Source organism: Pseudomonas sp. SDO524_S393 (assembly GCF_054071875.1).
The window spans coordinates 1-43,503 of the sequence record NZ_JBSVVZ010000060.1 but is presented as its reverse complement, the minus strand read 5'-3'; the positions used below and the strand labels follow the sequence as shown (position 1 = coordinate 43,503).

At 61.3% G+C, this 43,503-nt stretch carries 37 protein-coding genes; 17 read left to right on the top strand and 20 right to left on the bottom strand.

From position 1 onward, the window contains the following. Positions 1-85: 85 nt before the first annotated feature. The 5 genes from ACW9IB_RS22810 to gap all read right to left on the bottom strand — a co-directional run bounded on the left by ACW9IB_RS22810 (position 86) and on the right by gap (position 6,271). Entirely contained in the window at positions 86-694 is a 609-nt protein-coding gene (locus tag ACW9IB_RS22810; RefSeq protein ID WP_457415619.1) for a biliverdin-producing heme oxygenase, read from the bottom strand. A gap of 136 nt (positions 695-830) precedes the next feature. Then, positions 831-3,395: a TonB-dependent receptor gene (locus ACW9IB_RS22805; RefSeq protein ID WP_457415618.1), complete on the bottom strand. Its 2,565-nt coding sequence runs from the start codon at positions 3,393-3,395 to the stop codon at positions 831-833. A gap of 116 nt (positions 3,396-3,511) precedes the next feature. Beyond that, on the bottom strand, positions 3,512-4,480 hold the full coding sequence (locus ACW9IB_RS22800) for a FecR family protein (RefSeq protein WP_457366182.1): 969 nt from the start codon (positions 4,478-4,480) through the stop codon (positions 3,512-3,514). 73 nt (positions 4,481-4,553) lie between these two features. Next, positions 4,554-5,072 carry an RNA polymerase sigma factor gene (locus tag ACW9IB_RS22795; protein ID WP_457366183.1) on the bottom strand — a complete coding sequence of 173 codons (519 nt, stop codon included), beginning with the start codon at positions 5,070-5,072 and terminating at the stop codon, positions 4,554-4,556. 197 nt (positions 5,073-5,269) lie between these two features. Continuing rightward, on the bottom strand, positions 5,270-6,271 hold the full coding sequence (gap, locus tag ACW9IB_RS22790; protein WP_457366184.1) for a type I glyceraldehyde-3-phosphate dehydrogenase: 1,002 nt from the start codon (positions 6,269-6,271) through the stop codon (positions 5,270-5,272). A gap of 221 nt (positions 6,272-6,492) precedes the next feature. Between gap and edd the strand changes: the two genes are divergently transcribed. From edd to ACW9IB_RS22770, 4 genes are all read left to right on the top strand, one after another. Beyond that, entirely contained in the window at positions 6,493-8,319 is a 1,827-nt protein-coding gene (edd, locus tag ACW9IB_RS22785) for a phosphogluconate dehydratase (RefSeq protein ID WP_457366185.1), read from the top strand. Beyond that, on the top strand, positions 8,316-9,272 hold the full coding sequence (locus ACW9IB_RS22780; RefSeq protein WP_457366186.1) for a glucokinase: 957 nt from the start codon (positions 8,316-8,318) through the stop codon (positions 9,270-9,272). Before edd ends, ACW9IB_RS22780 begins: the two co-directional genes overlap by 4 nt. A gap of 152 nt (positions 9,273-9,424) precedes the next feature. Next, on the top strand, positions 9,425-10,159 hold the full coding sequence (locus tag ACW9IB_RS22775) for a response regulator (RefSeq protein WP_457415617.1): 735 nt from the start codon (positions 9,425-9,427) through the stop codon (positions 10,157-10,159). Positions 10,160-10,190: 31 nt separating this feature from the next. Beyond that, positions 10,191-11,618 (top strand): ATP-binding protein, encoded by a 1,428-nt coding sequence (locus ACW9IB_RS22770; protein ID WP_457415621.1) that lies wholly within the window; start codon positions 10,191-10,193, stop codon positions 11,616-11,618. A 134-nt stretch (positions 11,619-11,752) separates the two neighbouring features. Here the strand turns inward: ACW9IB_RS22770 and ACW9IB_RS22765 are convergent, their stop codons facing one another. Further along, complete coding sequence (locus tag ACW9IB_RS22765; protein ID WP_457366188.1) at positions 11,753-12,682, bottom strand: AraC family transcriptional regulator; 930 nt, start codon at positions 12,680-12,682, stop codon at positions 11,753-11,755. 327 nt (positions 12,683-13,009) lie between these two features. On the opposite strand from ACW9IB_RS22765, the gene ACW9IB_RS22760 reads away from it, so the two are divergent. Together ACW9IB_RS22760 and ACW9IB_RS22755 are read left to right on the top strand one after the other, a co-directional pair. Continuing rightward, positions 13,010-13,351: an antibiotic biosynthesis monooxygenase family protein gene (locus ACW9IB_RS22760; RefSeq protein ID WP_457366189.1), complete on the top strand. Its 342-nt coding sequence runs from the start codon at positions 13,010-13,012 to the stop codon at positions 13,349-13,351. Between the two features lie 41 nt (positions 13,352-13,392). Next, the gene (locus ACW9IB_RS22755) at positions 13,393-13,638 is read left to right on the top strand and encodes a hypothetical protein (protein ID WP_457415616.1); all 246 of its coding nucleotides are present in this window, start codon (positions 13,393-13,395) and stop codon (positions 13,636-13,638) included. Positions 13,639-13,797: 159 nt separating this feature from the next. On the opposite strand, the gene ACW9IB_RS22750 is transcribed toward ACW9IB_RS22755, so the two are convergent. From ACW9IB_RS22750 to ACW9IB_RS22730, 5 genes are all read right to left on the bottom strand, one after another. Further along, positions 13,798-14,418 (bottom strand): flavin reductase family protein, encoded by a 621-nt coding sequence (locus tag ACW9IB_RS22750; protein WP_457366191.1) that lies wholly within the window; start codon positions 14,416-14,418, stop codon positions 13,798-13,800. Between the two features lie 176 nt (positions 14,419-14,594). Then, on the bottom strand, positions 14,595-15,914 hold the full coding sequence (locus ACW9IB_RS22745; protein ID WP_457415615.1) for an MFS transporter: 1,320 nt from the start codon (positions 15,912-15,914) through the stop codon (positions 14,595-14,597). A gap of 297 nt (positions 15,915-16,211) precedes the next feature. After that, entirely contained in the window at positions 16,212-17,537 is a 1,326-nt protein-coding gene (locus tag ACW9IB_RS22740; RefSeq protein WP_457366193.1) for a sigma-54-dependent transcriptional regulator, read from the bottom strand. Beyond that, positions 17,531-19,297, bottom strand: a complete 1,767-nt coding sequence (locus ACW9IB_RS22735; RefSeq protein WP_457415614.1) for a sensor histidine kinase — start codon at positions 19,295-19,297, stop codon at positions 17,531-17,533. The genes ACW9IB_RS22740 and ACW9IB_RS22735 overlap by 7 nt, the downstream gene beginning before the upstream one ends. A gap of 171 nt (positions 19,298-19,468) precedes the next feature. Continuing rightward, the gene (locus ACW9IB_RS22730; protein ID WP_457366195.1) at positions 19,469-20,992 is read right to left on the bottom strand and encodes a fumarate hydratase; all 1,524 of its coding nucleotides are present in this window, start codon (positions 20,990-20,992) and stop codon (positions 19,469-19,471) included. A gap of 218 nt (positions 20,993-21,210) precedes the next feature. Here ACW9IB_RS22730 and ACW9IB_RS22725 point away from each other — a divergent pair, with 218 nt between their 5' ends. Further along, positions 21,211-22,143: an iron-sulfur-binding ferredoxin reductase gene (locus tag ACW9IB_RS22725; RefSeq protein WP_457415613.1), complete on the top strand. Its 933-nt coding sequence runs from the start codon at positions 21,211-21,213 to the stop codon at positions 22,141-22,143. 30 nt (positions 22,144-22,173) lie between these two features. Beyond that, a complete protein-coding gene (locus ACW9IB_RS22720; protein WP_457366197.1) occupies positions 22,174-22,923 on the top strand; it encodes an enoyl-CoA hydratase in 750 nt (249 codons plus the stop codon). 150 nt (positions 22,924-23,073) lie between these two features. Here the strand turns inward: ACW9IB_RS22720 and pyk are convergent, their stop codons facing one another. After that, positions 23,074-24,525: a pyruvate kinase gene (gene pyk / locus ACW9IB_RS22715; protein WP_457366198.1), complete on the bottom strand. Its 1,452-nt coding sequence runs from the start codon at positions 24,523-24,525 to the stop codon at positions 23,074-23,076. A 175-nt stretch (positions 24,526-24,700) separates the two neighbouring features. On the opposite strand from pyk, the gene ACW9IB_RS22710 reads away from it, so the two are divergent. Together ACW9IB_RS22710 and ACW9IB_RS22705 are read left to right on the top strand one after the other, a co-directional pair. Beyond that, on the top strand, positions 24,701-25,075 hold the full coding sequence (locus ACW9IB_RS22710; protein WP_426216239.1) for a tetratricopeptide repeat protein: 375 nt from the start codon (positions 24,701-24,703) through the stop codon (positions 25,073-25,075). Between the two features lie 224 nt (positions 25,076-25,299). Beyond that, complete coding sequence (locus tag ACW9IB_RS22705) at positions 25,300-25,659, top strand: PilZ domain-containing protein (protein ID WP_457415612.1); 360 nt, start codon at positions 25,300-25,302, stop codon at positions 25,657-25,659. 15 nt (positions 25,660-25,674) lie between these two features. On the opposite strand, the gene ACW9IB_RS22700 is transcribed toward ACW9IB_RS22705, so the two are convergent. From ACW9IB_RS22700 to ACW9IB_RS22675, 6 genes are read right to left on the bottom strand one after another with little or no spacing between them, the layout of a single operon-like run. After that, positions 25,675-27,006: a DUF58 domain-containing protein gene (locus ACW9IB_RS22700; protein WP_457415611.1), complete on the bottom strand. Its 1,332-nt coding sequence runs from the start codon at positions 27,004-27,006 to the stop codon at positions 25,675-25,677. A gap of 7 nt (positions 27,007-27,013) precedes the next feature. Then, positions 27,014-28,009, bottom strand: coding sequence for an AAA family ATPase (locus ACW9IB_RS22695; protein WP_457366201.1), 996 nt, complete (start codon positions 28,007-28,009; stop codon positions 27,014-27,016). Continuing rightward, positions 28,006-29,163: a DUF4350 domain-containing protein gene (locus ACW9IB_RS22690; protein WP_457415610.1), complete on the bottom strand. Its 1,158-nt coding sequence runs from the start codon at positions 29,161-29,163 to the stop codon at positions 28,006-28,008. The genes ACW9IB_RS22695 and ACW9IB_RS22690 overlap by 4 nt, the downstream gene beginning before the upstream one ends. Next, on the bottom strand, positions 29,160-30,689 hold the full coding sequence (locus ACW9IB_RS22685; protein WP_457415609.1) for a DUF4129 domain-containing protein: 1,530 nt from the start codon (positions 30,687-30,689) through the stop codon (positions 29,160-29,162). The genes ACW9IB_RS22690 and ACW9IB_RS22685 overlap by 4 nt, the downstream gene beginning before the upstream one ends. Then, the gene (locus ACW9IB_RS22680; protein ID WP_457415608.1) at positions 30,676-31,656 is read right to left on the bottom strand and encodes a stage II sporulation protein M; all 981 of its coding nucleotides are present in this window, start codon (positions 31,654-31,656) and stop codon (positions 30,676-30,678) included. Before ACW9IB_RS22680 ends, ACW9IB_RS22685 begins: the two co-directional genes overlap by 14 nt. Beyond that, positions 31,653-32,345 (bottom strand): RDD family protein, encoded by a 693-nt coding sequence (locus ACW9IB_RS22675; RefSeq protein ID WP_457366205.1) that lies wholly within the window; start codon positions 32,343-32,345, stop codon positions 31,653-31,655. The genes ACW9IB_RS22680 and ACW9IB_RS22675 overlap by 4 nt, the downstream gene beginning before the upstream one ends. Positions 32,346-32,512: 167 nt before the next feature. On the opposite strand from ACW9IB_RS22675, the gene sbcB reads away from it, so the two are divergent. Further along, positions 32,513-33,940 (top strand): exodeoxyribonuclease I, encoded by a 1,428-nt coding sequence (gene sbcB, locus ACW9IB_RS22670; protein WP_457415607.1) that lies wholly within the window; start codon positions 32,513-32,515, stop codon positions 33,938-33,940. 90 nt (positions 33,941-34,030) lie between these two features. On the opposite strand, the gene mvaT is transcribed toward sbcB, so the two are convergent. Next, positions 34,031-34,405, bottom strand: a complete 375-nt coding sequence (mvaT, locus tag ACW9IB_RS22665) for a histone-like nucleoid-structuring protein MvaT (RefSeq protein ID WP_016970296.1) — start codon at positions 34,403-34,405, stop codon at positions 34,031-34,033. A gap of 348 nt (positions 34,406-34,753) precedes the next feature. Here mvaT and purU point away from each other — a divergent pair, with 348 nt between their 5' ends. From purU to ACW9IB_RS22650, 3 genes are all read left to right on the top strand, one after another. Next, positions 34,754-35,602 carry a formyltetrahydrofolate deformylase gene (gene purU, locus ACW9IB_RS22660; RefSeq protein WP_457366207.1) on the top strand — a complete coding sequence of 283 codons (849 nt, stop codon included), beginning with the start codon at positions 34,754-34,756 and terminating at the stop codon, positions 35,600-35,602. A gap of 82 nt (positions 35,603-35,684) precedes the next feature. After that, complete coding sequence (locus ACW9IB_RS22655; RefSeq protein ID WP_457415606.1) at positions 35,685-35,855, top strand: hypothetical protein; 171 nt, start codon at positions 35,685-35,687, stop codon at positions 35,853-35,855. A gap of 276 nt (positions 35,856-36,131) precedes the next feature. Further along, positions 36,132-37,610, top strand: a complete 1,479-nt coding sequence (locus ACW9IB_RS22650) for a helicase HerA-like domain-containing protein (protein WP_457415620.1) — start codon at positions 36,132-36,134, stop codon at positions 37,608-37,610. Between the two features lie 3 nt (positions 37,611-37,613). Here the strand turns inward: ACW9IB_RS22650 and ACW9IB_RS22645 are convergent, their stop codons facing one another. After that, a complete protein-coding gene (locus ACW9IB_RS22645; RefSeq protein WP_457415605.1) occupies positions 37,614-38,069 on the bottom strand; it encodes a DUF721 domain-containing protein in 456 nt (151 codons plus the stop codon). Positions 38,070-38,376: 307 nt separating this feature from the next. Here ACW9IB_RS22645 and secA point away from each other — a divergent pair, with 307 nt between their 5' ends. The 3 genes from secA to ACW9IB_RS22630 all read left to right on the top strand — a co-directional run bounded on the left by secA (position 38,377) and on the right by ACW9IB_RS22630 (position 43,417). Continuing rightward, positions 38,377-41,112, top strand: a complete 2,736-nt coding sequence (secA, locus tag ACW9IB_RS22640) for a preprotein translocase subunit SecA (RefSeq protein ID WP_457366210.1) — start codon at positions 38,377-38,379, stop codon at positions 41,110-41,112. 123 nt (positions 41,113-41,235) lie between these two features. Further along, positions 41,236-42,453, top strand: coding sequence for a bifunctional glutamate N-acetyltransferase/amino-acid acetyltransferase ArgJ (argJ, locus tag ACW9IB_RS22635; protein ID WP_457366211.1), 1,218 nt, complete (start codon positions 41,236-41,238; stop codon positions 42,451-42,453). 19 nt (positions 42,454-42,472) lie between these two features. Then, complete coding sequence (locus ACW9IB_RS22630; RefSeq protein WP_457415604.1) at positions 42,473-43,417, top strand: Nudix family hydrolase; 945 nt, start codon at positions 42,473-42,475, stop codon at positions 43,415-43,417. The last annotated feature ends 86 nt before the right edge of the window (positions 43,418-43,503 follow it).

Here is a 43,503-nt window from a genome sequence, read left to right as displayed (position 1 = left end):
ACGGTGTGTCAGCCAATGCATTACTGCCTTATCCACCGCATTCGCGAGCAAGCCCGCTCCCACAGGGTCGCATTTCAACCAAAGGTCAGGCGAGTTCAGGAGCGCCAGCGTACGCCTGTTCCAGCAACACCGTGAAGCGTACGAATGCGTCAATCGCGCCTTTTTCCGCCGCCGCCTCTTCTTCGGCGCTGAACGTCAGGCCGTCGAGGGTGCGGGTGAAGGTTTTCCAGCCTTCGGCGCGACCACCAGCCGGCTCGCCCAGGTGACGGGCACCGAAGGTTTCGCTCAGGCCCAGGCCCACGGCGCGCTTGATCAGGAACGCGGCACCGAGCTTGGAGCCCTCTGACACGAACAGCCAGCCGAGGGCTTCGGCTTTGCTCGGGTTTTTCACCGCGCCGGCGACCGGTGCCGGCACTTCGGTCTCCAGGTCGCCCAGGTCCAGCTTGGCGGCTTCGGCACGGCAGCGCTCGGCCAGGTCAGGGACGATCTTGATCAGCTCGGGGTCGTTGTACAGGGCTACCAGTTCCGACTGGAACAGATATTGCGCCACCACGAAGCGGGCGAAGTTGGCCTGGGTTTCAAACGGGGCATGGGCCTTGACCAGTGCGTCGAGCTTGGTATGTGGCTCGTGGGTGATCTGGTTCAGGCGCTGGGAGCGCAGGCTTGGGCGTTCTGCGGTAGGAGAAGCGGTCATCGGAAAAAGTCCTTGAGAAGGGATGCGCCGTGTGGCTCTAAAGAGAGCGGTTATCAACTAGACGAACAGGAAGACGCGGCACAGTAAAAAATCCTCACCTGGCCGGTGAGAAAAACCGGCCAGGTGAGTGCAGAGGTCAGATGTCCCAGACCACGTTGATTGCAAAGTGGCGGCCGGGCTGGGTCAGGCGGTCCAGGTTGGCGGGGGAGGTCACGCCGGCTTCGCCGACGCCGTCGTAACTGCGCACGTCATCCCAGTTCCAGTATTTTTTGTCGGCCAGGTTGTACAGGCCGCCATTGACGGTGACGTCCTGGGTGACCTTGTAGAAACCCGTCAGGTCGAGCACGCCGAAACCCGGGGTTTTGAAGGGGCCTGTGGTGCTGCCGTCAGGCGCATGGAAGGTGGTGCTGTCGACGCGGTTCTGTTTTTTGACCAGGGTCCAGCTCAGCAGGCCGCCGTAGTTGTCCTGGTCGTACCCTAGGCCGAATACGCCCTTGAGCGGGTTGACGCTGTTGAGCGCTTCGCCGTTGTCGTCGTTGCGGCCATAGGTGTAGCCCACCGAGCCCTGGGTGTACAGGCCGTGCGGTGCGCCGAACGCGTCGAGGTTCAGGCGTCCTTTGGCTTCGATCCCCTTGATGGTGGCGTGCTTGATGTTATTGGCTTCGAACTGCTGCGCGGTGCCGCCGGCGATGGATGCGTCCTCGTCGATGAAGTTGCGGTATTTGTTGTAGAACACGGCGATATCGAAGGACCCCGCATCGAAGTTGCCGCGAATCCCGGTTTCCACACCTTTGCTGCTTTCCGGCTTGAGATCCGGGTTGGGCTCGACGGTATAGCCCTGTTGCAGGTTTTCAAAGCGCCCGTACAAGGCTTTGGCGGACGGAGTCCGGAAGCCTTCGGCGTACTGGCCAAACCAGGTGTACTGGTCGGTCAGCGCATAGGTCAGGCCGAATTTGGGCGTGACACGGTGCCAGGTTTTTTCCTTGTCACTGTGGGCGTAGATCCGCGTCGGGTCGACAGTGTTGAGGAACTCTTCCGTCAGCTTGGGCTTGAGTTGGGTGTAGTCGTAGCGCAGGGCGGGCAGGAAGGTCCATTTGTTCCAGGCGATCTGGTCCTGCACGAACAGCGAGTAGGTGTTGATGGTCGGGTCCGGGAAATCGCTGGCCTTCTTCACGCTGTCGCTGGCGGTCGGGCTGGGCGCACCGATGGCTGTGCAACCACCGCCGACGGCCAGGCAGGTGGCTGCGCCTTCGCGCGAGCCGGTGACTTTCTGCTGCTTGAGGGTGGTGCCGTATGTGACCTGGTGATCGGTGTCGCCGAGGCTGAAGGCCTTGTCCAGCTGGGCATCGAAAACCCACTGCTTTTCTTCGTACAGGGTGTCGCGGGTGCGCAGGACACGGCGGGATGGCTGGTAGATTTCGGCGGTGGACTGGTCGGTCTTGGCGATCTGGTAGTTGAGGCTGGTCTTGATCTGATCGGCAATCGGCGAGTCGAGGGCGAAGCGGTTTTCGATGCCAAAACGTTCGCGGGTGATGGTGTCGTTACCGGAACGCGCCCGATAGAAGTTGAAACCGCGACCGCCGGTGAACGGACCGCCCACGGCGCTCTTGAGGTTGACGTCGCGATCGTCCTTGTACTTCTCGTAGGTCAGGCCCAGGCGATTGTCATCGCCATAGTTCCAGCCCAGTTTGGCCAGCACGTTGGTCGTGCGCGCGTCTTCGGGGTTGGCGCCGGTGCGGGCCAGGCCGGTGGCATTGTTGCCGTCGTAGGACTCCATTTCATGGCCATTGCGTTGGCTCAGGTGCAGCAGGCCGTCGAAGTCCTGCACGCGACCGGCCACGGTGCCGGAGGTCAACCAGCTCTCATCGTCGGAGCTGTAGCCGGTTTTCAGGCGGGCGCCGAAATCCTGGCCGGGCTTGATGATGTCATCGGGGTCGAGGGTGAAGTAGCTCACGGCGCCGCCAATCGCGCTGCTGCCGTACAGGGCCGACGCCGGGCCGCGAAGGATTTCCACGCGCTTGACGATTTCCGGGTCGACGTAGTTGCGGCGGGTCTTGGCGTAGGGGCCGTTGAAGAAATTGTCCGGGACTTCCACGCCGTCCACCTGGGTGAGGATGCGGTCGCCGTCGATGCCGCGAATGTTGTAGCCCGAATTGCTCGAACGACCACCGGCCCCGCCGACGGAAACGTTGGGTTCGTAACGCACCAGTTCGCGGATGGTGTTGACGTTCTGGCGGTCCAGGTCCTCGCGTTCCTGAACGGTTACGGTGCTCGGTACGCTGCTGATGTCCTGCGCGTTACGCGTGGCGCTGATGGTCACCTGTTGCAGGTTGAGGGTGCCGCCGGACGTGCGTTTTTCCAGGACGATGTTGTTGTTGCCCAGTTTGCGGTAGCTCAGGTTGGTCCCCACCAACAGCCGGTCCAGGGCTTTTTCCGGCGATAACGCACCCTGCACGCCAGGGGACGACACACCCTGGCCGAGCTCGGCGGGCAGGCCGACTTGCCAGCCGGTCACGGCGGTGAAGGCGTTCAGTGCCGAGACCAGCGGTTGCTGTTCGATGCTGAAGCTGTAGTTGCCGTGGCTGCGTGGGGTGGGTTCGACGGCGGATGCCGCCATGGCCGGTGCACCGGCCAGCAGAATGGCGGCGGTCAGCAGGGACAGGACGGGCGAAGAGGACCGGCGGTTGAAACGAGAGGACATCGAGAGCGCTCCGGGGGTACGAATCTTATAGTTGCGAACCGAGACAAATAGGAATCAGTTGCATTGGCTATGACGAGACGTACCACCGTCAGCTATCGAGTAAAAATAATTCTCATCTAGTTCAGGATGACCAGCGCCGGGTATTCCGACAGCTTGGCCGAGGTGATGTGGGCCAGGGAACGCACCACGTCCAGCGGTTGGTCGAGGCGATAGTTGCCGGTGACGGCGGTGCTGGCGAGCTTGTCGTTGGTGTTGACGATCCAGCCCGGGTAATAGCGGCGCAGCTCGGCGAGCACTTCACTCATCGGGCAGTTTTCGAAAATCAGCCGGCCCTGAACCCAGGCCAGGTCCTTGTTCACATCGAGCTTGCCGGGGGCGCCGAAGCCCTTGGGCCCGATGCGGATGCTTTCACCGGCGCTCAGGCGTACGCGGGCATCGTCGAAGGTGTTGCTCAGGTCGACATCGCCGCGCTGCACTTGTACCTGGGCTTCGCCGTTCAGGTAGCGCACGGCAAATGCGGTATCTCGTACGCGGGCGCGCACGGGGCCGGCATCGATCTCCAGCGGCAGGCCACGGCTGGGCATTACTTCGAAAAACGCTTCGCCCTGGTAGAGGCGGGCGATGCGCTGATGGTCCTTGATGCTGCTGGAGAACGCCGAATTGGTGTTCAGCAGCACTTTCGAGCCGTCGTCCAATTGCACGCGCTGGCGCTCGCCGACCACCGTGAGGTGATCGGCCTGCAGGCGCACGGGCAGATTGCTGAAGCTGAACAGGCCCAACAGCAACACGGCGGCGGTGGCCAAGGGTTTCCAGTGGGGTTTGATGCGGCGCCAGGCGCTGGGTTTGCGCGGCGCGGCCAGGGCCACGGCGGCGCTGTGCACCGGCGCGCCGCCCCAGGCGGCCTGGGCCTTGCCAAAGGCGTGGACATGGGCCGGGTCACGGGCCAGCCAGGCTTCGAACTCGGCCTGCTGCCCGGGCTGTGGGCACTGCAATGCGATCAGCCAGTCGAGGGCCTGGTCCATAGCCGTGTCTTGCAACACCTCATGAGCCAGCTCATGGGGTCGCAGTTTATTCGGGTCCGTCACGGTGTGCCTCGGGTCTTCGCCACGTTTTATTCATTTTCCTACAGCCTGGATCGACCGTTCTGTCGGGTGAAGCTTAAGGCTGATCCATGCGTTCGGCCACACCTACACAGATGGCCATGATCAATTTCAGTTCCTTTTGCACCGTGCTCAAGGACACTTCCAGTTGATCGGCAATTTCCTGGTAACTGCAACCGTGGAGGCGGCTGAGGATGAAGATCCGTTGCTGGCGGGCGCTCAACTGACCCAGGCTGACGCTCAGGTGCTCGAGCAATTGCTCGGCCTGCATGGCGTCTTCGGGCGTGCTGATGGGGGCTGCGACACTTTGCAGGACATCCATCGGGACATCTTCCTGCAGCGTGCGGGCCTGGATCCTGCGCGAACGCAGGTGATCGAGCGCCAGGTTGCGTGCGGTCTGGTACACGAAGGGTTCGAGATGATCGATGGGTCGCTCACTCAGGGCCCGGGTGACGCGCAGGTAGGTTTCCTGCAACAGGTCCTCGGCGGTGCTGTGGTTATTCACCATTCGCTGCAAGGTACGAAGCAGGATCACCCGTTGGGTGAGGAAGACGTGATTGAAGCGAGATAGGCTCACAGCGACACCAGACCGATTTGCAGTTAATGATAATGCTTATCATCAACTGAAATGGCAAGTAGCACTTCGAGCGGATTTGCGCAGGCCGCATGTGGGAGCGGGCTTGCCCGCGAATGCGATACATCAGTCACACCTGTATTAACTGATACACCGTATTCGCGAGCCAGCCCGCTCCCACAAAAGCCCGCCCTGCCGGGTTATTCGGCGTTGCACAGCGCCAGGCAGTTATCCAGCATGCGGTTGGAGAAACCCCACTCGTTGTCATACCAGGCGAGAACTTTGAGCAACTTGCCGCTGACCTTGGTGTGATTGGCATCGAAAATCGACGACAGCGGGTTGTGGTTGAAGTCGCTCGAAACCAGCGGCAGGGTGTTGTAACCCAGGATTTTCGAGTGCTGGCTGGCTTCTTTCAGCAGCGCGTTGACTTCCTCGGCGGTGGCGTCTTTTTTCAGGGTGACGGTGAGGTCCACCAGCGACACGTTGATCACCGGTACCCGCACGGCCATGCCGGTGAGCTTGCCGGCCAGTTCCGGCAATACCAGGCCGACTGCTTCGGCGGCGCCGGTCTTGCTCGGGATCATGTTCTGCGTGGCCGAACGCGCGCGGTATGGGTCGGTGTGGTAAACATCGGTCAGGTTCTGGTCGTTGGTGTAGGCATGAATGGTGGTCATCAGGCCGCTTTCGATGCCCAGTTCGCGATGCAGCACCTGAGCGACCGGCGCCAGGCAATTGGTGGTGCACGACGCGTTGGAGATGATCTGGTGGGATTGGCGCAGAATGTCGTGGTTCACGCCGTAGACCACAGTGGCGTCCGCGCCTTTGGCCGGTGCCGAAATGATCACCTTGCGCGCGCCGGCGCTGATATGGGCAGCCGCCTTGGCACGGTCGGTGAACAGGCCGGTGCATTCGAAGACCACATCGATCTTCAGCGCGGCCCAGGGCAGTTCGGCCGGATTGCGAATGGCACTGACGGCAATCCGGTCACCATTGACGGTCAGGCTTTCCTGATCGTGGGCGACCTCTGCGTCGAAAGTGCCATGCACGGTATCGAATTTGAGCAGGTGGGCATTGATCGAGCTGTCGCCCAGATCGTTGATGGCGACGATCTGCAAATCCTGGCGGTAGCCTTGGGTATACAGTGCGCGCAGGACATTACGGCCGATACGGCCAAAACCATTGATTGCGATACGAAGAGTCATTGGAAGGTGCCTGTCGTCGATTTGTTGTAAGAATTACAAGATTATTCGCATAAAAATAGAAAACAAGCCTTTTTAGTGGCAATATTTTGTTCAATCTACAACGAGTGACCTGAATCAACTGGTCCGATTGGTCAAGTAACACCCTGCCAACCTCTTCACGGCGGGCGTTTGACCAGCATAGGAACGAGGGTCACCACATCCGTTAGCCTGGAGTTCTATACATGCATCCCCGCGTTCTTGAGGTCACCGAACGGCTTATCGCCCGCAGCCGCGCCACCCGCGAGGCCTACCTTGCGCTCATTCGCGGCGCGGCCAGCGACGGTCCGATGCGCGGCAAGCTGCAATGCGCCAACTTTGCCCACGGCGTAGCCGGCTGCGGTACTGAAGATAAAAATAGTCTGCGCATGATGAATGCCGCCAACGTGGCAATTGTTTCGTCATATAACGACATGCTGTCGGCGCATCAGCCGTACGAACATTTCCCCGAGCAGATCAAGAAAGCCCTGCGCGAGGTCGGCTCGGTCGGCCAGTTCGCCGGCGGCACCCCCGCCATGTGCGACGGCGTGACCCAGGGCGAGCCGGGCATGGAACTGAGCCTGCTCAGCCGTGAAGTCATCGCCATGTCCACGGCGGTAGCGCTGTCCCACAACATGTTCGATGCCGCGTTGATGCTGGGCATCTGCGACAAGATCGTCCCCGGCCTGATGATGGGTGCGCTGCGTTACGGCCATTTGCCGATGATCTTCGTCCCGGGCGGCCCGATGCCGTCGGGTATCTCCAACAAACAGAAGGCCGACGTGCGCCAGCGCTACGCCGAAGGCAAGGCCACCCGCGAAGAGCTGCTGGAATCGGAGATGAAGTCCTACCACAGCCCCGGCACCTGCACCTTCTACGGCACCGCCAACACCAACCAGTTGCTGATGGAGGTCATGGGCCTGCACCTGCCGGGCGCCTCGTTCGTCAACCCGTACACGCCGCTGCGTGACGCGCTGACCCGCGAAGCCGCGCACCAGGTCACGCGCCTGACCAAGGCCAACGGCAGCTTCACGCCGATCGGCGAGATCGTCGACGAGAAATCCATCGTCAACTCCATCGTCGCCCTCAACGCCACCGGCGGTTCCACCAACCACACCCTGCACATGCCGGCCATCGCCATGTCGGCGGGCATCATCCTCACCTGGCAGGACATGGCCGACCTCTCCGAGGTGGTGCCGACCCTGTCCCACGTGTATCCGAACGGCAAGGCCGACATCAACCACTTCCAGGCGGCGGGCGGCATGTCGTTCCTGATCCGTGAACTGCTCGAAGCCGGCCTGCTCCATGAAGACGTCAACACTGTGGCCGGCAAGGGCCTGAGCCGTTATACCCAGGAGCCGTTCCTGGTGGACGGCGAACTCATCTGGCGCGATGGTCCCATCGAAAGCCTCGACGAAAGCATCCTGCGCCCCGTGGCCCGGGCGTTTTCGCCGGAAGGTGGCCTGCGTGTGATGGAAGGCAACCTGGGACGTGGCGTGATGAAAGTCTCGGCCGTCGCCCTCGAACATCAGATCGTCGAAGCGCCAGCGGTGGTATTCCAGGACCAGCAGGACCTGGCCGATGCGTTCAAGGCCGGCCAGCTGGAAAAAGACTTCGTCGCCGTGATGCGTTTCCAGGGCCCGCGCTCCAACGGCATGCCCGAATTGCACAAGATGACCCCGTTCCTCGGCGTATTGCAGGACCGTGGCTTCAAAGTGGCCCTCGTAACAGACGGGCGTATGTCCGGCGCGTCGGGTAAGATTCCCGCCGCGATCCACGTCAACCCCGAAGCCCAGAGCGGCGGGCCACTGGCGCGGGTGCGCGATGGCGATATCATTCGCGTCGATGGCGTCACCGGCACCCTGGAGCTTAAGGTGGACGCTGAAGAATTTGCAGCGCGTACGCCTGCCACGGGCCTGTTGGGCAACAATGTGGGGGCCGGTCGCGAGCTGTTTGCATTCATGCGCTTGGCCGCAAGCTCCGCAGAGCAAGGCGCCAGCGCCTTTACCGCTGCCTTGGAGACGCTTAAGTGAAGCTTGCGCTGGTCGGTGACATCGGGGGTACCAACGCCCGTTTTGCGTTGTGGCGGGATCAGGAACTGCATTCGATCCGTGTGCATGCCACCGCGGATTACCCGAGCCCTGAGGACGCCATCAAGGTGTACCTCAAGGAGGAAGGCCTGGAAATCGGCGACATTGGCGCGGTGTGCCTGTCGGTAGCGGGCCCGGTGAGCGGGGATGAATTTAAATTCACCAACAATCACTGGCGGCTGAGCAAGACTGCGTTCTGCAAAACCTTGCAGGTGGACGAACTGCTGCTGGTCAATGATTTCTCGGCCATGGCCCTGGGCATGACGCGCCTCAAGCCCGACGAATTCCGCGTGGTCTGCGAAGGCACGCCGGAGCCTTTGCGCCCGGCGGTGGTGATCGGCCCGGGCACCGGCCTTGGCGTCGGCACTCTGCTGGATCTCGGCGCTGGCCGTTTTGCGGCGTTGCCGGGGGAGGGCGGCCACGTCGACCTGCCGCTGAGCAGCCCGCGTGAAACCCAGTTGTGGCAGCACATCTACACTGAGATCGGCCATGTCAGTGCCGAAACTGCCTTGAGTGGAGGCGGTTTACCGCGTGTGTACCGCGCGATCTGCGCGGTCGATGGCCACGAGCCGGTGCTGGACACGCCCGAAGCCATTACGGCAGCGGGCCTGGCGGGCGACCCGGTGGCGATGGAAGTATTGAACCAGTTCAGCATCTGGCTGGGCCGGGTAGCCGGTAACAACGTACTGACCACCGGTGGACGTGGTGGCGTGTATATCGTGGGCGGGGTGATTCCGAGGTTTGCCGACTTCTTTATCAACAGCGGCTTTGCCAAGAGCTTCGGTGACAAGGGCTGCATGAGTGACTACTTCAAAGGTATTCCGGTGTGGTTGGTGACCGCGCCTTACTCCGGGTTGACCGGGGCAGGAGTGGCACTTGAGCAGGCATTTGCGTAGGGGCTGACGGCCTCATCGCAGGCAAGCCGGCGCCCACGGTTGATCGAGTTCCAAACTTGGAATGCAGTCAAGTGTGGGCGCTGGCTTGCCTGCGATAGGGCCTTAAGAGCAACAAATGACTTAAGCTTGGCCATAACAACAAGGAGGACCCCGTGAGCGTAATCAGTAAATCGATTCTCCTCGTCGACGACGACGAAGAAATCCGCGAGTTGCTGCAAACCTACCTCAGCCGCGCCGGTTTCCAGGTGCGTGGGGTGCCGAATGGCGCGGGGTTTCGCCAGGCGATGAACGACGCGCCCTGCGACCTGGTCATCCTTGATGTGATGTTGCCGGATGAAGACGGTTTCAGCCTCTGCCGCTGGATTCGCCAGCACCCGCGCCAGGCGCAGGTGCCGATCATCATGCTCACCGCCAGTTCCGACGAAGCCGACCGCGTGATCGGCCTGGAGCTGGGTGCCGATGACTACATTGGCAAACCGTTCAGCCCACGCGAGCTGCAGGCGCGGATCAAGGCGTTGTTGCGCCGCTGCCAGTTCGGCCAGGAGCGCAGTGCCAGCAGCGATGTGCTGGTGTTCGATGAATGGCGTCTGGACATGATCAGCCATCGCCTGTTCCATGTGGATGGCGAGGAAGTGATCCTCTCCGGTGCCGACTTTGCCTTGCTCAAATTGTTTCTCGACCATCCCCAACAGATTCTCGACCGCGACACCATCGGCAACGCCACCCGTGGCCGCGATCTGATGCCGCTGGACCGTATCGTCGACATGGCCGTCAGCCGCCTGCGCCAGCGCCTGCGCGACACCGAAAAGCCACCCAGGCTGATTCGCACCGTGCGCGGCAGCGGTTACCAACTGGCAGCCAGCGTGGTTGCCGGCAATGCCCACTGAACACCTGACCGAGCGCCACCGGCGCTTTCCGGTGCCGCGCTCGCTGTTGGGGCGCATGCTGCTGCTGACCCTGCTGGCGGTGCTGTTCGCCCAGGCGCTGTCCAGCGTGATCTGGGTTTCACAGTTGCGCGCCACCCAGCTCGAAGGACTGGTCACCAGCGCCCGCAGCCTGGCGCATTCGATGACGGCCAGCGTGAGTTACTTCCGCTCATTGCCGGTGGCCTATCGTCCCCTGGTCCTTGACCAATTGCGCAGCATGGGCGGCACCCGTTTTGTGGTGACGCTCAACGACCGCCCCCTGGACATGGCCGTTCTACCCCAGACCCCCCGCAAGCAGGCGGTGTTGGTGGCGGTGGATGACGTGCTGCGCCAGACCCTGGGTGCCGATGTGCATATCTCGGTGGAGTTTGTCAGTGCCGAGGACCTGCGCATTTTCAATGCCGGCCTGAAACTCGATGAATTGCCGCGCTCCTGGGCGCATTACGCCTTGACCCTGGAACCGGTGAACCCGCCCGTGCTGGTGACCCAGATCCAGCTGGCCGCCGGCGAATGGCTGTACATCGCCTCACTGCTGCCCGAGCCTTACACCAGCCTTGAAGAACAAGGCCTGCCGTCGCAGCAAGTGTGGTTCATCGTGCTGACCAGCGGCTTCCTGTTGTTGTTCATCGGGCTGCTGGTGCACTGGCAGAGCCGACCCCTCAAGCGTCTGGCGCGGGCCGCGCGGGACATGTCGCTGGGCGCCGACGTGGAGCCGGTGGCCGAAGGCGGCGGCAGTGAGGTGGTGGAAGTGGGGCGCGCCTTCAACGCCATGCGTGAGCGTATCAGCCGTTACCTTACTGAGCGCAGCCAATTGTTCAGCGCGATTTCCCATGATTTGCGCACACCCATCACGCGCCTGCGCCTGCGTGTGGAGTTGCTGGAAGACGAAAACCTGCAAACCAAGTTTGGCCGTGACCTGGATGAACTGGAGTTGCTGGTGAAGGGCGCGCTGCAATGCGTGAAAGACACCGACATCCATGAAAACATCGAGGCTGTCGACCTCAACCATGTGCTCGACTGCCTGGTGGAGCCGTACCTGGCGCCCAATGGCAATGGTCGGGTCACCCAGCACGGTCGCGCTCTTGCCACCTACCCGGGCAAACCTCTGGCACTCAAGCGGTGTATCGGCAACCTGATCGACAACGCCCTCAAGTACGGACAGAACGCCCATCTGCATATCGAGGACGATGGCACCGAGTTCATCCTGCACGTGGACGACGAAGGCCCGGGTGTGCCGGAACAGCGTCTGGAGCAAGTCTTCGAGCCGCACTTTCGGTTGGCCGGGCAACAGCAGGGCTATGGCCTGGGGTTGGGGATTGCGCGCAACATCGCCCACAGCCATGGTGGCGAAGTGAGTTTGCAGAATCTGCGCGAGGGCGGGTTGCGGGTGACCTTGCAACTACCGCGCGGTCTGGACTGAGTACACACCAAACCCTGTGGGAGCCGGCTTGCCTGCGATGGAATCATTGCGGTGTAACTGACATACCGGGGTGTCTGCATCGCGGGCAAGCCCGGCTCCCACACAAGCCAGCTTACCCACTGATCTGCGTTGAGTCAGAGGCTCTGGCGTAGCCGGGCCAGATCCCTCAGGGGCGGCGCGCCAAACAACCGGCTGTATTCCCGACTGAACTGCGACGGGCTTTCATACCCTACGCGATAGCCGGCTGCCGAGGCTTCCAGTCCCTCGGCAATCATCAGTCGCCGAGCCTCCTGCAAGCGCAATTGTTTCTGATACTGCAACGGGCTCATGGCGGTGATCGCCTTGAAGCGGTGGTGCAGGGTCGACACGCTCAGGTTCACTTCCTTGGCCAGGTCATCGATACGCAGCGGTTGTTCATAGTTGCCGTTCAACCAGGTGATCGCCTGGCTGACCCGATGGCTCTGGCTGTTGGCCACGGCGATTTCATACAAGCGATATCCCTGTGGCCCACGCAACAGACGGTAGAGAATTTCCCGATTGATCAGCGGCGCCAGCATCGCGATGTCTTTGGGCGTATCCAGCAGGCGGACCAGGCGCAGCACGGCGTCGAGCAACTGGCCGTCGATACGGTCCACATACATGCCGCGGGAGGTCGGACGCGACGGCACACCCATCGGGCCGGCTTCGGCAATCAACGCGGTGAGCTGGTTGGGGTCGATGTTGATCCGTATCGACAGGTTCGGGTCTTCCGGCGTGGCTACGATGATCCGGCCTGCCACCGGCATCGCCACCGAGAACACCAGGTAGTTGAGCGGGTCGTAGGCAAAGATCTCGTCGGCCAGGCGCACTTCCTTGCTGCCGCTGGCCAAAATGCACAGGGCAGGTTCCGCCAGTACCGGCATGAAATCCCGGGGCGCGTTGTGGCGGTTGAGAAACAGTGTCGTCACCGCCGTACCGTAGGAGCCATCTTCCCAGGTATGACGGCGCACGATGCTGGCCAGTTCGGCGCGCTGCTTTTCCATCTCGGCATCGAGGGGAAGGGGTTTGTGTTCCGACGACGACATGGGATGCCCTCTGTGGCTTCTACGATGGATAAAGCTTATAGGCGGCTTTTCAAAGCGTGCTACGTCGATTCTGCACAATCCTTGCCTGATCCTGCGACAGAACGTGAATCGGGCAAGCCCGGGGCCTGTCATCTGCCTGAAACATGGGGGATGGGCAGGGCATGAACCCTGGTGGATAAACAGCCTGTCTACGCTTCTCGCAGGATTGTGCAATAAGCCGGCAGGAATTGACTAACCGCGTCCACCCTCGCGCCGTTATCTTTGATCCTGTGGCAACACGCCCTCACCGTGTTTGCCGAGCATCACTTCTCAACGGGAGAGTCGAATATGTCCACCCCCATTCCCGCAAGCCATATGGCCTTTATCCGCGCACGCAGCGGGTGCAGCACCGAACTCGGTGCACGCTTGAGCAGTTTGATCGAACCGGGCCGCCAGGCTCAGGGTTGCCTGCAATTTTCGTTGCAGCATTCCCAGACCGACCCCGATGTGTGGCTGATCTCGGGTTTCTGGAGCAGCGAGCAGGCCATGAGCGCCTACTTCAACTCTCCAGCCTTGATGATCTTTACCGAGCTGTTGAACGACATGGTGGTCCGCAGCATGGACTTCCAGACCTTCACCGATGCATCCGCTGCACACGCCTACGGCGAGTACCTGCAACTCGCCGGCTGAGGGTTACAATGGCCGACTTTTCATTGGCCAGGACCTGCAACATGGCACGTAAACAATTTGCCCATCACGAAGCCGTTTCCGCCGTAGTACCGGGTGAAGGTGGCTATAGCGCCGCCGTCGCCGTCAAGGCACTGGATGGCATGGGCGCCCCGAAGTTTCACAAGATCCTTGATGGGCAGACGTTCAAGACCGCGTCCGATGCCGATGATGCTGCGACGGTGCAGCTTGAGCGGCTGGTTGATGTGGATGAAGACGGTCAACTGAGCTGGGCGACTGTCGCAAGCTAAAGCCGGACGCGTTTTACTGCCCAACAAAGAACAAATGTGGGAGCCGGGCTTGCCCGCGATGAGGGCATGACAGCCGACTCATTGGGTAGCTGACACGCCGCTATCGCGGGCAAGCCCGGCTCCCACACTGTTTTGTTGTGTTTGTTGAAAAGTGATCAATCAGCGGGGTCGATGCATCTTGAACAGGGCCTCCGGCCCCAACTGGAAGTAGTCCGCCGGGCCGCCGCCGCGCAGGATAGGCTCGGCGGCGGCGGTGTCGTAGATCCCGTCCTTGAGCAGCCATTTGGCGATGTGCACCGCAACGACCTCGCCCAGCACCAGCCAGCTTGGTACCAAGGCCTGGTCGGCGCGTTGCAGCTGAATGATCTGCGTCACCTTGCATTCGAACGACACCGGGCTTTCGCCGACTCGAGGCACGCCGACGATTTTCGATGCCACCGGCGTCAGGCCGGACAACTCGAATTCGTTGACCTCGGGTGAAACGGCGGAGCAACTCAGGTTCATCTGCTCGGCCAACGGGCGGGTGGCCAGGTTCCAGACAAACTCACCGGTCTGTTCGATATTGTTCAGGCTGTCTTTGCGCCCGACACTGGAAAAACCAATGATCGGCGGAATGTAATTGAATGCATTGAAGAAGCTGTAGGGCGCGAGGTTCAGGTGCCCTTCGCGGTCGTGGGACGAGATCCAGCCGATGGGTCGTGGGCCGACGATGGCATTGAACGGATCATGGGGCAGGCCGTGGCCGTTGGCGGGTTCGTAGAAATGGATATCGTCGGACATGGCCTGTTCTGCTCTCGGTTTCGGAGCAGACATCATAACCAATGTGGGCGTGTGGTTGTGTGGGAGCCGGGCTTGCCCGCGATAGCATCACCTCGGTTTTCCAGTTGCACCGAGGTGATGCTATCGCAGGCAAGCCAGCTCCCACACAAGCCCACAGTTTTTACCGCGACAGACAGTTAGTCAGTGGTGATGCGCGAGTGCTTGCGCGTGTCCTTCATGGTCACGTAGACCACCAGCGATACCGCGATGCACGCGGTCACGTACCAGTAGTAACCGGTTTCCATGCCAATGCTCTTGAACCACAGCGCGATGTATTCAGCGGTACCGCCGAAGATCGATACGGTCAGTGCGTAGGGCAAGCCCACGCCCAGGGCGCGGATTTCGGTCGGGAACAGCTCGGCTTTCACCACCGCGTTGATCGAGGTGTAGCCGCTGACGATGATCAGCGCCGCCATGATCAGGAAGAACGCGCCCCACCAGGTCTGGATGGTGTGCAGGGTGCTGAGGATCGGTACGGTGAGCAGGGTGCCGAGGATACCGAAGGCGATCAGGATCGGCCGACGGCCCACCTTGTCCGACAGCCCACCGACGATGGGTTGCAGGCACATGAACAGAAACAGCGTCGCCGCCGAGATGGTGGTGGAGTCGGAGATGCTCATGCCGACGGTGTTCACCAGGTATTTCTGCATGTAGGTGGTGTAGGTGTAGAAGGCCAGGGTACCGCCCATGGTCAGGCCGACCACGGTCATCAGTTCCTTGGGGTGGCGCATCAAGGTGCGCATGGTGCTTTCCTTGGCTTTTTCCTTCTTGGTGAACGACTCGGTTTCTTCCATGCCGCGACGCAGGTACAACGCGACCACGGCGCACAGCGCACCGATGGCGAACGGGATACGCCAGCCCCAGTCATACAGTTGCTCGGTGGTGAGGATCTGTTGCAGCACGATCAGCACCGCCAGCGCGATGAGTTGGCCCGAGATCAGGGTCACGTACTGGAAGCTGGAGTAGAAACCGCGACGTTCCTTGGTGGCCATCTCGCTGAGGTAAGTGGCGGAGGTGCCGTATTCGCCGCCGACAGACAGGCCCTGCAGCAGACGGGCAAATACCAGCAGGATCGGCGCACCGATGCCGATGATTTCATAGCCCGGGCTCAGGGCAATCAGCAGCGAGCCAAAGCACATCAGGTAGACCGAGGCCATCAGGGCTTTTTTACGCCCCACCTTGTCGGCGTACAGGCCCATCAGCCAGCCGCCGATCGGGCGCATCAGGAAGCCCACGGCGAAAATCGCGGCGGTGTTGAGCAGTTGGGCGGTGGTGTCGCCTTTCGGGAAAAAGGTCTTGGCGAAGTACAGCGAGAAGGCGGCGTACACGTACCAGTCGTACCATTCGACCATGTTGCCGACGGAACCACTGAAAATCGATTTGATTCGGCTGGAGGTAGTGCGTGCTTGCGCCGGCGCAGCCGCCGACCCCAGAGGCAAGGCGTTGGAGTTATCCATTGAAGGATCCTTCATCTAGTTGTTTTTATGGAGCGTGCCGAAGCACAGCCTGGCTCGGGCTATAGCAGGAGCTGTGCCAGGTAGATGAGGGCCCGGAATAGACGGGTTTGCGGTTTTTTTTGAGCGGAAAGTCGCTGATAAATCTTGGGTGATAAGCGGAAATCCGCTTATGGCCGCTGGCCTCTTCGCAGGCAAGCCAGCTCCCACATTCGACCGCATTCATCCAGTTGGAATGGGATCAAGTGTGGGAGCGGGCTTGCCCGCGAAGGCGGCCTGAAGGCCAATACGAGAAATAGGTCAGAGAAACGAGTCCCGCACCAACCCATGCCGCTGCATCTTTTCATTGAAGGTCCGACGCGGCAGTTGCAGTTCCGCCAGCACCGCCTTGATATCGCCCTTGTGCCGTGTCAGCGCCGCTTTCAAGCAATGCGCCTCGAAGGCTTCCTGTTGCGCCGCCAGGGATTGCCCGGCTTCGATGCCTTCCGGTTCCGGCTCTCCCAGGCCGAGTACCTGGCGTTCAGCCACATTGGCCAGTTCGCGCACGTTGCCCGGCCAGTCATGGCTGAGCAGGCGCCCCAGTTGCGCGCCGCTCAGCGGCTCGACGTTGCGACCCAGGCGTTCGGCGGCGCCTCGGGCAAAGTGATCGAACAGCAGCGGAATGTCTTCGCGCCGTTCGCGCAGGGGCGGCAGGCGCAGTTGCGCGACGTTCAGGCGATAGGCCAGGTCTTCGCGAAAACGCCCGGCCCGCGCCTCCTCCAGCAAGTCAGGCTTGGTGGCGGCGATGATGCGCAGGTCCACCGGGATGCTCTGATTGGAGCCTAGCCGCTCCAGCTTCTGCTCCTGCAACACCCGCAGCAGCTTCACTTGCTGCGCCAGTGGCATGCTTTCGATCTCGTCGAGGAACAGCGTGCCACCGTGAGCGTACTCCAGCTTGCCGATGCGCTTGCCCTGGGCGCCGGTGAAGGCGCCGCTCTCGTGACCGAACAGCTCGGCCTCGAACAGCTGTTCGGGGATCGCCGCACAGTTGAGCGCCACGAAGGCTTTCTTGGCCCGAGGGCCGAAATCATGCAGGCAGCGGGCGACCATCTCTTTGCCGCTGCCGGTCTCGCCACGAATCAGCACATTGACCGGCAGGCTCGCCAGGTCCAGCACCTGGCGACGCAGATTCTGCAAGCCCCGGGAAACCCCCAGCAGGGTGGTTTCCAACTGCGCCCGATGGTCGGCCTGTTGATGCAGGCGACGGTTTTCCAGGATCAGTCCACGCTTATCGAGCGCGCGACGCAGGCTGTTGAGCAGGGCGTCCGGGCTGAAGGGCTTTTCCAGAAAGTCGTAGGCACCGTCGCGCATGGCTTCCACGGCCATCGGCACGTCGCCATGGCCGGTGAGCAATATCACCGGCAGGTCCTTGTCGCGGCGCTGCACCTCGGCCAGCAGTTCCAGGCCGCTGAGCCCCGGCATGCGCACATCGCTCAGGATCACTCCGGGAAAGTCCCTGGGTAACTGTGCCAGGCATTCCTCGGCGCGGCTGAACAGTTGCACGTCAAACCCGGACAGGCTCAACCACTGCTCCACGGCCGTGCGAATGCTGGCTTCGTCATCGACCACAATCACCGCGTTCAGCATAGGTCCGGGGTCTCCAGCGCGATGGGCAGGGTGAGGGTGAACACTGCGCCATCGTCGCGATTGCCGGCGACCAGGCGTCCGCCGAGTTCGTGCACGATAGCGTAGGACACCGCCAGCCCCAAGCCCAGCCCGTCACCGACCGGCTTGGTGGTGAAGAATGGGTCGAACACGCTGTTGAGGTGTTCGTCGGCGATCCCGCCGCCGCTGTCGCTGACGGTCAGTCGCCACAATTGCTGATCGGCGTGCAGGCGGATTTCCAGGCGTTTGCGCGGTTTGTCGGCCATGGCGTCGAGGGCGTTGCGCAGCAGGTTGATCAGCACCTGTTCCAGGCGAATCGCGTCGCCACGAACCCACGCCGGGCGAGTGAGGTCCAGCACGACGCCGATGCTTTCATCGCGCAGGCGAGCGTCCAGCAAGTGCAGCGATTGGTCGACCACCGTGGCCAGGTCCAGGCGTTCGCGCAGGCCGCTGGGGCTTTTGCGCGCGAAGGTCTTGAGATGGCCGGTGAGTGCAGCCATGCGCGTGAGCATGTCGTCCAGCGGGGTGAGTGCCTGGTAGGCGTCGTCGACCCGACCGTGATCCAGCAACAGGCGCAGGGTGGCCAGTTGCATGCGCTGGGCGGTCAGCGGCTGATTGATTTCATGGGCGAGGGCGGCGGACATCTGCCCCAGCGCCGCCAGCTTGGCTGACTGCACCAGGCCATCCTGGGCGGTGCGCAGGGCCTGGGTGCGCTCCTCCACCAATTGTTCCAGCTCTTCACGGCTGCGCTGGCGCAAACGGGCCAGGCGCCAGCGCTGGCTGAGGAACAGCACGAGAAACACCAGGGCCAGCCAGGAACCGGCGGCGGCCAGGCCTGCATTGCGTTGGTCTTCGAAGGCGAACTGCGGTTTGCGCAGCAGGTGCAGGGTCCAGCCCTCGGCCTTCAGCGGCAGGGATTCCCAGATGTAATTGGCGCTGCCGTCAGGGCCGTTGACGCGCATCAAGTGGCTGTTGTCGTCGAAGCGTTGCAGGGTCTGGGTCTCCAGCGGCTGCAGTTGCTTCTTGTCGTATTGACGGGTGGCCTTGAGCTCCGCGAGGTCGTGTTCCGACAGCGGTCGCAAATTGCGGTAGCGCCAGCCCGCCTGGTTGGCGATGAACACAATGCCCCGTGCGTCGCTGACCAGCAGCAGGTCATTGCCTTGTGCCCACTCGCGTTCCAGTTCGGGGAACTCCAGTTTTACCACCATGGCACCGAGGAACTGCTCATGTTCGTCCAGCACTGCGCTGGAGAGGAAATAACCGGGGATGCCGGTGGTCACCCCCACCGCATAAAACCGCCCGGTGCCCTGGCTCAAGGTCTGGCTGAAGTAGGGGCGAAACGCATAGTTGTGTCCGACGTAGCTGCTCGGCAGGTTCCAGTTGCTGGCGGCCACGGCCAGGCCGGTGCGGTCCATCAACTCCAGGGTGGAGGATTGGGCGGCACCGTTGATGCGCTCCAGCTTGCGGTTGAGCACGTCCTGGGTGCTGACATCCAGCGGGCCTTTCAAGGCGCGGATCATTTCCGAGTCCAGCGCCAGCACGGCGGGCAGGGCTCGGTAGCGTTCGATCAGGGTGTGCAGGGAGTTGGCGTACAGCGCCAGCTGCTGATTGGCACGGGCGGCATCGTCCACCAGGGCCTGACGTTCGGCATGGCGTGTTGCCACGGCGGCGGCCAGCACCGCACCGGCAATGATCAGCAGCGAATAGAAGGTCAGGCGCAGGGGACGGGGGATCACGATCATACGGTGAGGGGCAGGCGCAATAAGGGGAGTGCACCATACCATGGGCCATCGGATCTGTAGTGAGCGGGCCGTTGTGGGAGCGGGCTGCATCCGGCCTGACAAAAGTGTCAGGCATGAAAAAGGCGACTGGGCGGTGGAGCCGCAGTCGCCTTCATTCAAACGGTCAGGTGCTTACTGCACTTCTACCGCCAGGCTTTCACTGATCTTCTTCTGCCAGATGGCAGGACCGGTGATGTGCACCGATTCACCTTTGCTGTCCACCGCGACGGTGACCGGCATGTCCTTGACCTCGAACTCGTAGATCGCTTCCATCCCCAGTTCGGCGAACGCCAGCACTTTGGATTTCTTGATCGCTTGCGCCACCAGGTAGGCGGCGCCGCCGACGGCCATCAGGTACACCGCCTTGTTGTCCTTGATCGCGTCGATCGCAGTCGGGCCGCGCTCGGACTTGCCGATCATGCCCAGCAGGCCGGTTTGTTCGAGGATCTGGCGGGTGAACTTGTCCATCCGCGTGGCGGTGGTCGGACCGGCCGGGCCCACGACTTCGTCGCCAACCGGATCAACCGGGCCGACGTAGTAGATGAAGCGACCCTTGAGGTCCACCGGCAGGGTTTCGCCCTTGTTCAGCATCTCGACCATGCGCTTGTGCGCGGCGTCGCGACCGGTGAGCATCTTGCCGTTGAGCAGCACGGTTTCGCCCGGCTTCCAGCTCTGCACGTCTTCCGGGGTCAGGGTGTCGAGGTTGACGCGGCGGGCCGACGGGCCGGCTTCCCAGACGATCTCCGGGTAGGCGTCCAGCGGTGGCGCTTCCAGCGCTGCCGGGCCCGAGCCGTCGAGCACGAAGTGCGCGTGGCGCGTGGCGGCGCAGTTGGGGATCATGCACACCGGCAGGGAGGCGGCGTGGGTCGGGTAGTCCATGATCTTCACGTCGAGCACGGTGGTCAGGCCGCCCAGGCCCTGGGCGCCAATGCCCAACTGGTTGACCTTCTCGAACAGCTCCAGGCGCATCTCTTCGATGCGGTTCTGCGGGCCACGGGCTTTCAGCTCGTGGATGTCGATGGATTCCATCAACACTTCCTTGGCCATCACCGCGGCTTTCTCTGCGGTGCCGCCGATGCCGATACCCAGCATGCCCGGTGGGCACCAGCCGGCGCCCATGGTCGGAACGGTCTTCAGAACCCAGTCGACGATCGAGTCGGACGGGTTGAGCATGGCCATTTTCGACTTGTTTTCGGAACCGCCGCCCTTGGCCGCCACGTCCACTTCCACGGTGTTGCCCGGGACGATGGAGTAGTGGATGACCGCCGGGGTGTTGTCCTTGGTGTTCTTACGCGCGCCCGCCGGGTCGGCGAGGATGGAAGCACGCAGGACGTTTTCCGGCAGGTTGTAGGCGCGGCGCACGCCTTCGTTGATCATGTCGTCCAGGCCCATGGTGGCGCCGTCCCAACGCACGTCCATGCCCACGCGCACGAACACGGTGACGATACCGGTGTCCTGGCAGATCGGGCGATGGCCGGTGGCGCACATGCGCGAGTTGATCAGGATCTGGGCCATGGAGTCACGGGCTGCCGGCGATTCTTCGCGCAGGTAGGCCTCGTGCATCGCCTGGATGAAATCAACGGGGTGGTAGTAGGAAATGAATTGCAGGGCGTCGGCAACGCTCTGAATCAGGTCGTCTTGCTTGATCACGGTCATGAGTCGCGCTCCTCTATAAGGGAACATTCAATAAAGGTGGCTTCAGTGGGGTGCATCGGTCGGCTGAGGCCACCTTTCCAAGACACGCCGGTGTGGAGCTGGCGCGACGCTAAAAAGGCGCGGCAGTATAACCCGGCTCGGTGGCCGATACACCCGACTATGGTCAAACTCTGCCGGGCATGATTCCCTGTGCGCACCCTATGTGATTGAGACCTTATATGCCTGAACTGTATGTCGGTGAGCGCCACTGGTCGGTATCCGCCGGCAGCAACCTGTTGGACGCCTTGAACCAGGCGGGCGTGGCCGTGCCCTACAGTTGCCGCGCGGGCAGTTGCCATGCCTGCCTGGTGCGCTGCCGGGGCGATGTCATCGACAAGCAACCGGACGCCTTGAACCCGGACCGGCGTCAGGCAGGCTGGCGTCTCGCGTGTCAGTGTTCGGTGGCTGGCGAGGTGCAGGTCGAGGTGTTTGACCCGCTGAGCGATGGCTTGCCCGCACAGGTGCTGCGCGCCGACTGGCTCAATGCATCGGTGTTGCGCCTGCGTTTGCAGCCCGAACGCGGGTTTCGCTACCGCGCCGGGCAGCATGTGGTGCTGTGGGCGGGTAACGTGGCACGGCCTTATTCGCTGGCGAGTCTGCCCCAGGTCGACCCGTATCTGGAGTTTCACCTCGATTGTCGATTGCCGGGTGAATTCAGCGATGCCGCCCGTGCACTCAAGGCGGGTGACAGCCTGCGCCTGGGTGAATTGCGCGGTGGGGCCTTGCAATACGATCCCGACTGGCACGCGCGCCCGCTCTGGCTGATGGGCAGCGGTACCGGGCTTGCGCCGTTGTGGGGCGTATTGCGCGAAGCCTTGCGCCAGGAGCATCTGGGTACGATCCGGGTGATCCACCTGGCCCACGATGACAATGGGCATTACCTGGCCGAGCCACTGGCTGCATTGGCCGCCAGCCATGCCAACCTCAGTGTCGAGCTGTGGACCCAGGCTCAGTTGACCGAGGTTTTGGCGCAACTGCGGCTTGTTTCCCGGCAAACACTGGCTTTACTCTGCGGGCACCCTGCCAATGTCGAGGCCTTCTCCAAGCGCCTGTTCCTGGCGGGGCTGCCGCGTAACCAACTGCTGGCTGACGTGTTCCTGCCCCGTGGTTGAGCGCTGAATCTTTCCGCCGCGAGAGTTGCCATGACCGATGCCATCCAATCGTCGCGCGAACAAGGGCTGCTGATCCTGCAGCTCAATCGCCCAGACAAAAAAAACGCCCTGACCCGCGCCATGTACAGCCAGTTGGGCGACGCCCTGGAACAGGCGGATGCCGATGCGAGCATCAACGCGGTGCTGATCCAGGGCAGCGCGGAATGTTTTACCGCCGGGAACGACCTCGTCGATTTTCTCGAAGAGCCTCCCGCCAGCCTCGACAGCCCGGTCTTCAACTTCATGAAAAGCCTGCTCAACTGCCGAAAGCCGGTAATTGCAGGGGTGGCCGGGGTGGCGGTGGGCATCGGTACCACGTTGTTGCTGCATTGCGATCTGGTCTATGTCAGCCGGGATGCGCGTCTGCGCATGCCGTTCGTCAACCTGGGATTGTGCCCCGAGTTTGGCTCCAGCCTGATTCTTCCGCGATTGCTTGGGCACGCGAAGGCCGCCGAACTGTTGTTGCTGGGCGAAGGCTTTACCGGAGAGCAGGCGGCGGCCTGGGGCATTGCCACCGAGGCGCTCAGCAGTGGCGAGGCCGCACTGGCCAAGGCGCGCGAGGTTGCCGGGCGTTTCGAGACGCTGGCGACGGGGGCCGTGCAGGTCAGCAAGCACCTGATGAAAAGCGTCGACCGTGAACAGTTGCGGCAGGTGATCGAGGAGGAAGGCGCGCTGTTTATCCAGCGGTTGAAGTCACCGGAAGCGATTGCGGCGTTGTCGGCGTTTATCACCAAACGCTGATGACGCTATCGCAGGCAAGCCAGCTCCCACATCGGAATGCAGTTAACTGTGGGAACCGGGCTTGCCCGCGATGAGGCCGAACGGACAACATAAAATATTCAGGCATAAAAAAGCCCCGAACCAGTCGGGGCTTTCGCATCTAACGCTCACTCAGACCTGTGGGTCGCCCACGTGCAGGATCTTCATGCCGTTGGTGCCACCGGTGGTGTGGTAGCTGTCACCCTTGGTCAAAATGACCCAGTCGCCCTTCTCCACGACGCCGCGCTTGACCAGTTCGTCGATTGCCTTCTGGCTGACTTCGTTCGGCGCCAGCGAAGCCGGATCGAACGGAACGGTGTACACGCCACGGAACATTGCCGTGCGAGCCTGGGCTTCACGGTGTGGGGTGAATGCGTAGATCGGCACCGAAGAACGGATGCGTGACATGATCAACGGCGTGTAGCCACTTTCGGTCAGGGCGATGATCGCCTTCACGCCCGGGAAGTGGTTGGCGGTGTACATGGCCGCCAGGGCGATACTCTGGTCGCAGCTTTCGAACTCTTTGCCGATGCGGTGGCTGGAGGTCTTGCTGGTTGGGTGCTTTTCAGCGCCGAGGCAGATACGCGCCATGGCTTGCACCGCTTCCAGCGGGTACGGGCCGGCGGCACTTTCTGCCGAGAGCATCACGGCGTCGGTGTAGTCGAGCACGGCGTTGGCCACGTCGGACACTTCGGCACGGGTCGGCATCGGGTTCTGGATCATCGACTCCATCATCTGGGTCGCCACGATCACCGCTTTGTTGTGGCGGCGAGCGTGCAGGATGATCTTCTTCTGGATACCGATCAGCTCGGCATCGCCGATTTCCACGCCCAAGTCGCCACGGGCAACCATCACGGCGTCGGAAGCCTCAATCAGGTCGTCGAGGGTTTCGTCGTCGGCCACGGCTTCGGCGCGTTCGATCTTGGCGACCAGCCAAGCGGTACCGCCGGCTTCGTCGCGCAACTGACGGGCATATTTCATGTCAGCGGCGTCGCGCGGGAAGGACACCGCGAGGTAGTCCACTTCCATTTCGGCAGCGAGCTTGATGTCGGCCTTGTCTTTTTCAGTCAGGGCCGGTGCCGTCAGGCCGCCGCCACGACGGTTGATGCCTTTGTGGTCCGACAGCGGACCGCCGATGATCACGACGCAGTTCAGTTCGGTCTCGGTCGCGGTCTCGACGCGCATGACCACGCGGCCGTCATCCAGCAGCAGTTCGTCACCGACACCGCAGTCCTTGACCAGGTCCGGGTAGTCGATACCCACGACTTGCTGGTTGCCTTCGGTCAGCGGGTGGCTGGTGGAGAAGGTGAATTTGTCACCGATTTTCAGCTCGATCCGCTTGTTGGCGAATTTGGCGATACGAATCTTGGGGCCTTGCAGGTCACCCAGCAGTGCAACGAAGCGACCGTGCTTGGCAGCCAGGTCACGCACCAGTTTGGCGCGAGCCTTGTGCTCGTCCGGGGTGCCGTGGGAGAAGTTCAGACGGGCGACGTCCAAACCAGCCAGAATCAGCTGTTCGAGGACTTCCGGCGAGTTACTGGCCGGGCCAAGGGTGGCGACGATTTTGGTACGACGGACGGACATGCACAGACTCCTGAGTTCAAGCGCTGGGGAAGGCTACTATGCTCTTTCGTTGTAGTCATTGTTCGTTTGCACTACTTATCGACGATTCGCTTGTTTTTGCTTCGGATGAATCCATGAACAACCTTGAAGATTTTCGACTAGGGGTCGATACACTGCTCAAGACAGGAGAACCCTCATGCGAATTTTGCTCATTGCTGCCCTGGCCGTCAGTGTCGTCGGCTGTACCCGCTGGTCGATGGACCATCATTTGAACAACGCGTATCGCGCCTACAAGGTAGGTGATTGCGAACGCGTCACCCTGGAGTTGTCCCAGGTCGACCGTGAGAGCCGCACCCGGCGCTATGTGCAACCGGAGGTCTCGATGTTGCGCGGGCAGTGCCTGGAGCGGCAGAAATTGTTTGTCGATGCGGTTCAGACCTACCAGTTCATCATCAATCAGTACCCTTCGAGCGAGTATGCCTACCGTGCCCGTGCAAGGCTCGATACCCTGCAGCAACTGGGGCATTACCCCGGTGCAAGCGTGGCCCAGCCGCGTCCGGCGCCATTGTAATGATGTTTGTCATTTCATAGCTGGCCTGCTGCCAGTCTTGGGCTATTCTTCGGAGACTGGTTTGTACAAGATTCCGTATAACCCAAGGCAAGACCCGGATTCGGCAGTTGTAAGGTGACAAAAGTGGTCGGTTGTCACACCGAGATCCAGGGAGAGCGAGGTGTAGTACTCGTTCCGAATCACTGGCACGGCCACGAACATGGCCACTGGATGGCGATCTCACCATGTTTACCGAACGACGGATCGAGCGGCATCAGCTGCCTTGTTTTCTGCAAGTGTTCAACCGCCTGACTGACAAACCCATCGGGTTTCTGGGCAATGCGTCCGAGGATGGACTCATGTTGATCAGCCAGTTGCCCATGATGGTGGATGTGGATTTCGAGTTGCGGTTGAAGGTACCCGGCCCTCAAGACACCCTTCATGCCATCGACCTGACGGCAACCTGCCTGTGGAGCCATGAAGACATCAACCCGCAGCATTACGATTCCGGGTTCAGCGTACTTGAGGCATCCGAAGAGTACGGGCAGCTCATCACTGCCTTGGTGCAGTATTTCAGCTTCGATCCCTTGCAGGCATCCGCTTAGAAGCGGGCGCCTGGGTTACAGCACGCCCGCTTTTTTCCAGCCCAGGTAGCGTGTTACCAGCGCGGGGCCCAATGCAGAAGGCAGAATGTCCAAGACCGACAGACCTTGTGCTACCAGGCGTTCATGCAGTTCGTTGCGTGTGTTGAGGTAGTCGACGGTGCCGCTGTAGGCGAGGGCTTCAGTTAACGTCTGTACGGGCGCGTTGCGCAACTGGTCCAATACTTCTTCCCGCAGGCTGGCCACCAGTACCCGATGCTGACGGCTGATGCGCTTGACCGCTGTCATGAACGCTTCGTCATCCTCATCCCGCAGGTTGGTCACCATGATCACCAGCGAGCGGCGTTTTTGCCGGGCCAGTAACTGGCTGGCGGCTGCTGGGTAATCGGCGGTGCGTCGCGTGGTGTCCAGGTCATATACCGCGTTGAGCAGCCGGTTCAACTGACCGCTGCCCTTGACGGGCGCCAGGTAGCGAGGCTGATCTGCGGCGAAGGTGCAGAGCCCGACTGCATCGCCCTGGCGCAAGGCGACATAACTGAGCAGCAGGCAGGCATTGAGCGCATGGTCGAAGTGAGCCAGTTCGTCATCCTGGCTGCGCATGCGGCGGCCACAATCGAGCATGAATACGATCTGCTGGTCGCGCTCATCCTGATACTCCCGGGCTATCGGCGTGCGTTGCCGTGCGGTTGCCTTCCAGTCGATCTGACGCAGGCTGTCGCCCTCGCGGAACTCGCGCAATTGATGGAATTCCTGCCCCAGTCCCCGCCGCTGACGCTGGCGAACCCCCAGTTGGCTCAACCAGTTATTCACATCCAACAGTTGTGCGCCGTACAGCCGTGCGAAATCGGGGTAGACGCGTGTGGCGTCCTGGGTGTCGATAAAGCGACGTGCTGACCAGAGCCCCAGGGGGCTGGGCAGGTAGATTTCGCACCGATTGAAACTGAAGTGCCCCCGTCGCAGCGGGCGTAACCGGTATCCCAGTTCGCTGCGCTCGCCAGGGCGGAGCTCGATGGACTGGGGCATGTTCTCTGCGCTCAGGCCATCTGGCACATGATCGAATAGCTGTGCTTTCAAGGGCTGCGGGTAATCGTGTTCCAGCGTCAGGCGTACCTCGCCCCAGCGTCCCAGTGCCAGGCTGCCAGGCATCTGTCGGTACACCCGTGGGGACGGGCGACGACGCAATCGCAAGGCGTCCAGCAGTGCCAGCAGCAACAGTGCGAGGAACAAGCCCCAGAGTATGGCGTGCAGGGTGTCGGGCACCTTGACTTGCAAGGCTGTTGCGGTGCCCAGCACAAGGCTCAGGCCCAGTAGTATGCCCAGCCAGATCAACAGCAGACGAGTGGGCTTCATGGACGCGTCATTGCCGGGGTGCCGGAATCTGGTCGAGCATCTGTGTGAGCACCTGGTCCACCTCCAGACCGTCGATGTCCAGTTCGGGAGCGATGCGCACTCTATGGCGCAAGACCGCCAGGGCACAGCCCTTGATATCGTCCGGCGTGACAAACTCACCGCCGCGCAACAAGGCCCGTGCCCGCGCGCCACGGACCAGAGCAATCGAGGCGCGGGGGCCGGCCCCGATGGTCAGCCCTGGCCAGCTTCGAGTAGCTCGCGCCAGGCGCACGGCATAATCGAGTACCTGCTCGTCGAGGGCCAGACCACTGGCGATCTGCTGTAGCTGCAGCACATCTTCGGCCGTCAGTACGGTGCGCAGAGGCTGTACATCCAGCATGTCGGCGCGGGACGAGCGCGTCACTTCGCGCACCATATCCAGCTCTTGCCGGGCGTCGGGGTAATCCATGCGGACCTTGAGCATGAAGCGGTCCAGCTCGGCCTCGGGCAGCGGGTATGTGCCTTCCTGTTCGATGGGGTTCTGGGTCGCCAGCACCATGAAGGGCTGACCAATGGGCAGTGCCTCGCCTTCAAGGGTGACCTGGCGTTCCTGCATGGCCTCGAGCAGCGCGGCCTGTGTCTTGGCCGGCGCGCGGTTGATTTCGTCGGCCAGCAGCAGGTGGGTGAAGAGTGGGCCTTTGCGCAACTTGAACTGTTCGGTGTGCAGGTCGTACACGGCATGGCCGGTGACATCGCTGGGCATCAGGTCGGGCGTGAACTGGATGCGCGCGAAGTCGCCGCCGAAGCAGCGGGCCAGGGCGCGGACCAGCAAGGTTTTGCCCAGCCCGGGGACGCCTTCGAGCAACACATGGCCGCCGGCGATCAGTGCGGTGAGTACATCGTCGATCACCGGGTCCTGGCCTATCACGGCCTTGCGCAATTCGACCCGCAGGGCCTGGGCTTGCTGGCTGGCGTGTAGCAGGGTTGCGTCGGGCACGGGGGGAGTGGCCGGAAATTCGCTCATAGGGCGTTCCTGAGGGTTTGCAGGCATGCCACCTGACGGCTGAAGTCGGCACTGGAAAGCCGTTTCACCGGGAGTGGGCCGAGGGCCTGGCTGATGGCGTGGGAGGGTTGGCGCGTCAGGTGTTCAAGGGCCTGCCACTGTTCTGTTGTGTCGAGATGTTCAAAGCCTGGGTGGCGATGCCTGGCGGCACGCAGCACATCGCGCTGCAAGGCCAGCAGAAGGGTGCCCTGGCCGCTGCGTCGCAGCAGGAAGTCGGCGCTGGCTTTCAGATGTTCCTGCAATTGTCGGCGAGCCCTTGGCGCAGGTGCCTGGATTGGGCCCTGACGCATGCCCGCGTGCCAAAGCGCCAGGGCAATTAATGCCGCCAACGCTGTCAGTGCCTGGGGAAAGTAGCGCAACAGCAGCGTGAACAAATCGTCTACGTCTGTGTTGAACAGCAACGTGACATCGGTGCCCTGGTTCAGGTACCACAGCAGCCAGGCGTTGTCGTGCCGACCGATGGCAGGGGTTTTCCATAGGTCGCTGTCGGTCACCACTGTGACACGACCTTGTCCGAGGTTGAGCTGCATCAGGTGGCTGGATTTGGCGCTGTTGGCGGAAAACTGTGCGAGATGCCTCGGGTCGATGAGGTTGAAGTCGGTGTCAAAGCTGAAATAGGCAGGCGCGGTTTCATTGTCCACGTAGAGCTTGGTGAGGTCCGGTGCTTTTTTCTTGCGCGGCAGGGCGGGTTCGTCAAACTCCTCGCTGAAGGCTTGATGCAGTTGCAGGCGGTCGAGCAGCAGGTCGCCACTTTTACCGGTTTCTTCATCCCACAGGGCCTCGGCCACGATCAGCAGGTGCCCCCCGGATTTCACCCAGGCCAGCAGTTGCTCCACTTGCCTTGGCGCCATGCTGCTGCGTTCACCCAAGAGCAGCAGGCTGTTGCCCTGAGCTGGCAGGCTGGCCAGTCGCTCGAGGTTATTGGCATGTTCAATCGCCAGGCCTTGTTGGCGCAGGAAGTGTTCTGCCGCCAGATAAGGGTTGGTCAAGGCTTCCGGGGAGGGGCCACGATCGACGACTTCGTCATAAGGGATTGCGTGGTGCCAAAGGTAAAAACCTCCCGCTCCCAGCACGCCTGCCAGCAATAACCCGAGCCACAGCCACCACCGGTTCATTGGGCGTCCCCCGGGCTGAATAGCGCACGCCATTCATTGCACAGTTTTTCCCGAGCCGAGACCGGCGGGAGGCGGTGGCCGTAGGCAAGGTTCTGCCAGTGTTGCGTCAGTTCATCGCTGAAGGTCAGCAGTTGCGGTTTATGCAAGTGGTGAATGTGCTCCAGCACCTGTCCTTCGGTGTCGGCGTTTTTCAGCGGCAGATTGAAGTCGTGCAGCAACCGGTTCAGCAGACCGCGATACAGCAGGCCAAGGGCTTCCCGTGGTTGGCTGACCCACAGTTGCTCTGCGGTGCCGGCGATGTCTTCGGGCAAGGTTTCGGTGCCCAACTCAAGGCCGAACAATTGCGTGGGGATCGCTCGGGAAACCTTCGTTTTGCGAGGCCTGCGTTTGCTGACGAACGTGCGCAGCCAATCACGGTAGCGCCACACCAACAGCGCCACGGCAGCAGCCAGCAAGCTCCATAGCAACACCTCCAGGCCTTGGGCGAAGTGCTTGAAAGTATTGCTGTTGAAGTTGTCCAGCAATGTTTGTAGCCAGGCCGGCAGCTTGCCGTCCCTGTGGGATGTATTCCTGTCGGCGGTTTTTTCTTCGCCAAAGCGGTAGCGGGTGACCGTCTCGGGATTTTTGAAGGGCGGCTGCTCCAGCAGCGACTTGATCGATTGGCTCGCCGACTGGGTACTTACGGGTTTGGCGGGCGTTGGGGCATCTGCCAGGGCGGGACGATGGACGGGCAGCAGGCACAATCCGATCACCAGGGCCACCAGCGGTGCCACAGTACTCAGGCGTTGGCGCAGGCGACGGAACACCAACTCCAGGTCCCAGGCCTCCAGTACCGTACGGCGGTTGAGGTACAGGCTGAAACCGCAGGCTACGTAGATCGGTTCCCAGAACACCAGGATCAGGGCATAGAAAAAATTGCCCAGGTGCTCCAGCCACAGTCCTTCCGAGCTTGTCGCCGTTGCCAGCCGTTGCCAGTCCCAGTCCAGTTCGACTTGTTGAGGAATGAATAGATAGAAGAGCGCCATGCAGCCGAACCAGAGACCGATTTCGAGGTGCACCCCCAGGGTGGTCAGCCAGCGGGCCGCGCCGGCATTGCGTTGTTGCAGGACGCCCAGGCGTTGTTGACGTGCCTGGCCATCCAGACCTTCGAGCTGACTGACCGGCATCAGGAAGCTGCGGCTCAGGCTGAATCTGCGCCAGGTCAGGCTGGCCAGCAGTTGGCCCTTGAGCAGTCGTGGCCACTGGCGGACGGCTTGCCTGCCAGTGGGTGTTTCGCCAAACAGGGCTTTGGACAGTATGTACAGCGGCAACCGATCGAATGCCGGCTTGAGCCACCAGAACAGGAACATGGCGGTGGACGGGTAATCCCACAGCAGCACCGTGAGCAGTGCAAACACGGGCAGGGTGATCAGTGCCCAACTGCTCATCAGCAGTGCGCGATGCTCACCGGCCATGAGCACGCCAAGGTCCATGGCTTCCCAGGCGGTGCGGGGGCGGATCGCTACGCTGGCATCACTCAGGCGCATGGTGAGTCCGCCCGGCAAGTGTCAAGTAGGCGATCACGCTGGTCCAGAGCGTTGCACCGACCAGGTATTTGATCCAGGGGGCGATCACGGTGGTGGAGGACCAGTAGGCCTCGATAAAGGCTGCGATCAGCAGGAACAGCATTACGCCACAGAGCATCTGCACGCTTTTGCGCGCAGCCAGACGCAGGGATTCGCCGCGTGTCAGTTGACCGGGCGCGATCAGCGACCATCCCAGTTGCAAGCCTGCCGCCCCCGCCAGGACGATGGCCGTGAGTTCGAAGGCGCCATGGCCAATGACAAATGACCAGAAGGTCTGGCCATAGCCGATTTCGGTGAGGTGGCCTGAAATTGCACCAATGATCATGCCGTTGAAGAACAGGAAGAACACGCTGCCAAGGCCGAACAGCAAGCCGGCGGCAAAGGTCTGGAAGGCGATGCCGATGTTGTGCATCACGTAGTAGCCGAACATCATCCAGTCCTCGCTGGAGGCGCGTTCGGCGGCTCGCCCCAGACGGCTTGCTTCGGGGTTGTACATGTCCTGCATCTCGGCCACCTGTTGGGGGCCGACGATGCTGTAAATGAGGTCGGGGAACAGGTAGACCAGCAGGGCAATCCCCAGCAGGCTGCCCAGGAACAACAGGCCGGCGACCAGGACGAAACGCCATTCCTCACGTACCAGTCGGGGGAAACCGGCCAGCAAAAATCCCAGCGCATTGGCTGAAAGCTGGCTGCGATGTCGATACAGCTGTTGATGCCCGCGCAAGGCCAATTGCTGCAGCGGGTCCACCAGGTAGCTGCTGTAGCCGCGCTCCTGGGCCAGGGCCAGGTGTTGGCAAAGACGTCGGTACTGATAGGGGAAGTTGCCCATGTCGGCTGTCTTGGTCTTGCCTTGTTCCAGGGCTTTCAGGCTGTCCTCGAATGCCTGCCATTGGGGTTGGTGACGGCTTTCGAAAAGGCTCTGCTTCATGTTGGCCCCAGCAGGCCGCGGGCCACGCCATTCAATTGTTCGGTGGCGCGAGCCGGAGATACCTGCAGAGGTGTTGCCAGGATGGACGCCAGTTCGTGAACCCGTTCCGGGGAGAGTTCGCCCTGGCGTTCGGCGAAGCCAAGAATGGCCCGCTGCTCAGTCAGGTCCAGGGCAAACGGCAGGCGCAGTGCCATGCCTTGCGGCACTTTGGGGCGGTTGAGGGGCTGTTCACGGTAGATCACCAGCGTGCCAGCAGCGAGGTCACCCAGCCGTTTGAAGTGTGGGTGTTGCAGGCAACTGATCGCACCCAGGAAGTAGCCGAAGGGCAGCATGTCGACAAAACGCAGCAGATTACGGATCAGGGAAGCGGACCAGCCGATAGGTGTGCCATCGTCATGTATCACGCGTAATCCCATGACCTGCTTGCCCGGGGTGTGGCCCTGATTGAGCACTTCAAACAGCACCATGTACCACCAACTGACCAGGAACAACAGCAATGAGCCCAGTCCGATGCCAATGTTGCCGAGCAGGGACAGCGGCAGCAGCATGACGCCCATGATAATCCCGCGGATGCCCAGGTCGAAGGCAAAGGCCAGTGAGCGTGGCAGCAGGCCTGCCGGGCGCAATGGCAGGTCGATACCCTCCGGGGTCTCGATCTGGTAGCGGGTGTCCAGGGGAGCTGATGGCATCGCGATCCTTGGCAGTGCAAAGCGGTTTGGAGACACGGATGCTAGCAGTGTCGACGGTGGAAGCAACCACTCAAGGTTTTACTGGATGTTTGTACAGTGCAGGTATCGCTGGCCCTGGAGGCTGTCCAGCACCTAGACTTTGCGGATCTTCAGTACAGGAATAGCCCGTGACCACTCTTTTCTGGTACGACTATGAAACCACCGGCATCAGCCCGCGCAGCGATCGTCCGCTTCAGGTCGCCGGCATTCGTACCGACCTTGAACTCAATGAGGTCGGGCCGCCGGTCAATCTTTATTGTCTGCCCAGTGATGACATCCTGCCTCATCCGGCGGCCTGTGCGATAACCGGGATTACTCCAGGGATACTGGCCGAAAAGGGGTTGGCCGAGGCCGACTTCATGACCCGCGTGCATGCCGAATTGGCCGCGCCGGGCACGTGTGGCGCCGGCTACAACACATTGCGATTTGACGATGAAGTGACGCGCTACAGCCTCTATCGCAATTTTTTCGACCCGTACGCGCGGGAGTGGCAGGGCGGCAACAGCCGTTGGGATTTGATCGATGTGGTGCGCACGGCTTATGCGTTGCGGCCAGAGGGCATTGTCTGGCCCGAGCAGGAGGGGCGAGTCACGCTCAAGCTGGAGCGTCTGACGCACGCCAACGGTATCGATCATGGCCAGGCGCACGATGCCTTGTCGGACGTACGCGCCACTATTGCTCTGGCGCGGCTGATTCGCGAGAAACAGCCCAGGCTCTACGACTGGCTGTTTCAGTTGCGCAGCAAACAGCGGGTCATGGACCAGGTGCGATTGCTGCAACCCATGGTGCATATCTCCGGACGGTTTTCCGCCGAGCGTCATTATCTGGGGGTCGTACTGCCGTTGGCCTGGCACCCGCGCAATCGCAATGCGTTGATCGTCTGCGACCTGGGCCTGGATCCCCGGGGGCTGCTGGAACTGGATGCCGATACGCTGCGCCGCCGTCTTTATACCCGTCGCGATGACCTCGCCGAAGGCGAGTTGCCTGTACCGCTCAAGCTGGTGCATATCAACCGCTGCCCGGTGGTTGCGCCATTGAGCGTGCTGCGGGCTGAAGATCGTGAGCGCCTGCAACTGGATATGGCGATTTGTCAGGAGCGCACGCTGCGACTAACTGACGCACAGAAAGTTTGGGGCGAAAAGTTGGCGGCGATTTATGCCGAGGAGGATTTTGCACCGAGCGCAGATCCGGAGCAGCAGCTCTACGATGGTTTTATTGGTGATCGAGATCGCCGCTTATGTGAGCAAGTACGGAGCGCAGAGCCTGCACAATTAGCCCATCAGCAATGGCCGTTTGATGATCATCGTTTGCCTGAATTGCTGTTTCGCTACCGTGCTCGCAACTTTCCCGGCACCTTGAGCGAGGAAGAACAAGAGCGCTGGCGGCTTTTTTGCCAGCAACGTTTGTCGACCCCTGAATGGGGGGCACCGAACACCCTTGGAGCATTTAAGCAGGCGCGGCAGGAGTTGCTCGGTAGTGCTACACCGTTTCAGCGTCAGGTATTGGATCAATGGCAGGAGTATGCAGATTCTTTGGCGCTTCGCCTGGGACTGTAATCGAGTAACCGAGAGTATTCGGAAAATAAAAAAACGCCAGCAAGCTGGCGTTTTTTATTAGGGCGGACTCAAGTGCAAGCTCTGTTGTGCTTAGCCCAGCAGGGTAGCCCAGCCTTCCACCACGTCGCCGCCCCACTTGGCTTTCCACTCTTTCAGGGTTTTGTGATTGCCACCTTTGGTTTCAATCACTTCGCCGTTGTGCGGGTTTTTGTATTGCTTGACCTTGCGAGCACGTTTGGTGCCGGTAGTTTTTACAGCGCCACGCGGTGCTTTAACTTTCGACTCCGGATCCAGCAGCGCAATGATATCGCGCAGGGATTTGGAGTACTCACCCATCAGGGCGCGCAGTTTGCCTTCGAATTCCAGCTCGGTTTGCAGTTTGTCGTCTTGGGACAGGTTCTTCAAACGGGCTTGCAGCTCTTTGATCGCTTCTTCGGTGGCACGGTATTCGTTGATCAGAGACATGTGGATATACCTTGTGTAAAGCGCTGATTGGCAGGGAAGTGGCCTAATAATAGTCAGGCAATTTCTGCAAGTAAACATGTAAGAGTGTATTTATGTGAATTGCTTTGATTGTTTTGGAAATGCCCTGCAATCGAATTAATTAGTAGGTCGTATGCCCGAAGATAATTTTCTTAAACCCTGGGATATTGCTCGAGTCACTGCGGGCGCTTCATATAGTGGTGGTAAAACCTTACGCTATTAAGGGGCGTAGCCAGGTCGAGACACCAGAATAAGCGCCAAGGAATACTGCAGTTTTTCTGCGTAATCGCTAGAATGGCCGCCTTTGCGAAGTTCTGGAGTTTTCCCCTAATGCGCACTTTTCGGCTGGTGATCGCTTGCCCGGACCGGGTTGGCATCGTTGCCAAAGTCAGTAACTTTCTGGCCGCCCACAATGGCTGGATCACCGAGGCGAGCCATCACTCGGACAATCTCAGCGGTTGGTTCTTCATGCGTCACGAAATTCGTGCCGATTCGCTGCCCTTCGGTCTTGAGGCCTTCCGCGAGGCCTTCGCGCCGATTGCCGAAGAGTTTTCGATGACCTGGCAGATCACCGACACCGAGCAGAAAAAACGCGTGGTGTTGATGGCCAGCCGTGAATCCCATTGCCTGGCCGACCTGTTGCACCGCTGGCACAGTGATGAACTGGACTGCGAGATCGCTTGCGTGATCTCCAACCACGACGACCTGCGCAGCATGGTCGAATGGCACGGCATTCCGTACTACCACGTACCGGTCAATCCTCAGGACAAGGAGCCGGCCTTCGCCGAAGTCTCGCGGCTGGTCAAGCAGCACGCAGCCGATGTGGTGGTGCTGGCGCGCTACATGCAAATCCTGCCGCCGGAACTGTGCCGTGAATACGCCGGCAAGGTGATCAATATCCACCACAGCTTCCTGCCGTCGTTCGTGGGCGCCAAGCCTTACCATCAAGCCTCTCTGCGCGGTGTGAAGCTGATTGGTGCAACTTGCCACTATGTGACCGAAGAGCTGGATGCCGGTCCGATCATCGAGCAGGACGTGGTACGCGTCAGCCACAGCGACAGTATCGAAGACATGGTGCGTTTTGGCCGTGATGTCGAGAAGATGGTCCTGGCCCGTGGCCTGCGTTACCACCTGGAAGACCGCGTGCTGGTGCACGGCAACAAGACCGTCGTGTTCTGATCGGCGGTTTTGATTGAAGAACACAGGGCCTGGGCGTTAAATCGTCCCAGGCCCTTTTTCTTTGCCCCCAGAGGACTGATCGATGAGTGATCCATTGGACAAAGCCACCTCAAAGGCCCCGGTGACGTTGGGAGAGGGCTGTTTGAGCCGATTCGATCCGGACGAGCTGGACAGTGAGGATGGCACCGATTTTCCCGGTGCCGCCGAGTTGTGGGAACGGGAGCAGCGCAAGCGTAAGACTGAAGAAGAATGACAGCCCGCCGACGAGTGAGCGGCGGGCTGCTGGATCAGATGCGGAAACTGCCCACCAATTGTTTCAGGCGTGCGGCCTGGTGTTCCAGGTCGGTGCAGGCTCGCAGGGTGGCTTGCAACGCCTTGATCACCGTTTCGCTGTTCAACGCTTCGACTTGACTGCTGGCAGCGCAGATTTTTGTTCAACGCCTGTAGCGTCCGCTAAGGTCTTTATATCCAAGGCGCGATCTTGTGGAAGCGCGCCAATTCGCACTAAAGATTAACCATGGGTGACGAAATGCCTGACTCCACGCAACTCCTTATCGGTGCCGACCTTGGCGGTCAGCCCATCGGCCAGTCCATGCGCCTGGCCAACCGTCACGGGCTCATCGCGGGCGCCACGGGCACGGGCAAGACCGTTACGTTGCAGCGTCTGGCCGAGGCCTTCAGCGATGCAGGCGTTGCGGTATTCGCAGCAGATATCAAGGGCGACCTGTGCGGCCTCGGTGCGGCGGCCACGCCCCAGGGCAAGGTGGCTGAGCGCATCGCCGGAATGCCTTTCCTGAACTACACGGCCAAGGCTTATCCCGTCACGTTGTGGGATGTGCACGGGCAGTCCGGTCATCCCTTGCGCACCACCCTCAGCGAAATGGGGCCGTTGTTGCTCGGCAGTCTGCTGGAACTGACTGACAGCCAGCAGTCGGCCCTGTACGCCGCCTTTAAAGTGGCAGACCGCGAAGGCCTCTTGTTGCTGGACCTCAAGGACCTCAAGGCACTGCTCAACCACTTGCGCTATCACCCGGAGTTGCTGGGTGAAGATGCTGCGCTAATGACCACCGGCTCCAGTCAGGCGCTGTTGCGGCGCCTGGCGGTGCTGGAGCAGCAGGGCGCCGAAGCCCTGTTCGGCGAACCGGCCCTGCAGCTTGAAGATATTCTGCACCCCGCCGCCGACGGTCGCGGGCGCATTCACTTGCTGGATGCCAGCCGCCTGGTGCATGAAGCGCCCAAGGTGTATGCAACGTTTCTGTTATGGCTGCTGGCGGAGTTGTTCGAGCAATTGCCTGAGCGGGGCGATGCTGACAAGCCGCTGCTGGCATTGTTCTTCGATGAAGCTCACTTGTTGTTTGCCGATACGCCCAAGGCGTTGCAAGACCGTTTGGAACAGGTGGTGCGCTTGATTCGTTCCAAAGGCGTCGGCGTGTATTTCGTCACCCAGTCCCCGGGCGACTTGCCTGACACCGTGCTGGCGCAGCTGGGGTTGCGGATCCAGCATGGTTTGCGGGCGTTCACCGCCAAAGAGCAGAAGTCCTTGAAGGCAGTGGCGGATGGTTTTCGGCCCAACCCCGAATTTGATGCCTTGTCGGTGCTGACCGAGCTGGGGACGGGTGAGGCGCTGGTGGGCACCTTGCAGGAAAAGGGCACGCCGGAGGTGGTACGGCGCGTGCTGGTGGCGCCGCCGCGATCGCGAATCGGGCCGCTCAGTGATGCCGAGCGTGCGGCGCTGGTCGCCAGTTCGCCCTTGCAGGGGCGTTACGACAAACCGATCGACCGGGAGTCGGCCTACGAAGTGTTGATGGCACGCAAGGAATTGGGGCCGACCGAGGAGGCCAAGCCGGCCGGCGAGGAGCCGAGCTTTACCGACAAGGCTGGCGCCTTCCTGGGCACCACCGCCGGCAAGGCGCTGAAATCGGCGATGCAACAGGCCGCCAATCAGATGGGGCGGCAACTGGTGCGTGGCTTGCTGGGCTCGTTGCTGGGTGGCAGCAAGCGCAAATAACGCTCAGGGTTTGGGCTTGGCGTGGGCGGCCAGCCGCTCCAGCGCCGCGCGCAAACGCGGATCACTGATGCCGCTGGCGGTTTCCTGCAGGGTTTCGGCGGCGTTCGTGGACAGGTCCGGCGCGTGCCCGGCCGGCACCGGCGGGTTCGTGGGGGGCTGTACGCGGAACTGGATGCGCCGCAGGTTGGCGAACTCATCGAACACCATCAGCTGGCGCAGCAGGCGTTTTTGCTGATAGCGCAGGCGGGTCGCCCAATGACCGTCGGTGACGATCAACAGCAAGTCACCTTCGCGCAAAGAGGCCACATGGCAGTGTTCCCGGGCAGCGGGTTGCAGTTGGCTGTCAAGCAGGCGTTGCAGGCGGCCCAGGCGTTGGGCATGTCCGAAAATGGCTTTTAACGGTCTGGCTTCGCGAAGCAACACGGCGGGTGCGCGGGCTGTGATAGGGCGAAATGCCATTGTTGGACACCTTAAGTAACAGAGCTGCCATCTTAGCAGAAAGCGCTCGTATTCCCCGTTGGGACACGTCCCGACAGGACTTTGCCGGTGAAATCAATCGGTAACTTCTGCGCCGCATGGGTTGAAGTTCCGGCAAAAGCCCTTATTTTAAACAAGCCCTCTCACAGCACCATGCCAGCATCGGGGAACAACGCCACTTTCCTCACCCACGAATCCGGGTAGAATGCGCGTTCGCATGCGGCCGTGAGGGCTGCTCGGGCCACTGACGGTGCGCCCTCCATCCCTATGTGTGGAAGAACCTGCCGATATGTTTGCGCCTTTGTTAAAGAAACTTTTTGGAAGCAAGAATGAGCGCGAAGTCAAACGCATGCTCAAGACGGTGCAGCTGGTCAATGGCCTCGAAGAGCAGATGGTTGCTCTGTCGGATGAGCAATTGCGCGCCAAGACCCAAGAGTTCAAGGCCCGCATAGCCAAAGGTGAAACCCTCGACAAGCTGCTGCCCGAAGCCTTTGCGGTTGCCCGTGAAGCCGGCAAGCGTGTCATGGGCATGCGCCACTTCGACGTCCAGTTGATCGGCGGCATGACCTTGCATGAAGGCATGATTGCCGAAATGCGTACCGGTGAAGGCAAGACCCTGGTGGCGACCCTGGGTGTTTACCTCAACGCACTGTCCGGCAAGGGCGTGCACGTGGTGACGGTGAACGACTACCTGGCCCGCCGTGACGCCAACTGGATGCGCCCGCTCTATGAATACCTCGGCCTGACCGTCGGTGTGGTGACGCCATTCCAGCCGCCCGAAGAGAAGCGCGCCGCCTACGCCGCCGACATCACCTACGGCACCAACAACGAATTCGGTTTCGACTACCTGCGCGACAACATGGCGTTCAGCATGGAAGAAAAATTCCAGCGCGAACTCAACTTTGCCGTGATCGACGAAGTCGACTCCATCCTGATCGACGAAGCCCGTACTCCGTTGATCATCTCCGGCCAGGCCGAAGACAGCTCGCGCCTGTACACCGAAATCAACAAGCTGATCCCGCGCCTGACCCAGCACGTCGAGGAAGTGGAAGGCGTGGTGACCAAAGAAGGTCACTTCACCATCGACGAGAAGACCCGTCAGGTCGAGCTCAACGAGTCGGGCCACCAGTACGTCGAAGACATGCTGACCCAGATCGGCTTGCTCGCAGAAGGCGAAAGCCTGTACTCGGCGCACAACCTGGGCCTGCTGACCCACGTGTATGCCGGCCTGCGCGCCCACAAGCTGTTCCACCGCAACGTCGAGTACATCGTCCAGGACGGCCAGGTCGTGCTGGTCGACGAACACACCGGTCGTACCATGCCGGGTCGCCGTCTGTCCGAAGGCCTGCACCAGGCCATCGAAGCCAAGGAAAACCTCAACATCCAGGCCGAAAGCCAGACGTTGGCGTCCACCACCTTCCAGAACTACTTCCGTCTGTACAACAAGCTGTCCGGCATGACCGGTACGGCGGACACCGAAGCGTTCGAGTTCCATCAGATCTACAACCTGGCCGTGATGGTCATTCCGCCGAACAAGCCGTTGGCGCGTAAAGACTTCAACGACCTGGTATTCCTGACCGCCGAAGAGAAATACGCGGCGATCATCAACGACATTAAAGAAGGCATGGCCCAGGGGCGTCCGATCCTGGTGGGTACCGCCACCATCGAGACCTCCGAGCACGTATCGAACCTGCTCAACAAGGAAGGTATCGAGCACAAGGTCCTCAACGCCAAGTTCCACGAAAAAGAAGCCGAGATCATCGCCCAGGCCGGTCGCCCAGGCGCGCTGACCATCGCCACCAACATGGCCGGTCGTGGTACCGACATTCTGTTGGGCGGTAACTGGGAAGTGGAAGTGGCCTCCCTGGAAAGCCCGACCCCCGAGCAGATCGCCCAGATCAAGGCTGACTGGCAGAAGCGCCACCAAGCCGTGCTGGAATCCGGTGGCTTGCAGGTGATCGCGTCTGAACGTCACGAGTCGCGCCGTATCGACAACCAGTTGCGTGGTCGTGCCGGTCGTCAGGGTGATGCCGGTTCGAGCCGCTTCTACCTGTCCCTGGAAGACAGCCTGATGCGCATCTTCGCCTCGGACCGGGTGAAGAACTTCATGAAGGCCCTGGGCATGCAGTCCGGCGAGGCGATCGAGCACCGCATGGTGACCAACGCCATCGAGAAGGCCCAGCGCAAGGTTGAAGGCCGCAACTTCGACATCCGCAAACAATTGCTCGAGTTCGATGACGTCAACAACGAACAGCGTAAAGTGATCTATCACATGCGTAACACGTTGCTGGCTGCCACCAACATTGGCGAAACCATTGAAGACTTCCGTCAGGATGTATTGAGCGCCACCGTCAGCGCGCACATTCCGCCGCAGTCCCTGCCTGAACAGTGGGATATTGCCGGCCTGGAAGCGTCGTTGAAGAGCGACTTCGGCGTCGACTTGCCGGTTCAGCAATGGCTGGACGAAGACGACCACCTGTACGAAGAAACCCTGCGCGAAAAACTGCTGGCCGCCCTGCTGGTCGCGTACAACGAGAAAGAAGAGCAGGCGAGCGCCGAAGCGCTGCGCACCTTCGAGAAGCAAATCGTACTGCGTGTGCTGGACGATCTGTGGAAAGACCATCTGTCGACCATGGACCACCTGCGTCACGGTATCCACTTGCGTGGCTATGCCCAGAAGAACCCGAAGCAGGAGTACAAGCGCGAGTCGTTCACGCTGTTCTCCGAATTGCTGGACTCGATCAAGCGCGATTCGATTCGCGTGCTGTCCCACGTCCAGGTGCGTCGCGAAGACCCGGCCGAGGAAGAAGCCCGTTTGCGTCAAGAGGCCGAGGCGCTGGCCGCGCGCATGCAGTTCCAGCATGACGAAGCCCCGGGCCTCGAGCAGCCGGAAGTGTTGGGCGAAGAGGTCGACGTGGCCCTGGCCCAAACTCCGGTGCGCAACGATCAGAAGCTGGGCCGCAACGAACTGTGCTGGTGCGGTTCGGGCAAGAAGTTCAAACACTGCCACGGCGAAATCAACTAAGATTTTTGCCTGACACTGCAATACCTTGCGCCGCGACTGGCCTTTGCCGTCGCGGCGTTTTGCCATTAATTTCACCGTCGAGTACGACGGCACAGACATCACCACATTTTAAGGAGCGCATTCATGGCTGTTGGTCTTGGTCCTTTGCCCACATTGCACCCGGTTGCCGGTTTTGAACTCGGTATCGCTTCGGCCGGCATCAAGCGTCCGGGGCGAAAGGACGTGGTGGTGATGCGCTGTGCCGAAGGTTCGACCGTTGCCGGTGTGTTCACCCTCAACGCCTTTTGCGCTGCGCCGGTGATCCTGGCCAAGCAGCGTGTGGCCGGCAACATCCGTTACCTGCTGACCAACACCGGCAACGCCAACGCCGGTACTGGCGAGCCTGGCCTGGTGGCCGCCGCGCGCACCTGCGCCAAGCTGGCCCAACTGGCCGGTGTGGATGCCAGCCAGGTGCTGCCGTACTCCACCGGTGTGATCGGTGAGCCGCTGCCGGTGGAAAAGATCGAAGGTGCGCTGCAAGCCGCGCTGGACGACCTGTCTGTGGATAACTGGGCGGCCGCGGCCACCGGCATCATGACCACCGACACCCTGCCGAAAGGTGCGAGCCGCCAGTTCGTGCACGACGGCGTGACCGTCACCGTCACCGGTATCAGCAAGGGAGCGGGCATGATCCGTCCGAACATGGCCACCATGCTCGGTTACATCGCCACTGACGCCAAGGTCTCTCGCGACGTGCTGCACAGCCTGATCCTGGACGGCGCCAACAAGTCGTTCAACCGCATCACCATCGACGGCGATACATCGACCAACGATTGCTGCATGCTGATCGCCACCGGCCAGGCCAACCTGCCGGAAATCACCGAGGCCAGCGGCCCGCTGTTCGCCGCATTGAAGCAGGCGGTGTTCGAAGTGTGCATGGACGTGGCCCAGGCCATCGTGCGTGACGGTGAAGGTGCCACCAAGTTCGTCACTGTTGAAGTCAATGGCGGCGGTAACCATCAGGAATGCCTGGACGTGGGCTACACCGTGGCGCATTCGCCGCTGATCAAGACCGCGCTGTTCGCCTCCGACCCGAACTGGGGGCGCATTCTTGCCGCCGTGGGGCGTGCCGGTGTGCCGGATCTGGATGTGAGCAAGATCGACGTGTTCCTCAGCGGTGTATGCATTGCCAGCCGCGGCGCTCGTGCCGAGACTTACACCGAAGCCCAGGGATCGGCGGTGATGCAGCAGGAAGAGATCACCATCCGTATCGAGCTGGGTCGCGGCGATTGCAGCGAAACCATCTGGACCACCGACCTGTCCCACGAGTACGTGAAGATCAATGCGGAATACCGCACCTGATAGCCAGAGGGAAAATGCGGTGAAGCGAGTGCATGTAGCAGCAGCGGTGATTCGGAGCGTCGACGGCAGGATTCTGCTCGCGCGCCGCGCCGATACCCAGCACCAGGGCGGCCTCTGGGAGTTTCCCGGGGGCAAGGTGGAGGCGGATGAGTCGGTCTCTGCCGCGCTGTCCCGCGAGTTGCAGGAGGAGCTGGGTATCCAGGTCACCACCGCGCGACCGTTGATCAAGGTTCAGCACGACTACCCGGACAAACAGGTGTTGCTGGATGTCTGGGAAGTCTCGTCGTTCACCGGCGAACCCCATGGTGCCGAAGGGCAGCCGCTGGAATGGGTGGCCCCTCGGGACCTGCTCGACTATGAGTTCCCGGCGGCGAATGCGCCGATTGTGGCTGCGGCACGTTTGCCGGCTGAATACCTGATCACTCCGGGAGAGCTGGAAACCCCGACGCTGTTGCGTGGTATCCAGAAAGCCATCGCCGGCGGAATCAAGTTGGTCCAGCTGCGTGCGCCCAACGGTTACGACCCCAAGTACCGTGATCTGGCGGTGGACGCGGTGGGCTTGTGTGCCGGCAAGGCGCAACTGATGCTCAAGGGGCCGTTCGAATGGCTGGGTGATTTTCCTTCCGCCGGCTGGCACATGACCTCGGCGCAACTGCGCAAGTATGCGAGCAAGGGTCGCCCGTTCGGCAAGGACCGCTGGTTGGTGGCGTCTTGCCATAACGCCGAAGAGCTGGCACTGGCCGAGCAGATGGATGTGGATTTTGTCACGCTGTCGCCGGTGCAGCCGACCCAGACGCATCCCGATGGGCAACCGCTGGGTTGGGAACAGGCGGCGCAGTTAATCAGTGGGTTCAGCAAGCCGGTGTTCCTGCTGGGCGGGGTAGGACCGGCTGAGCGTGAGCAGGCTTGGGAAGCCGGGGCTCAGGGGGTGGCAGGCATTCGGGCGTTCTGGCCTGAGGCTTGATGGCGTTCTGACGGGCCTCATCGCAGGCAAGCCAGCTCCCACATTTGATTTGTGAATACATTCAAGTGTGGGAGCTGGCTTGCCTG

Bases quoted from the DNA above. Each gene is read 5' to 3' on its own strand.
- ACW9IB_RS22810 (WP_457415619.1), bottom strand. From the start codon at position 694: ATGACCGCTTCTCCTACCGCAGAACGCCCAAGCCTGCGCTCCCAGCGC.
- ACW9IB_RS22805 (WP_457415618.1), bottom strand. From the start codon at position 3,395: ATGTCCTCTCGTTTCAACCGCCGGTCCTCTTCGCCCGTCCTGTCCCTG.
- gap (WP_457366184.1), bottom strand. From the start codon at position 6,271: ATGACTCTTCGTATCGCAATCAATGGTTTTGGCCGTATCGGCCGTAAT.
- edd (WP_457366185.1), top strand. From the start codon at position 6,493: ATGCATCCCCGCGTTCTTGAGGTCACCGAACGGCTTATCGCCCGCAGC.
- ACW9IB_RS22765 (WP_457366188.1), bottom strand. From the start codon at position 12,682: ATGTCGTCGTCGGAACACAAACCCCTTCCCCTCGATGCCGAGATGGAA.
- ACW9IB_RS22760 (WP_457366189.1), top strand. From the start codon at position 13,010: ATGTCCACCCCCATTCCCGCAAGCCATATGGCCTTTATCCGCGCACGC.
- ACW9IB_RS22755 (WP_457415616.1), top strand. From the start codon at position 13,393: ATGGCACGTAAACAATTTGCCCATCACGAAGCCGTTTCCGCCGTAGTA.
- ACW9IB_RS22750 (WP_457366191.1), bottom strand. From the start codon at position 14,418: ATGTCCGACGATATCCATTTCTACGAACCCGCCAACGGCCACGGCCTG.
- ACW9IB_RS22745 (WP_457415615.1), bottom strand. From the start codon at position 15,914: ATGGATAACTCCAACGCCTTGCCTCTGGGGTCGGCGGCTGCGCCGGCG.
- ACW9IB_RS22740 (WP_457366193.1), bottom strand. From the start codon at position 17,537: ATGCTGAACGCGGTGATTGTGGTCGATGACGAAGCCAGCATTCGCACG.
- ACW9IB_RS22735 (WP_457415614.1), bottom strand. From the start codon at position 19,297: ATGATCGTGATCCCCCGTCCCCTGCGCCTGACCTTCTATTCGCTGCTG.
- ACW9IB_RS22730 (WP_457366195.1), bottom strand. From the start codon at position 20,992: ATGACCGTGATCAAGCAAGACGACCTGATTCAGAGCGTTGCCGACGCC.
- ACW9IB_RS22725 (WP_457415613.1), top strand. From the start codon at position 21,211: ATGCCTGAACTGTATGTCGGTGAGCGCCACTGGTCGGTATCCGCCGGC.
- ACW9IB_RS22720 (WP_457366197.1), top strand. From the start codon at position 22,174: ATGACCGATGCCATCCAATCGTCGCGCGAACAAGGGCTGCTGATCCTG.
- pyk (WP_457366198.1), bottom strand. From the start codon at position 24,525: ATGTCCGTCCGTCGTACCAAAATCGTCGCCACCCTTGGCCCGGCCAGT.
- ACW9IB_RS22710 (WP_426216239.1), top strand. From the start codon at position 24,701: ATGCGAATTTTGCTCATTGCTGCCCTGGCCGTCAGTGTCGTCGGCTGT.
- ACW9IB_RS22705 (WP_457415612.1), top strand. From the start codon at position 25,300: ATGTTTACCGAACGACGGATCGAGCGGCATCAGCTGCCTTGTTTTCTG.
- ACW9IB_RS22700 (WP_457415611.1), bottom strand. From the start codon at position 27,006: ATGAAGCCCACTCGTCTGCTGTTGATCTGGCTGGGCATACTACTGGGC.
- ACW9IB_RS22695 (WP_457366201.1), bottom strand. From the start codon at position 28,009: ATGAGCGAATTTCCGGCCACTCCCCCCGTGCCCGACGCAACCCTGCTA.
- ACW9IB_RS22690 (WP_457415610.1), bottom strand. From the start codon at position 29,163: ATGAACCGGTGGTGGCTGTGGCTCGGGTTATTGCTGGCAGGCGTGCTG.
- ACW9IB_RS22685 (WP_457415609.1), bottom strand. From the start codon at position 30,689: ATGCGCCTGAGTGATGCCAGCGTAGCGATCCGCCCCCGCACCGCCTGG.
- ACW9IB_RS22680 (WP_457415608.1), bottom strand. From the start codon at position 31,656: ATGAAGCAGAGCCTTTTCGAAAGCCGTCACCAACCCCAATGGCAGGCA.
- ACW9IB_RS22675 (WP_457366205.1), bottom strand. From the start codon at position 32,345: ATGCCATCAGCTCCCCTGGACACCCGCTACCAGATCGAGACCCCGGAG.
- mvaT (WP_016970296.1), bottom strand. From the start codon at position 34,405: ATGTCTCTGATCAACGAATACCGTGCCACCGAAGAAGCGATCAAAGAG.
- purU (WP_457366207.1), top strand. From the start codon at position 34,754: ATGCGCACTTTTCGGCTGGTGATCGCTTGCCCGGACCGGGTTGGCATC.
- ACW9IB_RS22655 (WP_457415606.1), top strand. From the start codon at position 35,685: ATGAGTGATCCATTGGACAAAGCCACCTCAAAGGCCCCGGTGACGTTG.
- ACW9IB_RS22650 (WP_457415620.1), top strand. From the start codon at position 36,132: ATGCCTGACTCCACGCAACTCCTTATCGGTGCCGACCTTGGCGGTCAG.
- ACW9IB_RS22645 (WP_457415605.1), bottom strand. From the start codon at position 38,069: ATGGCATTTCGCCCTATCACAGCCCGCGCACCCGCCGTGTTGCTTCGC.
- secA (WP_457366210.1), top strand. From the start codon at position 38,377: ATGTTTGCGCCTTTGTTAAAGAAACTTTTTGGAAGCAAGAATGAGCGC.
- argJ (WP_457366211.1), top strand. From the start codon at position 41,236: ATGGCTGTTGGTCTTGGTCCTTTGCCCACATTGCACCCGGTTGCCGGT.